Below are 56,349 nucleotides of genomic sequence, written 5' to 3' on the forward strand. Positions count from 1 at the left end.
GATCTTCTTGACCATTTCCGCTTCGCTCACCACGTCCTTGCCGGGCATGTGGCCGCAGCGCTTGGGGCTGACCTGGTCTTCGAGGTTGATGCCGGCGACGCCGGCTTCCTCGAACATCTGCACCGTGTGGTAGACGTTCACCGGGTTGCCGTAGCCCGTGTCGGCGTCGGCGGTGAGGGGGATGGAGACGGAGCGCGCCAGGTGGCGGCAGTGGGTGACGTTTTCAGACAAGCCCATGACGCCGATGTCGGCGATGCCCAGCAGCGCGTTCGACACGGCCGCACCGCTGGTGCAGGCGGTCTTGAAGCCCGCGGCCTCGACCAGGCGGATGCTGTATCCATCGTAAACACCGGGGGAGACGATGAAGGGTTCGTTCTTCAGCAATTGCCGGAACTGGTGGCGCGGGTTGTTCATGTCGTACTGCTCCAAAGAATGTCAGGCAGCCGAGACGGGGTGCCCGGCGATGCCGGACGCCCCTTCGGCCAGATGTTCAAAAAGGTGTTGCGCCGCGCGCTCGATATGCGAGCGCATGAGCGATTCCGCCAGCTCGGCGTCGCGCGCGCGGATCGCGCGCAGGATCTGCCAGTGTTCGGCGTAGGCGTCGTCCTTGCGCTCCAGCACCGTGCCGGAGTGCCGGCGGTAGACGCGCAGCAGGTGATAGAGGTCGCCGCAAAGGGCGTTGATGATGCGGTTGTTGCCGCTGGCCCGCACGATGCGCTCATGGAAGTCGAAGACGCGCGGCGCGGGGGCGCCGCCATTGGCCGCTGCCAAACGCCGCTGGCGGTCCTGTTCCAGCTCGGCCAGCAGTTGCGCGATTTCCTCGTCGCTCATGCGGCGCGTGGCCAGGTTGCAGGCCACGCCTTCCAGCGCCATGCGCATCTGGAACAGTTCAAGCGCGGATTCCGCCGACAGCGTCACCACGCGCGCCTTGATGTAGGGCTCGCGCGTGATCAGCTGGATCCCTTGCAGGCGGCGCACCGCCTCCCGCACCGGACCGCGGCTGACGCCGAATTCCTGCGCCAGCGCGACTTCATTGATGACGCTGCCCGGGGCCAGCCGGCCCTGGTAGATCGCGTCCAGCACTTGGTCGAACACCACGTCGGCCAGCGGGCCGGAGGCGTCTTCCTTGATGGCGATGGAGGTCGTGGCGGTGTTCATAGTGTTGACAGCCTATCAAAGGAATTTAAAAAGTGTCAACTCTTTTGGAGTTGGCTTGATTGTGTGGCCGATGCCGGATCGGGGGTGCTGCTATGGATATTTCGCCTATTTTACATAGAAATTTCGGGGTTATCCCTAGCTCTGTGGTGGTGCTTCATCTATCTACACTTTCATCAGAGCCACACAAAACTGTATTTGAAGAATCCTTTATCCATTTCGGCTTGAGCAATAGTGTTGACACTATTCTTTCGTAAGCCGTAAGATGACCCCAGTTGAGATTTTCCCGATTACCGCTGCCATGATCCAGTCTTTCCCCTGTTGCGGCAGGACGCTGCGCTACGCGGACCTGTCCGCCGCCGCCGGCGCCGCGGGGCGCGACATCCACGCCTATCCCTACGTCATCCGCGTGCTGCTGGAGAACCTGCTGCGCCACCGCGCCTGGGGCGCCGCCGTGTCCGACGAAGAGATCGGCAGGCTGTGGGACTGGCGCGAGCATGCCGGCGCCGACCTGCCGCTGCACGTGGCGCGGGTGATCCTGCCGGATTCCAGCGGCCTGCCGGTGCTGCAGGACCTGGCGGCGCTGCGCGACGCGGTGGCCCTGGCGGGCGGGGACGCGGCGCGGGTGGACACCCGGATTCCCGTGGACCTGATCGTGGACCATTCGTTGCAGGTCGATCATTGGGGCGACGAGGGCGCGGTGCAGCGCAACCTGCGCCGCGAGTTCGAGCGCAACGACGAGCGCTACCGCTTCCTGAAATGGGCGCAGCAGGCCTACAAGGGGCTGCGGGTCATCACGCCGGGCATCGGCATCATCCATCAGGTCAACCTGGAGTACCTGGCGCCGGTGGTCGTGCGCCAGCCGCGGCCGGATGGCGACTGGGCCTATCCCGACTTCGTCATAGGCGGCGATTCCCATACCCCCATGGTCAACGCCCTGGGCGTGCTGGGCTGGGGCGTGGGCGGCATCGACGCCGAGGCGGCCCTGCTGGGCCATGCCTATACGTTTCCGATTCCGGAGGTCGTGGGGGTGCGGCTGCTTGGCGCCATCGAGGCGCCGGCGCTCACCACCGACGCGGCCCTGCTGATCACGCAGCAGTTGCGCGCGGCGGGCGTGGTCGGCTGCATGGTGGAATTCTTCGGCCCTGCGGCCGAGGCGCTGGGCGTGCCCGAGCGCGCCACCATCGCCAACATGGCGCCCGAGTACGGCGCCACCTGCGGCTTTTTCCCGATAGACGCCCGCACGCTGGACTATGCCCGCATGACCGGGCGCGACGACGAGCAACTGGCGCTGATCGAAGCCTATGCGCGCGCCAACAGCCTGTGGCGCGATGCCGGCGAGCCCGCGCCCGCCTATAGCCGCGTGATAGAGATCGACCTGTCGGCGGCGCGTCCCAGCGTGGCGGGTCCGCGCCGGCCGCAGGACCGCATGGACGTGGGCGAGGTCGCGGCGGACTTCCGTCGCCGCCTGGGCCAGCCGCTGGCCGAGGGCGGATTCGGCCTGGACGCCGCTGCCATGGCCGCGCACCCGCCCAACCGCGAGTCCCTGGGCCACGGTTCCGTGGCGCTGGCGGCCATCACCTCCTGCACCAATACTTCAAATCCCGGCGTGATGCTGGCCGCTGGCCTGGTCGCGCAAAAGGCGCTGGCGCTGGGCCTGACGCCGCCAGCCTGGGTCAAGCGTTCGCTGGCGCCGGGTTCGCGCGCGGTGACTCGCTACCTGGAATCCGCCGGCCTGCTGCAGGCCTTGCAGGCGCAAGGCTTCCACGTGATCGGCTACGGCTGCACCACTTGCGGCGGCAAATCCGGTCCCCTGGATACGGCGGCGGCCGACGCCATCACCGAAGGCGGTCTGGTGGCGGCCGCGGTGCTGTCCGGCAACCGCAATTTCGAGGGCCGCATCCACAAGCTGCTGCGCGCCAACTACATCGGCTCGCCCGCGATGGTGGTGCTGTACGCGCTGGCGGGCAGGATCGACGTGGACTTCGAGCGCGAGCCGCTGGGAACCGGAGCCGATGGCGCGCCCGTCTATCTGCGCGATGTCTGGCCCAGCCAGGAAGAGATCGCGGCCCTGCTGCCGCTGGCGGCGGACCCGGCCTTGTTCGCCGAGGTCTATGACCCGGCGAGCCTGGACAGCGCGATCTGGCGCGACCTGCCGGCGCCCTCGGGCCTGCGCTTTCCCTGGGATCCGGAATCGCAATACCTGGTCGAGCCGCCGTTCTTCAAGACCGAGCCCGGCCGCGATGCGCTGGCCGATCTGGAAGCCAGCCTGGCGCGCGGCCGCGTGCTGGCCGCCTTTGGCGATTCGCTGACCACCGACCACATCTCGCCCAGCGGCGAGATCCCGGCGGACACGCCGGCCGGCGCGTACCTGATCGCCAAGGGCGTGGCGCCGCGCGATTTCAATACCTATGTGGCGCGACGCTGCAATCACCATGTGATGACGCGCGCCACCTTTGCCAACATCCGCATCAAGAATGCCCTGGTGCCGGGCGTCGAAGGCGGCGTGACCCGCCATTTCCCTGACGGCCAGGACATGGCGGTGGTCGACGCGGCCGAGGCCTACCGCGCAGAGGGCGTGGCCAGCGTGATCCTGGGCGGCAAGGACTACGGCATGGGCAGCAGCCGCGACTGGGCCGCCAAGGGCTCGGCGCTGCTGGGCGTGCGCGCCGTGATCGCGGAATCCTTCGAACGCATCCACCGCGCCAATCTGGTGGGCATGGGCGTGCTGCCGCTGGCGTTCGCGCCGGGCGAGGGCTGGCGCCAGCTGGGCCTGACCGGCGCGGAAACGCTGCGGTTCGAGAACGTGGCCCGCGGCGTGCTGCAGGGCGAGCCCATTACCGTCATCGCCGAGGACGGCGAGCGCCGCATCGTCTTCCAGGCCCAGGCCCAGGTGCTCACGCACGCCGAACGCAAACTCATGGCGGAGGGCGGCATCCCCGCCAGCGTCCTCAACGGCTTCTTGAACGACACGGCGGCCGCGCAAGCGGCCCATTGCTGACAACGCGCATTTCCCGGGAAACACGACATCATGCTGGATCTCCTACTTACCAATGCAAGACTGTATCTGCCGCAGCAGGGGCTGACCGAAGGCGTGCTTGGCGTCATCGACGGCCGCATCGCCATCATTGCCGAGCCGGGCGCGCCGCTGGAAGCGCGCGAGACCATAGACTGCCAGGGCCTGTGGGTGTTGCCGGGCCTGATCGATCCGCACGTGCACTTCGGCTTCGGTTCGCCGGAAACCGACTTCGAAACCGAATCGCGCTTCGCCGCCCTGGGCGGCACCACCTCCGTGCTGTCGTTCCACCGCTCGGCGGACATCCGCGAGTCCTTCGACAAGGTGCGCGACCGCGCCCTGTCGCAGAGCTGCGTGGACTTCGGCTTCCATTTCGGCATCACCAGCAATCTGCACGTGGAGACGCTGGAGGAAATCTCGCGCCGCTTCAACGTGAATTCCTACAAGCTCTACATGATGTACAAGGGCGCGGCGGGCCTGTCCAAGGGCTTTACCGACATCGACGACGGCCTGCTGTATTCGGCGCTGCGCGCCACCGCGGCGATTCCGGGCGCGATCATGGGCGTGCATTGCGAAAACGTCGAGGTGATTCCGGTCCTGCGGGATCCGCTGCGCTCCGCCGGCCGCGACGACCTGAAGGCCTGGAACGAACAGAGCCCGGACTTCCTGGAAGCGGAGAATGTGCACCGCGTCTGCTACTTCGCGTCCAAGACCGGCGCCGCGGTCAATATCGTGCACCTGAGCAGCCGCGAGGCGCTGGACGAGGCGCGGCGCCACCGCCGCACGCCCGACGCGCCGCCCATCTACGTCGAGACCTGCCCGCACTACCTGTTCCTGAATGACGAATCGCCCGCCGGGACCTATGCCAAGGTCAACCCGCCGGTGCGCGGACAGGGCGACGTGGACGCCATGTGGGAAGGCGTGCTGGACGGCTCCATCACCACCATCGGCACCGACCACGTGCCGCGCAAGCGCGCCACCAAGGACACCGACATCTGGGCCGCCAGCAACGGTTTCCCCGGAACCGGCCTGATGCTGCCCATCCTGCTGCACGAGGGCTACCACCGCCGCGGCGTGCCGCTGGAAACGCTGATGAAGGTCTGCACGGAAAACTCCGCCCGCATCTACCGCATGCCGGGCAAGGGCAGCATCGAGATCGGCAAGGATGCCGACCTGGTGCTGGTGGACCCGGACCTGGAGCGCACCGTCGATCCCGCCACGCTCGAATCCAATTCCGATTACTCGCCCTACGAGGGCATGACCCTGAAGGGCTGGCCCGTGCGCACCCTGGTGCGCGGGCGCACCGTGGCGCTGGACGGCCGCATCACCGATGCCGCGCGCAGCAATCCGGGCGGCCGTTATCTCAAGCGTCTTTGAACTGAACCTACTCTTTATCTGGCAGGCACTACCATGAGCGAAACCAAGCGAATCTGGGACGACTTTCTGACCGAACGCGACAAGCAGGTGCTGGCGCAGGCCGGCTACGGCAAGCGCGGCGGCTTCGGCAAGCGTCCGGCCCTGTTCATCATCGACGTGCAGTACAACTTCTGCGGCGACACGCCCCAGGACATCCTCGAAGGCCTGAAGCAGTACCGCACCCATTGCGGCCGCGAGGCCTGGGACGCGGTGGCGCATATCGTGCCGCTGCTGGAGCTGGCGCGCGACAAGAACATCCCGGTCTTCTACACCGAGAGCGGCCGCCGCGCCGACCTGCTGGACAGCGGCGTGCAGGTGGGCAAGAACCACCGCGGCGGTGAAAAGACCGTGCTGGCCAATACCCACGCCACGCAGACCGTGGAGCCGCTGGCGCCGCGGCCGCAGGATATCCGCATCACCAAGCAGAAGCCGTCCTGCTTCTTCGGCACCATCTTCATGAGCCACCTGAACTTCCTGGACGTGGACACGCTGATCCTGGTGGGCTGCACGTCTTCGGGATGCCTGCGCGCCACCACGGTGGATGCCTACTCGTACAACTTCAAGGTCATCATTCCCGAAGAGGCCGCGTTCGACCGTTTCCAGGCCAGCCATGCGATGAGCCTGTTCGACCTGAACTGCAAGTACGCCGACGTGATCCCCTCGCGCGAAGTGCAGGATTACCTGCGCAACCTGCCCGCGCCCGCCGCGGAACAGGCCTGAGGCGCCCATGTCGGCGACTGCCGCCGGACCGTTGCCGGTCTACCTGCTGACGGGTTTCCTGGGCAGCGGCAAGACCACGCTGCTGTCGCGCCTGGTGCGCAGTCCGCGCTTTGCCGACACGGCGGTGGTCATCAACGAGTTCGGCGAGATCGGCCTGGACCACATGCTGGTGGGCAAGGCCGATGATACCGACGTGGTGCTGCTGGATTCCGGCTGCCTGTGCTGTGCGGCCACCAGTTCGCTGCAGGACACGCTGGAGTCGCTGTATTACCGGCGCCAGCGCGGCGAGATTCCCGCGTTCACGCGGGTGGTGGTGGAGACCTCCGGGCTGGCCGATCCCTGCCCGGTCATCAATACGCTGGCGGCGGATCCGCTCATCGCCCGCCACTACCGCTTTGGCGGCGTGGTGGCGACGGCGGACGCGCTGCATGGCCTGTCCACGTTGGACGCGTACCGCGAAGCCAGCACCCAGATCGCCATCGCCGACCGCATCGCGCTGACCAAGGCCGACTTGGCCGACGCGGCCGCGATAGACGCGATGCGCGCCGCGCTGCGCGGCTACAACGCCAGCGCGCCCATCCGCGCGGTATCGCCGGACACCGTGGACGAGGACGCTCCCGCCCTGTTCGACGGCCTGCGCGCGGAACATCTGGACGTGGCGGCGCTGACGGCTGCGCCGGCCGCGGGGCCGCTGGCGCACGTGCTGCGCTACGGCATCGTGTCCCATTCCTTTACGCAGAGCCGGCCGGTGGGCTGGGAGGACTATGCGCGCTGGACCCGGCACATGCAGCGTCAGGTCGGCGACCGCCTGCTGCGCGCCAAGGGGCTCTTGCGCTGGACGGATGGAACGCTGCGCGCCGTGCATGGCGTGCGGCATGTCTTCGCCACGCCCGAACCCGTGGCGGCGCCGCAAGGCGTCTTGCCGGCGGGCGCGCTGGTCCTGATCGTGCAGGACATGTCGGCGGAGGAAGTGGACGAGGCGTTGCGGCCGCTGGGGCTGTGAGGCCGCACACCTCCGGGCAGCGGGGGCGTTGCCGCGCTCAGCTGCGCGCGCCGTTGCCCAGGTGCAGCGCCACCACTTCGGTATCGCCGCCGGCCAGGCCCGGATACCGCGTCCTGACCAGGGGATCGTGTCCCGGCACGATGTGGTCGGGCGATTCCGCGAATTTCAGCAGGATCTCGTAGCCCGCCAGCATGTCGGCCACGTTGTCGACGATGGGAAAGGGCGCATCGCGGCCCATGTTGTCGTAGTAGTGGCTGGCGTCGGAGGCCAGCACCATCCAGCCGCGCGCGGTGTGCACGCGCACCGCCTGCAGCCCGCGGGTGTGGCCGCCAATGTGCAGCAGCTGCAGGCCCGGCGCGATCTCGTCATGGCCCTGGTAGAAGGCCACGCGCTTGTCGTATACGCCCCGCACCACGTCCACCACGTCTTCCACCGCATAGGCATGGCGTAGCATGTCGAAGCGCATATTGCAGCCGCAGGCGTAGTGCAGCTCGCTTTCCTGCAGGTGCAGGCGGGCTTGCGGCAGCTTGCGTATGTTGCCGGCGTGGTCGTAGTGCAGATGCGTGACGATGACGTCGCGGACGTCGGCGGGCGCGATGCCCAGCTTTGCGAGGGCCTCTATCGGGCAGCGCAGGAACTCGCGGCCGCGGGCGCGCGCCGCCTCTTCATTGAATCCCGTGTCGACCAGGTAGGCGCGCGCGCCGTCGCGGATGACCCAGACGAAATAGTCCATCGGCATCGGGCCGTCATGCGGGTCCGGCGGCGTGATGAAGTTCTGGCTGCGCTGGCGCGCCACGGTGGCGTAGCGCAGGGCATAGACCTCGTAATTGGGCAGCATCATGCGATGGCTCCGTGAGTGCGCAGGCGGTCCAACTCGGGCCGCAGATAGTCCAGGAGGCGTTGCGGGTTCTCGACCATGGGGAAATGTCCCAGTTCCGGCATGGCCTGAAAGCGCGCGCCGGGAATCAGGGCCGCGACCCGGCGGGAATCCTCGGGGCTGGCCGAATAGTCATAGGCGCCAGTCAGCAGCGATATGCCGAAGGCGTCGGCGTTCAAGCCGGACAGATGTTCGGCGGCATCGAAGTCCTCGCTGTAGAACCAGAGATCGTTGGCGTAGACGTTGAAGCCGCCCTGCGAGTAGATCCAGGCCGCGTCGCGTCGCGCCTGCAGGGTGGAGGCAGGGCCCATCAGGCCGCGCACATAGGCGGGGTTGTGCGCGGCCTGGTTGACCTGGGGATGGCACAGCATGGGAGTGCGCCGTCCGGCGGCCTTGTACGGCGCCTCCAGCGCGACCACGCCGGCCACGTCGGCAGGGCTGTTTGCCGCGACCACCAGCGCCATCGCCGCGCCCATAGAACAGCCCAGCAGCGTCGCCGGCGCGCCCGCGATCTGGCGGATCACCGCCAGGCAGGTCTGCAGATAGGCGTCGCGCGTGAGACCTTCCGCGGTCCAGGCGTGGCCGGGCAGGGGCATGCTGCGTCCGTGCCCGGGCATGTCGAAGGCAATCATGCGCCATTGCCGGCGCAGTCCGGGGTCGGCCATCAGCGCATGGTACTGGCGGGAGTCGGCGCCCGCCGTGTGCAGCATCAGCAGCGGCGGCCCGGCGTCGAGTCCGCTGGTTTCATAGTAGAGGGAGGTCCGGACCGGGCCGATGTCCAGCGTGGCGTAGGCGCCGGAAATCGGGCTGCGGTCCAGCAGTTCGGGCGCGGCGGCGAGCTGGCCGCGCAGGATCTCGAACAGCCTTTCCAGCGAATGCAGGGCTTGTGCGATGGCCAGCGCGTCGCCGCTGACGCGCAGGCCTTGCGCCTGGCGGCGGGCCGCGGTGAAGGAATGGTAGCCCGGGGACGGGGTATCGCTGAGCAGCTTGTGCCAGGTTTCAGGCGGTGCGCTGACGACGATGCATTGGGAGGGGGCGGCTGGCTGGCCGGCCCAGGCCGCGATTCTTTCATCGGGCGCGGGCCCCGCTTGCAGCCAGATGGCGCAGGGCAGGCCGCGCGCGGCCAGGATGAACTCGCTATCCTGCTGAGCCAGGGCTGCCCCGGCCTTTAGTTTCTGGACGATCGCCTTCACTGTCGGAGGTCTCCTGTTGCTGGCGCTTGAGCACTTCGAGCGCGGTGCGTTCCGCGTTCACGATATGGCTCTGCGCCGCGCTTTGCGCGCCTTGCGGATCCCGAGCCCGGATGCGCTCGAAGATCAGGTCGATTTCGGCCATGCTTTCCGGCAGGCGGTCGGCGCGCGCGAACGAGGTGGCGCGCAGCAGATTGATGCGCGATAGCAGGCCCGGCAGCATGTCCTTGACCAGGTCGTTGTCGCAGCCGCTGAGCAGCACGTCGTAGAAGTCGCGCTTGGCCGCCAGCAGGGCCGCCTTGTTGCTGCCCTTGGCCTGGCGGTGCAGGGCGTCGACCGCCTTGCGAAGGCGTTCGACGTCGGCATCGCTCGCCAGCCTGGCGAATTCATGCGCGGCATAGCCTTCCAGCAGGGCGCGCAGGGCATAGAGGTCGCGGGCCGCTTTTTCGGTGATGCGCACCACCGTGGGGCCGCGGTGCGGCTCGATGGAAATCAGGCGTTCGGCTTCCAGGGTGCGCAGCGCCTCGCGCAGCGTGCTGCGGCTGATGCCGAGCTGATCGCAGAGTTCCTGTTCGCGCAGGCGTTCGCCGCCCTTGATCCGTCCGTCCATGATGGACGCGCGTAGGAATTCCTCCACGCGGGTGCGCAGGGTGCCGGGTTTTTCGAATACCGCGCCTGTCGGGCTGGCCATGGCTGTCTCTCGCTTAAGCTGGCGGCGGGGCTGCGCGCCGGCGCAGGCTCATGGCCGCGCCGCGGCGAACCGCCGTGTCTACGTAAAGACGCAATATATCCCGTCGGCGGGCCATGGCTACAACCCGAGGTAGGCCGCGCGCACGCGGCCGTCTTCCAGCAGTTCGGCGCTGGGGCCGGACAGCACCAGGGAGCCCGACTGCAGCACGTAGGCGTACTCGGCCACCGACAGCGCCAGGCGCGTGTTCTGCTCCACCAGCAGGATGGTCAGGCCGCTGCGGTGGATGTCTATCATGGCCTGGTGCATCTCCTCGACGATCTTGGGCGCCAGGCCGTGGCTGGGTTCGTCCAGCAGCAACAGCCGCGGCTCCAGCATCAAGGCGCGGCCGAAGGCCACCATCTGCTGCTCGCCGCCGGACAGCGTGCCGGCCTGCTGGCGGCGCCGTTCCCGCAGCCGCGGAAACAGCGCGTAGATCCGGTCGCAGCCGCGCCTGACCGCCGCCATGTCGCGGCGGCGGGTGTAGCCGCCCAGGTACAGGTTCTCCTCGACCGTCATTTCCGGAAAGACGTGGCGGCCTTCCGGCACGTGGGCGATGCCCAGTTCGGGGATGCGGTGCGGCGCCAGGCGCAGGATCTCCTGCCCGTCGAACCTGACGCTGCCGCCGACCTTGTCCAGCAGGCCGGAGATGCAGCGCAGCAGCGTGCTCTTGCCGGCCGTGTTGGCGCCGACCACGGCGACGAAGCCGCCCGCGGGCACGTCCAGCGTGATGTCGCGCAGCACCGGGCTGCGGTCGTAGGCGGCAGTCAGGCCCTGGATCTGCAACAGGCTCATGCCGGCACCTCCAGCTGCTCCAGCGACTTGCCCAGGTAGACCTCGATCACCGTGGGATCGGTCGCGATCTGCGCCGGGCTGCCCTCGGCGATCTTCTGGCCGAACGACAGCACCAGGATCCGGTTGCACAGGCGCATGATGGCGCGCATATGGTGTTCCACCACGATGAAGGTGATGCCGGACTCGTCGCGCAGGGTGCGGATCAGGTCCAGCAGGGCGTCCATCTCGGACTCGTTCAGCGCCGCCATCACTTCGTCCAGCAGGAACACCTTGGGGTCGGTGCACAGCGCGCGCGCCAGCTCCACCCGCGCCTGCTCGGGAAACGACAGTTCGCCGGCGGGCTTGGCGGCGATGCCGGCCAGGCCGACGCGGTCGAGATTGTCCAGCGCAAGCCGGCGCGCCCGGCCGACGTCGTGGCGCAGCAGTCCGCCGACCAGCACGTTGTCCAGCACCGTCATTTCGGGAAAAAGCGCCACGTTCTGGAAGGTCTTGGTCATGCCCAGCGCCGCGATCTGGTGGGGCCGCAGGCCGCTGATCTCGCGTCCTTCCAGTTCGATGCTGCCGCCATTGCCGCGGTACAGCCCGACCAGCAGATTGAACAGGGTGGTCTTGCCGGCGCCATTGGGGCCGATGAGGCCCAGGATGTCGCCGCGGGCCACGGTGAACGACACGTCGTCCACGGCTTTCAGGCCGCCGAAGCGGCGCTGGATGCGCGAGACCTTGAGGATGTCAGGCATGCTGGCCTCGCATCGTGTTGCGCAGCCGGGTCCATAGCGCCGACAGGCCGCGCGGTTCGATCAGGATGATGGCGATCAGGATCAGCCCGAAGGCCAGCTGCGATACGCCCGCGGTGTGGCCCGAGAGCCAGTCGTTGAACGTCTCTTCCAGCGGGATGATGACCAGCGCGCCGATCAGCGGGCCGGCCACCGTGCCCACGCCGCCGATGATGCAGATCAGCGCCACGCGCACCGAGATGCCGACCAGCGAGAAGACCGTGTCCGGGTCGAAGAAGTAAATGAACTGCGCGTACAGCGTGCCGCAGGCGCCCATCAGCGCCGCCGAGATGACGGCGGCAAGGATGCGGGTGCGGGCGGTGTCCACGCCGATCACCTCTGCGGCCTGCGGGTTGGCCTTGACCGCGCGCAGGCGGTAGCCCAGGCGCGAATGGCTGATTAACGCGAACACGATCGAGGTGATCACCGCGGCCGCCAGCATCAGGTAGTAATAGGGGATGCTGGACTTGAACTGCATCTGGGCCAGGCCTTCCGAGAACGGGATCGACACGCCCACCGGCCCGCCCGTCACGGAGGCCCAGGTGTTGGCGATGGCGCGCAGCACTTCGCCGAAGGCCAGCGTGGCCAGCGCGAAGTAATGCCCGCGCAGGCGCATGGTGGGCAGGCTGAGCAGGGCGCCCGCGGCTGCGGCCACCGCCATGGCGGCGACGATGCCCAGCCAGGGCGAGATCCCGTAGCGCATCAGCAGCAGGGTCGAGGTGTAGGCGCCCAGTCCGAAAAAGGCCGCATGGCCCAGCGAAATCTGGTTGGCCAGGCCGCCCACGATGTTCCAGGACTGGCCCATGGCGGCAAACAGCAGCACCAGCGTCAGGACGCGGATGCCGTAGCCCTGGTCTTCCATCAGCCACGGCACGATCAGGGCGGCGGCCAGCGGCAGCGCCCACAGCAGGAGTTGTCGGTTCTTGGTCATCAGCCCGCCCTTTTCAGAAGACCTTCCGGGCGCACGGCCAGCACCAGGATGAAGATGGCGAACAACGCCAGGTTCTGCAGCTGCATCGGCAGCACCAGCGAAGACAGCGACTGGATCACGCCGACCGCCACGCCGCCCACCACCGCGCCTATCACGCTGCCCAGGCCGCCCAGCACCACCGCCGTGAACATCAGCACGCTGAACTGCGCGCCGACGGTGGTCGAGGCGGTCAGGTAGGGCAGGATGATGCCGCCGCCCAGCGCCGTCATGCCCACGCCCAGCCCGAAAGCCAGTTGGTGCACGCGGTGCGTGGAGATGCCGGACAGCCTGGCGGCCATGGGATCCTGGGCGGTGGCGCGCACCGCCATGCCCCACCAGGTCTTCTTCAGGACCCACCACAGGGCCAGGCCCGCCACCGACGCGACCGCGAAGGCCAGCAGATAGGGCGCGCTGAGCAGGATGGGCCCCACCGCCAGCGCCGTCATCTGGTAGGGCGTCTGCACCGAGCGGAACTCGGATCCGAACAGGATCAGCGCCAGGTTCTCCATGACGATGAGCAGGCCTACCGTCAGGAAGATCTGCGCGACCGCCGGCGCCTTCAGCACCCGGTTGATCAGGTACTTCTGCGTCAGCACGCCGAGCACGAAGGCCACCGCGAACGACAACAGCGATCCCAGCAAGGGATCCAGGCCGAGCAGCTTCCAGGCGAAGTACGCCACGAACATGCCCACCATCAGGAATTCGGCCTGGGCGAAGTTGACGATGGACACCACGCCGAAGACCAGCGTGAGACCGATGGAGATGACCGCGTAGACCCCGCCCAGCAGAATGCCGTCCACCAATGCCTGCAGGAATTGCATGACCGTGCTCCGCGCTTGGGGTTCAGGATGCCGTGATGACGCGGCCCTTGGCCAGCGCCTGCGGCCAGACCGAGACCAGTTCGCCCTTCTGCCACTGGACCATGATGGGCTGCGCCATGGTGTTCAGGCCGTTGGCGTCGAAATGCACGCCGCCGCCCGACATCACGCCCGCCCAGCCCTGGTCGTACTTCTGCGCGCGCAGCGCCTGGGAGACGGCTTCCGGCTTGTCGGACGCGGCGACTTCCAGCGCCTGGGCCAGCACGCCCGCGCATACGGCATGTTCCAGCGCCTCGTGCGGCATGAAGGTGCCGAAGCGCTTGCGGTAGCGCTCGGTGTATTCGGGCGCCTGGTCGTAGTTGGCCGGGGCGATCGACAGCACGGCCTCGGAATACTGGCCCAGGGCCTTGGCAAAGTCGGGAATGACGTAGCCCGCGGCCCCGCCCACAATGGGCACGGTCAGGCGCTGCTGCCGCATGACGCGGATGATCAGCAGGCTGTCGTTCAGGTACGAGATCGGGAAGACGATCTGGGCATCCGATCCGCGCAGCTTGCTGATCAGCGGCGTGACGTCGGTGATGCCCAGCGGATAGGCCTCGTCCAGCACCACCTGCGCGCCCGCGGCCTTGGCCGCGTTGCGCACGCCGACCGCCTGCGAGGTGCCATAGGCGGTGTCTTCGTACAGCAGCGCGATCTTCTTGATGTCCGAGGCGCCCGCCACCACCGAGGCCGCATAGTCGTACTGCGCGCGGCCCAGCACCGAGCCCTTGGAAACCACCTGGAAGATGTGCTTGAAGCCGCGCTCGGTGAGCACGTCCGAGAACGACATGGTGAGCAGGGGAATGCCGCGGCGCTCGGTCACTTCCGATATCGCCAGCGTCAGCGACGAGGCGTAGGCGCCGATGATGGCCACGCAGCGGTTCTGCGTGATCAGGCGCTGCGCCACGGTGGCCGCGGTGGTGGGCTGGGAAGTGGCGTCGGCAATGATGAGCTTGAGCCTGGCCCCGCTCATGGCCTTGATGCCGCCGGCCGCGTTGATCTCGTCGGCGGCCAGTTCCAGCCCCTGCCGCGAGTTGATGCCGAACTGGGCGTTGGCGCCCGACAGAGGCAGGATCACGCCGACGTTGATTTCCGCCGGCGCGGCGAGCACGCGGCCGGGCAAGCTGGCGGCCAGCGCGGCTGCGCCCAGTCCAGCGACGAATTCCCTGCGCCCGCGGCGCATGGCCTGTTGGGGTTTTGTCATGTCTGTCTCCTGGCTTTTTTCGGGTGTGGCGCAAGGCTGCCGGCCCGGCGCTCTGCGGCACATTATTGTGCTCAAAATTTAAGCAGTCAAGAAGATTGTCTGACAATCGGACTATTGACGATTTCCGGAAAACTGCCTGACAATCAGACAAAACAGATCGGGCGTTCGTCCGGTCCGCAGCCCGTCACCCCATCACGAAAGAGGAACTCATGGCAGACACCAAATCCGAAACCCAGGCCCTGTTCGACCAAGGCCTGAACCTGCGCCGAGAAGTGCTGGGCACCGAATACGTGGACGGCTCGCTGGCCCGCGCCAACGAATTCATGATGGCCTTCCAGCACATCACCACCGAGTGGTGCTGGGGTTACACCTGGGGCCGGCCGGGCCTGGAGAAGAAGACGCGCAGCATGCTCAACCTGGCCATGCTGACGGCGCTGAACCGCCCGGCCGAGATCAAGCTGCACGTCAAGGGCGCCTTGAACAACGGCGTGACGGTCGAGGAGATCAAGGAAATCCTGCTGCAGGCCACGGTCTACTGCGGTATTCCGGCGGGGCTGGACGCGTTCAAGGTCGCCAACCAGGTGCTGGAAGAAGAGGGCGCCTTCAAGGAGTCCAAGGCATGAGCGCCCCGCAGGAGCGCGTGGGCCTGATCGGCATCGGCAGCATGGGCTGGCCCATGGCCGCCCGGCTGGTGCAGGCCGGCTTTGCCGTCACGGTGTTCGACGCCGTGCCGGGCCAGGCGGCCAGGTTTGCCCAGGAGGTCGGCGGCCAGGCCGCCGCCACCTGCGCCGAACTGGCGGCCCAGTCCGACATCATCTTCACCATGCTGCCCACCAGCGCGATCGTCGAGCAGGTGCTGAACGGCGAACAAGGCGTGCTGGCGGGCCTGCGTCCGGGCAGTGTGGTCGTGGACATGAGCTCCGGCGTGCCGGCGCACACGCAGCGCCTGGCGCAGGCCGTGGCTGCCGCTGGCGGCGTCATGGTCGACGCCCCGGTGTCCGGCGGCGTGCCGCGCGCCCGCACGGGCGAACTGGCCATCATGTACGGCGGGCCCGCCGCGACGCTGGAGCGGGTGCGCCCGGCCCTGTCCAGCATGGGCACCTCGATCACGGCGGTGGGCGAGGTGGGCAGCGCCCACGCCATGAAGGCCTTGAACAACCTGGTGTCGGCCGGCGGCTTTCTGATCGGCGTAGAGGCGATGCTGATCGGCCAGCAGTTCGGCCTGGATCCGAACGTGATCGTCGACGTGCTCAACGCGTCGACCGGCATGAACAATTCGACCCAGAAGAAGTTCAAGCAATTCGTGCTGTCGCGCCAGTTCAACTCCGGCTTCGGCCTGGACCTGATGGTCAAGGACCTGGGCATCGCGCTGGGCATCGCGACCGATACCGGCACGCCCACGCCGTTCGCCTCGCTGTGCCGCGAACTATGGGCCTCGGCCGGCAAGACGCTGGGCAAGGGCCAGGACCATACCGCTATTGCACGCCTGTCCGAGCAACTGGCAGGCGTGGAACTGGGCGCCAAACCCAAAGACTGATCGACCGGGCGCGGCGGGGCGGGAGCCCGCGCCGCCTGCTCGGTATTTACCCGGGGAGTGCTTCTTTCGATAAATTTGTATGATGACCTTATGACTTTACGCTACGGAGGAAGGTCGTCATGCTTGCCGCGTCCGCGCCACGCGAGTCTGCCCCTTGCCGCAACGGCGGGCGCTCATGACTGAAGAATCCCGCATCCGCGAAGAGATCTGCGCCGTCGGCGCCAGTCTCTACAACCGCGGCTATACCGTGGGCGCCGCCGGCAACATCAGCGCGCGCCTGGACGATGGCTGGCTGATCACGCCGACCGACGCCTGCCTGGGGCGGCTCGATCCCGCCGCGCTGTCCAAGGTCGATGCTTCCGGCAGGCACGTATCGGGCGACAGACCGTCCAAGACGCTGGAACTGCATCGCGGCATCTATCAGGCCAGCCCCGCCGCCCGCGGCATCGTGCACACGCATTCCACGCACCTGGTGGCGCTGACCCTGGCCGGCGTGTGGCGGCCGGACGAAGTGCTGCCACCCATCACGCCCTATCAGATCATGAAGGTGGGCCGGATTCCGCTGATTCCGTACCGCCGTCCCGGCGACCCGCAAGCCGCGGCCGAGGTGGCCGCCGTGGCCGGCGAGGTGCGCGGGGCGTTGTTCGAGCGGCTGGGACCGGTGGTGTGGGAGCGCTCCGTGGCGCATGCGTCCCATGCCCTGGAAGAACTGGAAGAAACCGCCCGCCTGTGGCTGATGAGCGATCCCCGGCCCGAGCCATTGAGCGCCGCCGCCATCGATGAACTGCGGGCCGCGTTCGGCGCCCGCTACTGAAACGCTACTGCAATCAAGGAATCGCGATGCCGCGCCTGGCCGCCAACCTCAGCATGATGTACACCGAGCATCCCTTCCTGGACCGCTTTGCCGCGGCCGCGCGGGACGGATTCGCGGGGGTGGAATTCCTGTTTCCCTACGAGTTTTCAGCTGCCGATCTCAAGGCCAGGCTGCAGGCGCAAGGACTGACCCAGGCGCTGTTCAATGCGCCGCCGGGCGACTGGGCCGGCGGCGAGCGCGGCACGGCCTCGCTGCCCGGACGCGAAAGCGAATTCCGGCGCGGGGTCGACCTGGCGCTGGAGTACGCCGCCGCGCTGGGCAACCGCAAGCTGCACCTGATGGCCGGACTGATCCAGCCCGGGCAGGACCGTGCCGCGCACCGCGCGGTCTATCTTGAGAACCTGGCCTGGGCGGCGCGCGCCGCCGCCTCCGCGGGCGTGACGGTGGTCATAGAACCGATCAACACGCGCGACATCCCCGGCTTCTTCCTCAACCGCCAGGACGAGGCCCAGGCCATCTGCGCCGAGGTCGGCGCGGACAACCTGCAGGTGCAGTTCGACATCTACCACTGCCAGATCGTGGAAGGCGATATCGCGGTCAAGCTCAAGCGCGACATGGCGGGCATCGGCCACATCCAGATCGCAGGCGTGCCGGACCGCCACGAGCCGGACCTGGGCGAACTGAACTATCCCTATCTGTTCGAGCAGATCGACGCGCTGGGCTATGCGGGCTGGATCGGCTGTGAATACCGGCCCCGGGCCGGCACCTCCGCCGGGCTGGGCTGGGCCCGGCCCTACCTGAAACACACGGGGCATACCGCGACATGAAGATACTCATCACCGGCGGCGCAGGATTCCTGGGGCAACGCCTGGCCCGCAAGCTGCTGGAGCAGGGCGCGCTGGCGCTGGACGGCGGCAGGCGCGAGGCCATCACGCAGATCGATCTGCTGGACGTGGTGCAGGCTCCGGGGCCGGACGATCCGCGCATACGGACGCGGGTGGGCGATATCGCCGATCCCGAGGTGCTGCGGCAGGCCATCGCCACGGATACCCGCGCCATCTTCCATCTGGCGGCCATCGTCAGCGGACAGGCGGAGGCTGACTTCGACCTGGGCATGCGCATCAACCTGGATGCGTCGCGCGCGCTGCTGGAAACCTGCCGCGCCCTGGGCCACCGGCCTCGGGTGATCTTCACCAGTTCGGTCGCGGTATACGGCGGCGCGCTGCCCGACACCGTGCGCGACGATACCGCGCTCAATCCGCAATCGTCCTACGGCACGCAGAAGGCCATCGCCGAATTGCTGCTGGCCGACTACACGCGGCGCGGCCATGTCGACGGGCGCGTGCTGCGCCTGCCCACCATCAGCGTGCGGCCGGGGCGGCCCAATGCGGCGGCCTCCTCGTTCGCCAGCGGCATCATCCGCGAACCCTTGAACGGCCAGGCGGCCGTCTGCCCGGTGCGCGCCGACACGCGCCTGTGGCTGCTGTCGCCGCGCGGCGCGATCCAGGCGCTGATCGCCGGCTGCGAGCTGGACGCCGCCGCGGTCGCGGACCGCGCGCCCATCAATCTGCCGGGGGTGTCGGTCACGGCGGCGGAGATGGTGCAGGCGCTGCGCGAGGTGGCCGGCGACGAAGTCGCGGCGCGGGTCAGCTGGCAGCCGGACGAGCGGGTCGAGCGCATCGTGGGCAGCTGGCCGGGCCGCTGGGACACGTCCCGCGCGCAGGCGCTGGGCCTGCGCGGCGACGCCGATTTTGCGGACATCATCCGCGCCTACATGGCCGATGACCTGGCGCGCTGAGCGCGGGCCGCGTTCCCTTTCTCTCGCCGCTGGATTCCTGACGACATGAGCAAACTCCAAACACCTTCCCGGCGCGTCGGCGTCATCGGCCTGGGCGCCATGGGCGCGGGCATCGCGCAAAGCCTGCGCCGGGCCGGCCACGACGTGCACGTGTACGACATCCGGCAGGAAGCCTGCGCCGCCTTCGCGGCGCAGGGCGGCGTGGCCTGCGCCACGCTGGCGGACATGGGCGCGGCCTGCGACATCGTCGTCAGCGTGGTCGTCAACGCCGCGCAGACCGAAGAGGTGCTGTATGGCGCAGGCGGCCTGGCCGCCGCGCTGCGTCCGGGCGCGGTATTCGTGATGTGCTCCACCGTGGACCCCAACTGGTCCATCGCGCTGGAGGCGCGGCTCGAAGCGCAGGGCATCCTGTACCTGGACGCGCCCATCTCCGGCGGCGCCGCGCGCGCGGCCGCGGGCGAGATGACCATGATGACCGCCGGCCGCGCGGCCGCCTACGAGGCCTGTGGCGCGGTGCTGGAATCCATGGCGGGCAAGGTCTACCGCCTGGGCGACCGCGCCGGCGCGGGCAGCAAGGTCAAGATCATCAACCAGCTGCTGGCCGGCGTGCACATCGCGGCGGCGGCGGAAGCCATGGCGCTGGGCCTGCGCGAGGGCGTGGACGCGGATGCCCTGTATGACGTGATCACGCACAGCGCCGGCAACAGCTGGATGTTCGAGAATCGCATGGCCCACGTGTTGGCCGGCGACTACACGCCGCTGTCCGCCGTCGATATCTTCGTCAAGGACCTGGGCCTGGTGCTGGACACGGCCAGGAGCACGCGCTTCCCCTTGCCGCTGGCGTCCACCGCGCACCAGATGTTCATGCAGGCATCCAGCGCCGGCCACGGCCGCGAGGACGACAGCGCGGTGATCAAGATATTCCCGGGAATTTCCCTGCCGGAGGCCAAATGAGCATCAAACTGGGCTGCATCGCCGATGACTTCACCGGCGCCACCGACCTGGCCAACAACCTGGTGCGGGCCGGCATGCGCACGGTGCAGACCATAGGCATACCCGGCGCGCCCCTGCGCGGCGGCGCCGACGCCGCCGTGGTCGCGCTCAAGACCCGCACGCTGCCCGCCGCCGAGGCCGTGGCGCAGTCGCTGGCGGCGCTGGACTGGTTGCGGGCGCAAGGCGCTGAACAGATCTACTTCAAGTATTGCTCCACTTTCGACAGCACGCCCGCGGGCAATATCGGGCCTGTCGCCGATGCGTTGATGACGCGGCTGGGCACGGATTTCACCATCGCCACGCCAGCTTTCCCGGACAACAAGCGCACGGTGTTCAAGGGCCATCTGTTCGTGGGCGACGTGCTGCTGAACGAATCGGGCATGCAGCACCATCCGCTGACGCCTATGACCGACCCCAACCTGCTGCGGGTGCTGGCCGCGCAGACCACGCGGCGGGTCGGGCTGATCGACTACAGCGTGATGGCGCGCGGCAGCGCAAGCATCCGCGCCCGCATACGCGAATTGAAGGCGGAAGGCGTGGAGATCGCCATCGTCGATGCCATTTCCAACGACGACCTGCTGGCCCTGGGGCCAGCCCTGGCCGGCATGCCGCTGGTGACGGCGGGCTCGGGCGTGGCCATCGGGCTGCCGGGCAACTGGGGGCTGACGCCTGCCTCCGCGCAGGCCGTGCAGGCGCGCGCGCCGGGCTTGCAGGCCGTTGTCGCAGGCAGTTGTTCGGCGGCCACCAACGCCCAGGTGGCGACGTTCATCGAGAGCGGCCGGCCGGCGCTGGCGCTGGATCCGCTGCGGCTGGCGGCAGGCGACGACGTGGTCGAAGAAGCGCTGACCTGGGCCGATGCGCGCTTGCGGGACGGCCCCGTGCTGGTCTATTCCACCGCCCAACCTGAGCAAGTGCGGCAAGCACAGGGCGCGCTGGGCGCGGCGCGCGCGGGCGCTATGATCGAGGACGCCATCGCGCGTATCGCGGTCGGATTGGTCGAACGCGGCGTGCGCCAGCTGATCGTGGCGGGGGGCGAGACCTCGGGCGCGGTGGTGCAGGCGCTGGGCCTGGAGCAGATCGCCATCGGCGAGCAGATCGATCCCGGCGTGCCCTGGTGTTCCGGCCACGCGCCGGCGGCGCAGGGCGACATCAGCATCGCGCTGAAGTCGGGCAACTTCGGCACGCGGGATTTCTTCATCAAGGCATTCGGCTAGGCGCCGCCGTAACGGCCGTTCGCGTTGATGCGTCCCAGGCGCGAATCGCGGCGCACCGGCCGCGTTGCATCAGCGGTGCGCCTGGCTCAGCCGCTTGGCGGCATTCACCATGTGGATGCGGGCAGCCTCGCGGGCGCCGTCCACGTCCTTCCTGCGTATGGCTTCGACGATGGCGATGTGTTCCTGCAGCACGGCGCGCATCAGGCTGGCGTGGCGGGCTTCGTTGCCGCGCGTGACGCGGGTGGCGGCTTCCAGGAACTGGCTGACGAAGGCCAAGGTGGTCAGGAAATAGGGGTTGCCGGTGGCGCGGGCGATGCTGCGATGGAAGGCGACGTCTTCCTGCACGCCGTCGCCGCCGTTCTCGACCGCCTGCGAAATCGCGGCGAGCGCGGCGTCGATGTCGGCCATGTCGTGCTTCTTGCGCACCGCCGCGGCCTGCGCGGCGATCTCGGTTTCCAGCGCGCGGCGCAGGTCCACGATGTGCAGCACCGCGTCCAGCGAGGACAGCTCGGCGGCGTCGATGCGCAGCGCGCGGTTGCCGGCGTGGCCGGTGACGTACACGCCGCTGCCTTGCCGGGCTTCGACGATGCCGTCCTGCCGCAAGCGCGAAACCGCCTCGCGGATGACCGTGCGGCTGACGCCGAACTGCTCGGCCAGCGCGCTTTCGGTGGGCAGCTTTTCGCCCGGCGGCACGCGGCCCTCGTCGATCTCGGCGAGCAGGCGCTTGGCGACCGTGTCGGTCAGCGTGGGAGGGGTCGGAAGCCGGGGAAATGCCATCGCCGTATGATACTGCGCGGCCCCTTCGGCGCGGGCGCTAATGCGCTTCCAGGTACTGCAGGAAACTCTGGTCGGCGGGGCTCAGGCCGCCTTGTTCATGGCGCACCAGATAGACCGGCAGGACCAGCGGGGCGAGCGGCAGTTCGGCCAGGCTGGCGTCCGCGGCCGCCAGGCGGCGCGGCAGCGCGCCGATGCCGGCGCCGGCGCGCACCAGGGCGGCCAGCGCCATGCAGTCGGGCGCGTCCGCCACGGTGGGGCCTTCCAGGCCCGCGCGGATGCGGTGCATGGACAGCGCGGCCAGGGGCGAGCCCGCCTGTTCGCCCTCGTAGCCCAGCACCGGCGCGGCGCGCGGGTCTTCGGCGGGAGCGGGCGCGCGGACGTAGTGGCTCATTTCCTGGTCGAACAGCTTGCGCTGCACCAGCACCGGGCGGGCGTCGTGCGCCGACACCACGCCCAGGACGGCGTTCTTCTGGGCCAGTTGGCCGAGGATCTCGTCGCAGGTGCCGCGCCGGAAGCGGAACCGCACCAGGGGGTAGTCCTGGCGGTAGGCGGCGATCAGGCCGGGCAGTTCGGGCCAGTGGATGTGGCCGCTGAGATGCAGGGTGACGATGCCCTGGACCTCGGCGTGGGCGGCGTCCAGCGCGCTGGGCAGGGCGGTGACCACGCCGTAGATGTCGGCGCAATGGCGGTACAGCACTTCGCCGGCGGGGGTGGGCTGGAAAGCGGCGGCGCCGCCGCGTTCGATCAGGCGCCGCTCCAGCCGTTCTTCCAGGCGCCGCAGCGCGGCGCTGACCGAGGGCTGCGTCACCGACAGGCGGTGGGCGGCCAGGGTGATGCTGCGCTCCTGCACGATCACCATGAAGGTGCGCAGCAGGTTCCAGTCGAGCTGGTTGGCGAATTTGTCCAGGGGGGCGGTCATGCGGGGCGACTCATATCAGCTGCGTTTTTACCATCTTGCACCGTGCCTCGCCGCCCGCCCTCAGGCCGGCGCGTAGAGGTGGCAGCGCACCTCGTGGGCCGGGCCGGTCGCGTGCAGGCCCGGTTGCGTTACTTCGCACAGGCCGGCGATGGCCTTGCCGCAACGCGAGGCGAAGGCGCAGCCGCGCGGCAGGTCTATGGGCGAGGGGATGTCGCCCTGCAGCGTGATGCGGCGCGCGGGCTGACGGCCTTCGGGCACCGGGATCGCGTCGATCAACGCCTCGGCGTAGGGATGGCGCGGCTGCACGAAGACGTCTTCGGTCGGACCCTGTTCAACAATGCGGCCCAGGTACATGACCGCCACCCGCGGGCACAGCGCGCGGATCACGGCCAGGTTGTGCGAGATGAACAGATAGGACAGGTTGAAGCGCGACTGCAATTCCTTCAGGAACGTCAGGATCTGCGCCTGCACCGACACGTCCAGCGCCGAGGTCGGCTCGTCCAGCACCAGCAGCTTGGGCTTGAGCGCGATGGCGCGGGCGATGCAGACGCGCTGCTTCTGGCCGCCGGACAGCTCGTGCGGATAGCGGCTGAGGAACTGGGCGGGCAGGCCCACCATCTCCATCAGCTCGGCGGCCTGCGCCCGCAGTCGGGCGCCGCGCAGGTCGGTGTGCAGGATCAGCGGCTCGGACACGCTGCGCAGGATGGTCATGCGCGGGTTGAGCGCGGAATGCGGATCCTGGAAGATGAACTGCACCGAGCGCCGCAGCTCGCGCAGGTCGCGCGGGCTGAGCCGGGTGATGTCGCGGCCGTCGAAGTGCACGCTGCCGCGCGACGGGTCCAGGGCGCGCGCGCACAGGCGGCCCAGGGTGGACTTGCCGCAGCCGGATTCGCCCACCAGCCCAAGCGCCTGGCCGGGCTCGATCGCCAGGTTCACGTCGCTGACCGCATGCAGGATGCGGCCGTCGTTCAGGCGGAAGTCACGGGAAACGGAGCGCAGTTCAAGCAGCATGGGTGGCAGTGCCGTAGGCGTGGTCTTGCGCCAGCCGGATACAGGCGGCGGTGTGGCGGGGGGCGAGCGTCAGGGTCGGCGGCCGTTGCTGCGCGCAAGCGGGCTCCGCCTGCGGGCAACGCGCCTGAAAGCGGCAGCCCGTGGGCGGATGGAGCAGGTTGGGCACGGTGCCGGGGATGCCGGCCAGCATCTCGGCCGGCTTGCGCGGATGCGGCACCGAGGCCAGCAGGCCGCGGGTGTAGGGATGCCGCGGATTGTCGAACAGGTCTTCCACCGGCGCCGTCTCGACCACCGTGCCCGCGTACATGACGGCCACGCGGTCGCAGACCCGCGAGATCACGCCCAGGTCGTGCGAGATCAGCAGGATGGCCAGGCCGAGGTCGCGCCGCAGCTCGTCCAGCAGGTCCAGGATCTGCGCCTGGATGGTGACGTCCAGCGCCGTGGTGGGTTCGTCGGCGATCAGCAGCGAGGGCGAGCCGGACAGGGCCATGGCGATCAGCACGCGCTGGCGCTGCCCGCCGGACAGCTGGTGCGGATAGCGGTCCAGCTGCGTGTCCGGGTTGGGCAGGTGCACCCGCGCCAGCATCTCGGCGGCCAGGCGCCGCCGCTGGTTGCTGGAGCGGCGCTGGCCGCGCGGCTTGCCCGCGTCATGCGCCGCGATCACCGAGGACATCTGGTCGCCGATGGTGAACAGCGGATTCAGGTAGGTCATCGGATCCTGGAAGATCATGGCGATCTCCACGCCGCGGATCCGGCGCATGGCGGCCTCGCCGATGCCCAGCAGGCTCTGGCCGCGGTAGCGCAGGTCGCCGCTGACGACGCGGGCGGGCGGACTGGGCACCAGGCCCAGCACGCTCTTGGCGGTCACGGATTTGCCGCAGCCGGTCTCGCCCACGATGCCCAGGCTTTCGCCGGGCGCGAGGCTGAGCGTGACGCCGTCCAGCGCCTGGTAGCTGCCGTCGAAGGTATCGAAGTGCAGGCGGAAATCGTCGAATTCCAACAAGGGAGCGGTCATGCCCTCAGCTCCTTTGCTTGGGATCGAGCACATCGCGCAGCCCGTCGCCGATCAGGTTGAAGCCCAGCACCGTGAGGTAGATGGCCAGTCCCGGAAAGGCCGAGTACCACCACCATTGCGGCAGATAGTTGCGGCCCACCGAGATCATCGCGCCCCATTCGGGCGAAGGGGGCTGCGCGCCCAGGCCCAGGAAGCCGAGGCTGGCCGCGCTGAGGATGGCCATGCCCATGTCCATGGAGGCCTTGATGACGATGGGCGACACGCAATTGGGCAGGATGTGGATGAACACGATGCGCAGCGGGCCGGCGCCCATCATGCGCGCCGCGTCGATGTAGACCTCGCCCTTGAGCGAGAGGGTCTTGGCCTGCACCAGCCGCACGTAGCCCGGCCACCACACCAGCGACAGCGCGATCATGGCGTTCAGGATGCCGGGGCCCAGCGCGCCCACGATGGCGATGGCCAGCACCAGACCCGGAACCGACAGGAAGATGTCGGTCACGCGCATGATGAACTCCTGCACGCGGCCGCCGAAGTAGCCGGCGATGACGCCCAGCGGCACGCCGATCAGCGCGGCGATGCAGGTGATGGTGAGCCCGATCTGCAGCGAGGTGCGGGCGCCCAGGATGACGCGCGACAGCACGTCGTTGCCCATTTCGTCCGTGCCGAACCAATGGGCCGGGCTCGGCGGCAGCAGCTTCTGCGCCAGCTTGACGGTGCCGGTCGCGTCTTCGGGATAGGGCGCGAGCCAGGGCGCGAACAGCGCCACCAGCAGGAACGCAATCACGATGACCAGACCAAGCATGGCGGACTTGTTGCGCGCGAAGGTCGCGGCATACAGCCGCAATTGCCGCGACAGGCCGTGCTGCGCGCGCGGCGGCGTGGAGATGGCGGTGGTGGACATGGCGCTAGCCTTGATGCCGGACGCGCGGGTCCAGCATGCCGTAGATGATGTCGATGACGAAGTTGATCAGCATGAAGCTTGCGCCCAGCACCAGGGTGACGCCCATGATGGGCTGGAAGTCGGAGTTCATGGTGGCTTGCACCGCGTACAGGCCGATGCCGGGCCAGTCGAACACCGACTCGATCAGCACGGTTCCGCCCAGCATCCAGCCGAAGCGCAGGCCTATCATGGCCAGCGTCGGCAGCATGGCGTTGCGCAGCGCGTACTTGGCGATCACGCGCCACGGCGCCACGCCGTGCGCTCGCGCCGCCACGATGTAATCCTGGCGCAGCACTTCCAGCATCTCGGCGCGGTTCACGCGGATGATGGACGCCAGCGCCGGGAATGCCAGCGCCAGCGCCGGCAGGATCATGTAGCTGAGCGCGGACGCGAAGGTCTCGAAGTCGCCGTGCAGCAGGCTGTCTATGGTGTAGAAGCCGGTGATGGTATCGGGCGGAATGGCCAGCATGTCCAGCCGGCCGCCCAGCGGCAGCCATTCCATGTGCTGGGCGAACAGGTACTTCAGCAGCAGGCCCAGCGAGAACATCGGAAACGCCACGCCCGAGGTAGACAGCAGGCGGATCAGGTGGTCGGGCCAGCGGTTCTGCGTCGCCGCCGCGATGGTGCCCAGCGTCACGCCGCCGACGATGGACAGCAGGATGGCGAAGCTCACCAGCTCCAGCGTCGCCGGGAAGTAGCGCAGCAGGTCCTGGAACACGGGCCGCGTGGTGGTGATGGAGCGTCCCAGGTCGCCATGCAGGACGCCGCCCAGGTAGCGGCCGAACTGCGTCAGCACCGGCTCGTCCATGCCGTACTCGGCGCGGATGGTCTGCACCATCGCCTCGGTGGCGTTGGGGCCCGCTGCCAGGCGCGCGGGATCGCCCGGCGCCACGTGCGAGATCGTGAAGGTGATGGCCAGCAGCCCGGCCAGCATCAACAGCATGAAGGCCGAGCGTTTGAGTATGAAGCGCAGCATGACGCCTGTGGTTCCTAGCGGCCGATGTACAGCGGATAGAGATCGAATTCGCTGGCCATGCGGATCGGCGAATCCACCAGGCCCTGCACGTAGTCGCGCGTCACCGTGGTGCGGTCGCGGATCATGCCGAAGATCTCGGGCTGGTCGGCGACGATGCGGCGCTGGATCTCTTCGTACAGCGGCTGGCGCTGGGACCAGTCCGCCAAGGTGCGGGCGCGGTCGATCAGCGCGAACAGCTCGGGGTCATCCAGGAAATGCGTGGCGTAGTACTGGCCCCAGGAACCCTTGTGGTACATGTAGGCGGCCGATTCGGGGTCGATCGACATCACCGACGAGAACGAGGCGAAGATGTCCGGCGAGGTTTCGACCTTGGCGCCGCGCGCCACCATGTTCGGCCAGGTCAGCGGCACCATGCGGATCGTGATGCCCAGCGGCTTGAGGTTGTCGATGAGCAGGAGGCCCATCTGGCGTTCCTCTTCCAGCCCCTGCACGTACACGTATTCCAGCTCGATGCCACCTTGCGGCCATTTCGACTTGGCCAGGTAGGCGCGGGCCTTGTCCATGTCGCGGCGCGGCATGTCCGGCACCGCGATGTGGCCTTGCACCGACGGCGGGAAGGGGCTGTCCATCAGGCGCGCCTTGCCGTTGTAGATCTTCAGCAGCGAGTCGTAGTCGAAGGCATAGGCCAGCGCGCGCCGCAGGTTCAGGTCGGAGGTGTACTTGCCCTGCGTGTTGAACTTGAGGCCGAAGCCGCCCATGCCCGTGCCGGCCTTGCGGGTGATCCTGACGCCCTTGACCGTGGCGAGCTGGTCCACGTCTTCCGGCGACAGGCTGCCGGCGATGTCGATCTCGCCGCGGGCCAGCGCCGCGCGGCGGCTGGAGTTCTCGGTGATGACGCGGTAGATCACGCCGCCCAGGCGGGCCTTCTCGGGCTGGGGCCAGCCCTTCCAGTATTCGTTCCAGGTTTCCAGTTCGTAGAGCGAGTTCGGCTCCACGCGCTTGACTCGGAACGGGCCGGAGCCGGCGGTGTGTTCGGTCAGCCATTGCTGGCCGTAGTCGCCGTTCTGCTCGTGCGCCATCGCTTCCTTCACGTTGACGACGTACCACCAGGGGACCAGCCCGAGGAAGGCGGCGTAAGGCTGGCTCAGCTTGAAGCGTATGGTCTGGGGATCGTCGACCACGATGTTCTCGGCCTTGAGGAAGTCCGAGAACATCCAGGCGGGTCCCTTGTTCAGCTTCAGCGTGCGTTCGAACGAGGCCTTCACCGCGGCGGCGTCCACCGGATCGCCGTTCTGGAACTTGGCGCGCGGATCGAGCTTGAAGGTCCATTCGGTGGCGTCCGCGTTGGACGACCACGAAGTGGCCAGCAGCGGCTTGAGTTCGGGCGGATCGCCTTCGTACTTCAGCAGCGCGTCATAGGTGGCTTGCTGGATGGTGCGGATGGATTGGTCGTACTTCTGGGCCGGGTCCATCACGGACACGGCCTGCTGTCCGCCGATGACCAGTATGCGCTTGCCGTTCGAGGTCTCGAACGCATGCGAGGCAGCCGGCGCGCAGGCGATGGCCGCTGCCAGAAGGAAGTTGCTCAGGCGTTGCCGCATTGGTATTTCCCCTTGTATATCGCTCGCCGGTTGGTGCCGGAATACGTGGCCTGATATTTGCAGATGCACCACCCGACGGCAAATAAATACGAAGAATGCGGCACATAGGTTCAACACATGCAGGGCGCATGATTTGGGTCTATGCGCATCATGCGCATATTCAATTTGCCCGGCCTGTTCACCGCGAAGTAAGGTTTGCTTCCCATCCCGGTTCCCTTCAGAACACACCGAACCATGCTATCTGTAGCCGCAAGCACAACCACCGGAACGCGCGTCGTATCCGCCGAAGAGATGGAAGCCCTGGCCGTGGGCGCCTGGATTCTGGGCACCGGCGGCGGCGGCGATCCCTACCAGAAACTGTTGAACATGCGACAGCTCTACAAGAAGGGCTATCGCGCGTCGCTGCTGGATCCCATGTACCTGAACGACGACGACCGCGTGGCGGTGGTGTCGGGCATGGGCGCGCCGCTGGTCGGGCAGGAACGCCTGGCGGATCCGCACTTCGCGGTCAAGCCGGTGCGCATGATGGAGGAATACTGCGGCGCGCGTTTCCGCGCCATCATGGCGCTGGAGATCGGCGGCGGCAACGGCCTGCAGCCCTTCATGGTGGCGGCGCTCATGGGCCTGCCGGTGGTGGACGCGGACAGCATGGGCCGCGCCTATCCCGAAGCGCAGATGACCAGCTTCGCCGCCAACGATCTGCCCATGTACCCGCTGGCCGTGGCCGACATCCGCGACAACGAGGTGATCGTCACGCGCGCGGCCTCGGCTACCTGGGTGGAACGCCTGAGCCGCAAGGTGGTGGTGGAAATGGGTTCCACCGCCGCGACCTGCAAGACGCCGCGCAGCGGCAGCGAAGTGAAGGACCACGGCATTCTCTACACCGTCAGCAAGGCGATTCGCCTGGGCGAAGTAGTGCTGCGCGCACGCCGCCAGCATGACGACGTGATCGGCGCGGTGCTGCAGGAAACCGCCGGCAAGCGCATGTTCACGGGCAAGGTGGTGGACGTGGAACGCCGCACCACCGCAGGCTTCTTGCGTGGCCGCGCCATCCTGGAAGGGCTGGGCGACGATCGCGGCTCGCGCTACACGTTGCATTTCCAGAACGAATTCTCGGTGGGCGAGCGCGACGGCGTGCCCGAGGTGATGACGCCCGACCTGATCTGCGTGCTGGATTCGGTCAGCGGCGACGGCATCGGCACCGACGTGCTGCGCTTCGGCCAGCGCGTCAGCGTCCTGGCCTTACCCGCGCCGTCCGTGTTCACCACGCCGCGCGGCCTGGAATTGGTCGGCCCGCGGGCTTTCGGCTTCGACTTCGACTATCGCTCGGTCTTCGCATAGAAAATTGATATGAAACACATCGGCATCGACGTAGGCGGCACCAACACGGACGCCGTATTTGTGCGGGACGACCAGGTCCTGGGCGCGGTCAAGTCGCCCACCACTTCGGACGTGACCACGGGCGTGCGCCGCGCGCTGGCAGCGCTGATCCAGGCCTGCCCCGAGGCCGGCAGCCCGGACGCGGTGATGATAGGCACCACGCACTTCACCAACGCGGTGGTGCAGCGGCGCGACCTGGAACCGGCGGCCGCGCTGCGCGTCTGCCTGCCGGCGGCGGCATCGCTGCTGCCGTTCTGCGACTGGCCCGAGGACCTGGCGCAGAAGGTCAATGGCGGCACCTATCTGGTGCAGGGCGGCCATGAATTCGACGGCCGCGAGCTCATGCCGCTGGACGAAAAAGCGGTGCGCGACGCGGCCCGCGCCATCCGCGCATCGGGCGTTTCGACCGTCGCGATCAGCGGCGTGTTCTCGCCCCTGATCGGCACGGCCGAACTGCGCGCCGGCGAAATCCTGCTGCAGGAACATCCCGACTGCCGCATCACCTATTCGCACCAGCTCGGCCGCATCGGCCTCCTGGGCCGCGAGAACGTGGCGCTGCTGAACGCGACCCTGATCGACCTGGCGCACAAGACCACCGACGCTTTCGTTCAGGCCTTGGCCGACAGCGGCATCCGCGCGCCGCTGTTCCTGACGCAGAACGACGGCACCGTCACGCTGGCGGAAAATGCGCGCGATTTCCCGGTGCATTCGTTTGCCTCTGGCCCCACCAACTCGATGCGCGGCGCGGTGTTCCTGGCCTCGATCAACGACGCGGTGGTGTGCGACGTGGGCGGCACTACTGCCGACGTCGGCTGCGTGCAGAACGGCTTCCCGCGCCAGGCCAACAATATGGTCGAGGTGGGCGGCGTGCGCACCGCGTTCCGCATGCCCGACCTGCTGTCCATCGGGGTGGGCGGCGGCACGCTGGTCGATCCGCAAACCTTGCAGGTCGGTCCCGTCAGCGTCGGCCACCGGCTGCTCGAAGAGGCGCTGGTGTTCGGCGGCAAGCAGCTGACCTGCACCGACATCGCCGTGGCCGCGGGCCTGGCGGACATCGGCGACCGTTCGCGCGTGGCGCATCTGGATCCCGCCATGGTGCGCGGCGCGCTGGCGCGCATCCACGAGGCCATCTCCGAAGCCTGCGACCGCATGAAGAGCGATGCGCGCGAAGTGCCGCTCATCGCGGTGGGCGGCGGTTCCGTGCTGATTCCCGACCACGTGGCGGGCTTCTCGGAAGTGGTGCGGGTGCCGAACCACGCTGTTGCCAACGCGGTCGGCGCGGCCATTGCCCAGGTGTCCGGAGAAGTGGACCAGATCTTCACCAACCTGGGCCGCGAGGAACTGCTGGAGCGCGCGCGCGCCATCGCCGTGGAACGGGCCGTGGCCGCGGGCGCGGACGCGGATACCGTCACCGTCATCGAACAGGAAGACATTCCCCTGGCCTACCTGCCCGGCAACGCCGTGCGGGCGCGCGTGCGGGTGGTGGGCGAGATCGCGGGCAGGGCGCACTAGCGCGCCGCGGCTTCCCGTCAGCAAGGTTTCAGGGCGGCCCGCAGGCCGTCCGCGATCCAGCCGGCAGTGGCTTCACTGCCGGCTTTTTGCTTTCCGGCGCTCGGAAAGTTCGCCGCGGCGGGCGAAATTGTCTTTCCAAGAATACGAAATGTTATATCATCCGAAAATTAGATGAAACGTTATAACATTTGAAAGAGGGCGATGATGAATGGCAAGAAATCGGGCTTGCGCAGGGAACGCGGCGGCAGGGCGGCCCTGCGGGCGGGGCGCAGCGGCGCGCTGAAACCGCTGGTCTGCGCGCTGATGCTGGCCGCGCCCGCCGCGCAGGCGGAGGACGCCGCGGCGGAGCGCGCTGGCGCCAGGACGCTGGCTCCGATCACGGTATCCGCCAATCCGCTGGGCCTGGACCTGAACAGCACCACGCTGCCGGCCTCGGTGCTGGAAGGCGATGAGCTGATCGAACAGCGCAACGGTACCCTGGGCGATACGCTGAAGAACCTGCCCGGCGTCAACAGCGACACCTTCGGCGGCGGTGCGAGCCGCCCCGTGATCCGCGGCCAGACGGCGCCGCGCGTGAAGGTGCTGTCCGATGGCTCCGAGGTGATGGATGCCTCCAGCATTTCTCCCGACCACGCGGTGACCGTGGAGCCGCTGCTGGCCGAGCGCATCGAAGTGCTGCGCGGCCCCGCCACGCTGCTGTATGGCGGCGGCGCGATCGGCGGCGTGGTCAACGTGGTGGACAAGAAGATCCCGACCGCCGTGCCCGAGAAAGGCATAGAGGCCGAGGCCGAATTGCGCGGCGCGACCGGCACCAAGGAACGCTCAGGCGCGGTGGGCATCACCGCGGGCGAAGGGCAGTTCGCGGTGCGGGTGGAAGGCCTGAAGCGCCGCACCAGCGATTACGACGTGCCGGACTGGCCGGGCGGCAAGCTGGAAGGCTCGTATAGCGAATCGACGCAGGGCACCGTGGGCATGTCGTGGATCACGCCGCGCGGCTATGTCGGCCTGGCGTTCACCCACCTGGAAAGCAAGTACGGCCTGCCTGGACACAACCACGAATACGAAGGCTGCCATCCGCATGGCACGCACCTGCACTGCGGCGGCCATGACCATGACCACGGCGAAGAGGGCCATGAGCACGGAGGCGGCGACGTGCCCTACGTCAAGCTGCGCAGCAACCGCGTGGACCTGCGCGCCGAATACCAGGACCCGTTCGCGGGCTTCGAGAAGATCCGCGTGCGCGGCGGGCTGACCGACTACCAGCACGACGAGATCGAAGGCGGACAGGTCGGCACCCGCTTCAAGAACAAGGGCTACGACATGCGCGTCGAATTGCAGCACAAGCCGATAGCCGGCTGGCGCGGCGTGGTGGGCTTGCAGAACGCCTACAGCGACTTCCGCGCCGACGGCGAGGAGGCCTTCCTGCCGCGCAGCAAGACGCGCTCTTACGGCCTGTTCGTGCTGGAGGAATACCAGTTGAACGACTGGCGCTTCGAACTGGGCGCGCGTCAGGACTGGCAGCGCATCTCGCCCACGGGTGGCGCGCAGCGCAGCAGCCTGTCCGGCACTTCGCTGTCGGCCGCGGCCATCTGGGATTTCGCGCCGCAATACTCGGTGGCCCTGTCCCTGTCGCGCTCGCAGCGCCTGCCCACCGCGCAGGAGCTGTACGCCGATGGCGTGCACCTGGCCACCAACACCTACGAACTGGGCAACGCCGACCTGGGCCGCGAGACATCGCACAATATCGACCTGACCCTGCGCAAGCATTCCGGCGATACGACGTTCTCGGCCAGCGTGTTCCACAACCGCGTGAAGAACTACATCTACGCCAACACGCTGGACCGCTACGAGGACTTCCGCCTGATCGAGTACACGCAGCGCGACGCCGAATTCACGGGCGTGGAAGGCGAGCTGCGCCACCAGTTCACGCCGGTGTTCTCGGCCGCCGTGTTCGGCGACTATGTGCGCGGCAAGCTGACCGGCGGCGACGGCAACCTGCCGCGCATCCCGGCGGCGCGCGCTGGCGTGCGCGCCAACATGAAGTGGCAGCAGTGGTCGGGCGGCGTCGAGTACGCGCGCGTGTTCGCGCAGAAGGACATCGCCGCCTACGAGGAAAGCACGCCCGGCTACAACATGGTGAACGCGGTAGTGGCCTACCGCGGCCAGTACGGCGCCACCGGCTATGAGGTCTATCTGCGCGGCACCAACCTGCTGAACAAGCCGGCCTACAACCATGCGTCCTTCATCTCGACGGTGGCGCCGCTGCCCGGACGCAGCGTGCTGCTCGGCGTGCGCATGACGTACTGATCCAGCGGCCCGCCGCCGGATTCCGCCATGGCGGGACGGGGAAATCCCGTCCCGCCATTTTTTCGTTCTACGGGTAGACCCCGATGCCCGGCTTGTTGACGGACCCGAAAGCCATTCCTAGAATCAAATTTGTGATCACATATCAAAAATATCAATTAAGGGACGCAGCATGGCCCAACACGGACTGTTCGATCTTCAGGACAAGGTTGTACTGATCACCGGTGCGGCAGGCGGTATCGGCGCCGCGCTCAGCCGGGCATATGCCCAGGCGGGCGCGACGCTGGTGCTGACCGACCTGGCGGGGGAAAAGCTCGACGCGCTGGCGTCAGGGCTGCGCGAATCCGGCGTCAAGACTGGAAGCTACGCGCTGCACGTGGAAGACCGCGCCGCCTGCGCCGCGGTGGTCGACGAAGCGGTGGCCGCCTTCGGCGGGGTGGACGTGCTGGTGAACTGCGCCGGCGTCAATACCCGCATGCGTCCGGAGCAGTACGCCGAAGACGTGTGGGACCGCATCATCGATATCAATCTGAAGGGCAGCTTCAACATGTGCCAGGCCGTGTACGCGTCCATGCAGGCGCGCGGCAAGGGCAAGATCATCAACATCGGCTCCATCCTGGCCCTGGCGTCCAACGCCATGACGGCGGCCTACTCGGCCAGCAAGGGCGGGGTGCTGCAGCTGACCCGTTCGCTGGCTTGCGCCTGGGCGGCCGACGGCATCACCGTCAACGTGATCCAGCCCGGCTGGATCGACACGGCGCTGTCGCGCCAGGCGCGGGTGGACATCCCGGGCCACGCGGAGCGCGTCGTGGCGACCACGCCCATGGGTCGCTGGGGCGAACCGGAAGACCTGGTCGGCCCCGCCCTGTTCCTGGCCAGCGCCGCGTCCGACTTCATGACGGGCGCCAGCGTGGTGGTGGACGGCGGCGTGACCGCGCACATCTGAACGCCGCGCGGCGGACGCAAGGCACAACGAGGGGACGGCATGCAACTCGAGGAACTCCGGCAGAAGACGCCGGTGCACGAACTGGTGGTGGAAGAGAGCGACTGGGCGCGGCTGACGCGCGCCGAGGCGCTGCGCCTGACGACGCTGTTCCTGGCCGCGCGCCGCTTCGAGGAAAAGATCCTGCAGCTGGACAAGCTGAACCTGGTGCACGGGCCGGCGCATTCCAGCATCGGCCAAGAAGGCGCCGCCGCCGGCTGCATCGCGGCGCTGCCCGTCGACACGCTGATGAACGGCACGCACCGCGCGCATCACCAGTGCATCGCCAAGGCCGTCAACGCGCTCTACGACGACGGCCTGGATCCGTCCGCGGCCGGCCTGACGCTGCGCATGCACCAGGAAATCCAAGGCATGATGCATGAAATCCTGGGCCTGAAGGACGGCTGGACGGGCGGGCGCGGCGGTTCCATGCACCTGCGCCGCGCGGAGCTCGGCATCATGGGCACCAACGCTATCGTCGCGGGCGGCATACCCATCGCCTGCGGCCATGCCTACGCGGAAAAGCAGCGCGGCTCGGGCAAGACCATGGTCACGTTCTTTGGCGACGGCGCGGTGCATCAGGGCGCCACCCACGAAGCCATGAACCTGGCGGCGCTGTATGGCCTGCCCATGATCTTCTTCCTGGAGAACAACAAGTACGCCGTGTCCATGAGCGTGGAGCAATCCACCTTCGAGACCGAGCTGCTGACGCGGCCGCAGGGCCACGGCATCGCGGGCGTCAAGGTGGACGGCATGAATCCGTTCGCCACCTGGCTCGCCACCCGCTGGGCGCAGGAGCACATTGTCCGCACCGGGCGGCCGGCCTTTATCCTGGCCGAGGTCTACCGCTACTACCACCAGAGCTCGTCGATCCCGGGCAGCGCCTTCGGCTACCGCACGCGCGAAGAGGAAAACGCCTGGAAGGCGCGCGACCCCTGGTTGTTCCTGCAACAGGAGCTGAAGGCGCGCGGCATTCTGCGCGAGGACGAGCTGTCCGCCGTGGACGCGGCGGTGACGGACGCGGTGGAGGCGGCCGCTGCCTCCTGCATCGAAGGCACGGGCTCGTCGGCCCGCATACGCGCCGGCCTCTGGCCCGCGGCCGCCAGCGTGGACGAACACCTCAATAGCGACATGTCGGAGTTCGAAGGCGTGCTCTATGCCGAGGCGGAGGATTACGCCGACGAAGAGATGGAACCCCTGTCCTATATCGAGGCGATCGCGCGGGCCATGGGCGCGCGCATGGCCGAGGACGAGACCATCCATGTGTTCGGCGAGGACGTGGCCAACATGGGCGGCGGCACGGTCGGCGCCACCCGTGGGCTGACCGAGACCTACGCCGGACGGCTGGTGAACACGCCGATCACCGAGAACGGCTTCTGCGGCCTGGCCACCGGCGCGGCGCTGTCGGGCCTGAAGCCCGTGGTCGAGCTGATGTACAGCGACTTCTTCCTGGTGGCGGGCGACCAGCTGCTGAACCAGGCCGGCAAGATCCGCCATCTGTTCAACGGCACGGCCGAGGTGCCGCTGGTGCTGCGCGCGCGCATTCCCGGGCCGGAAGGCTATGGCTCGCAGCATTCCATGGATCCGGCAGGCGTGTTCGCGCTGTTTCCCGGCTGGCGCATCGTGGCGCCGTCCAACGCCTTCGACTACGTGGGCCTGATGAATTCAGCGCTGCGCTGCAAGGACCCGGTGCTGGTCATCGAGCCGCAGCAGCTGCACAAGCGCAAGACGCCGGTGCCCACGAACCTGGACTACTACATCCCCATCGGCCGCGCCAAGCGCGTGCGCGAGGGCGACCAGATCACGCTGCTGACGACCCTGACCATGGTGGAGGAATGCTGCCGGCTGGTGGACGAGGCGGGCATACGCGCCGACGTCATCGATCTGCGCACGCTGTCGCAGCGCGACATCGATTACGACACCATCGGCCGTTCCGTCATGAAGACGGGCCGCGTCGCCATCGTCGAGCAGACCACGCGCGGCGCCAGCCTGGGCGCGCTGATCGCCGACGAAATCCAGCGGCGCTACTTCGATTACCTGGACCAGCCGGTCAAGCGCGTCACCGGCCGCTGGGCGCCACCCGTGGTGTCGCAGGCGCTGGAGCGCGCCGCGCTGGCAGGCGAGGACGACATCCGCGCCCTGATCCGCGAAATGCAGGCCGACAGCGCGCTGTCGGCGGCGCAACAGGAGCAAGTCCATGCCGCGCGCGCTTGAGGGCAAGACCATACTGATCACCGGCGCGGCCGGCGGCATCGGCCGCGCGACCGCAGAGGTCTGCGGCGAGCAGGGTGCGTCGCTGGTGCTGGCGGACCGCGAGCCGCCCCAGGAGCTGGTTGCGCAGCTGCAAGCCCAGGGAGTGCCGGCGCGCGCCATCGCCTTCGACGTTATGGACCGGGCTGCCGCCGAGGCCGCCGTGGCGGACATCGAGCGCTTGGACGCGCTTGTGGCCAATGCGGGTTATTGCCCCTGGGACGACTGGAACGAGGCAGGCTGGGACGAGGTCTTCCATCAAGTCATCGACGTCAACCTGCTGGGGCTGATGCACCTGACGCGCGCCGCGCTGGCGAAGATGAGCGCGCAGGGCGCGGGCCGCATGGTGCTGGTGTCTTCCGTGGCGGCGCGCATGGGCGGACTGGCCGCCAGTCCGCACTATGTCGCGGCCAAGGGCGGCACGCACGCTTTCGTCAAATGGCTGGCCCGCAAGGCGGCCGATTCCGGCGTCACCGTCAATAGCGTCGCGCCCGGCGCGACCGAGACGGGAATGACCCGGGGGCAGACCTTCGATGCGAATAGAATTCCGCTGCGGCGCATTGCCCGGCCTCGCGAAATCGCCTTGCCCATCGCCTTTCTCTGTTCCGATGGCGCGAGCTACATCTGCGGCGCCACCCTGGACGTGAACGGTGGCGTCTACATGAATTGAGACGACATGGACAACAGCACACTGGAAGGCTTGCTCGACAAGCAGGAACGCATCACCGTCGCGGACCAGATCTATCAACGGACTCGTGAACTCCTGATGAGCGGCGCGGTGCCGCCGGGAGAGAAAGTCACCTTGCGCGGCCTGGCCGCGGTGCTGAACACCAGCCCCATGCCGGTGCGCGAAGCGGTCAACAAGCTGGTCGCCGAAGGCGCGCTGGAAATGCTGCCCAGCCGAGGCTTGCGCGTGCCCAAGCCGGGGCTGACCAAGTTCCGCGAGATCGTGCGCATCCGCTGCTGCATGGAAGGCTTCGCCGCGGCCGAGGCCGCCAAGATCATGACGGACGCGACGGTGGCGCGCATCCAGCGCCATTCCGACGAGTTCGACAAGCTGGGGCACCAGCGCAAGATCGACACCCTGAAGACCATCGAGGCCAACCGCAACCTGCATTTCACGCTGTACGAGGCGGCCGGCATGCCCTTGCTGGTGACCATGATCGAGAACATCTGGCTGCAGATCGCGCCGCTGTTCTCGCTGAGCATGGGCAGCACGGACCGCAAGTCCGAAAGCTGGGAATCCTTCAGCCACCACGCCGCGCTGCTGGACGCCCTGAAGCGCCGCGACGCCGAAGGCGCGCGCGCGGCGATCGTGGCGGATATCTCGGACGCGGCCCTGTACATCGAGAAAACAGGCAACCTGGCCACTACATAGAGCGAACAAGACATGGATATCGAGGTCGTGATGCCCGCCATCGGCGCGGGCACAACGCAGGGCAAGATACTGCAGTGGTTGAAGCAGTCCGGCGACACGGTCAAGGTGGGCGATATCCTGGCCGAAATCGAAACCGACAAGGCCGTCATAGAACTGGAAGCGCTGGACGACGGCGTGCTGGACCGCATCCATGTGCCCGCGGGCGATACCGAGGTGCCGGTGGGCGACGTCATTGCGACGCTGCTGCGTCAGGGCGGCGCGGCGCAGTTGCCCGCCAGCCAGCCGTCTGCGCCCGCGGTCGCGAATCCGCCGGCTGCGGACTCCCTGGCCGCGAACTCCCCGGCTGCCGCGCGTCCTGCCGTTACGGCCGCCCCGCAGCCCGAGGCTCGTGCGGGCCTGGCGGAGCAGCGCCTGTTCGCCAGCCCATCGGCGCGGCGCCTGGCGCGCGCGCTGGGCGTGGACCTGCATGCGCTGTCCGGCAGCGGCCCGAACGGCCGCATCGTGCGGGTCGATATCGAAAACGCCGCCGCGACGCAGCCCGCGAAGTCTGCCGCCGAGTTCGCCGCGCCAGTCTCTGGCGCCGAAGCGCCGCAGCACACCCGATCGCAAACTCAACCGCAAGTCCAGCCGCAAATCCAGCCGCACACCCCCATGCGCGCCACCATCGCGCGCCGCCTGGTGCAATCCAAGCAGCAGGTGCCGCACTTCTACCTGACGGTGGATTGCCGCATGGACGCGCTGCTGGCCGCCCGCGCAGCGCTGAACGCGCGTAGCGAGTCCGCGCGCGAGCCCATGCGCCATTCCCTGAATGACCTGCTGGCGATGGCGGTGGCACGGGCCGTCGGCCAGGTTCCGGCCGTCAATGCGCAATGGACGGACGAGGGCATCGTGCAGCTGGGCGAGGTGGATCTGAGCATCGCGGTGGCGCTGGAGTCCGGACTGATCACGCCCATCGTGCGCAACGCGGACAAGAAGTCGCTGCGCGAGATCTCCACCGAGATCGCGCAGCTGGCGGAACAGGCCCGCCGCGGCCGGCTGCGGCCCGAACAATACGAAGGCGGCAGCCTGACGCTGTCGAACCTGGGCATGCATGGCGTGCGCGAATTCGCTGCCATCATCAATCCTCCCCAAAGCGCCATCCTGGCCGCGGGCGCCGTGGTCAGGCAGCCTGTGGTCGACGGCGACGACATCCGCGTGGGCCACGTCATGAGCCTGACGTTGTCGGCCGATCACCGCGTGGTGGACGGCGCGCTGGGCGCGCGCTTCCTGGGGGCGGTAAAGCAATTGCTGGAGAATCCGATCGAATTGATTCTCTAGCGTCCTGGGCGGGACCTGGACGATTTCCACGGCATCAGCGCGCAGGGTGGACCGCGAACGGCGCACAGACCGATGGCGGAAGCAAGTCGAAGCAGCATTACACCTAGTCAGGAGACAAAGTAATGAGTAAGCAGAAGCAGCTAATCCGCATTGCCTGCGCGGCCGCCTTCGTGGCCCTGGCGCCCGGCGCCTGGGCGCAGGCCGACATCAAGATCGGCTACAACAGCGACATGTCCGCCAGCGGCTCCGCCGACTTCGGCGTGTCGGCCCTGTCCGGGGCGCGGCAGGCCGCCGAGGAGATCAATGCGGCGGGCGGCGTGCTGGGCCGCAAGCTGGTCATCGTGCCGCGCGACGACGTGGGTTCGCCGCCCAAGTCGATCCAGAACACCAACGAACTCGTGGACAACGAGAAGGTCGTGGCGATGCTGGGAGGGGTGAACTCCGGCAACATGCTGGCCTGGCTGCACATCGTGCAGCAAAAGAAGGTGCCGACGATATCGCCGTCGGCCACGGCCACCGAGATCACCAACCGCTACAGCAAGGAGCCGGCCAACTACATCTTCCGCGTGTCCATGCGCGACCTGGACCAGATCACGCTCCTGGCCGCCTACGCCGCCAAGGCCACCAAGAACCAGAAGATCGCCATCATCGCCGACACCACAGGCTACGGGCAGCAGGGCGCCAAGGATGCGGCGCATGTGCTCGGCCTTTACGGCATCACGCCCGTGGCCAACGAGAAGTTCGGTCCCAAGGACACGGACATGTCGTCGCAGCTGAACAAGATCAAGGCCGCTGGCGCGGACACGGTCATCGTCTATGCGCTGGCCGACGCCAACGGCCACCTGATGCGCAGCCAGGAGAAGATCAATTACTTCCCGGTCACGCTGGGCTCCTGGGCCAACCTCAGCCCGCCGTTCCTGCGCATCGCCGGGCCGGAGCTGGCCAGGAAGATGATCTTCACCGCCTCCATCACCGAGGACTCCACGCCGCAATCGCGCGCGCTCTACGACGCCATCATCAAGAAGGACGGCAAGCTGCCGACCTATGTGTTCGCGGCGCACGCCTATGACTCGGTCAAGATCCTGGCAGCGGCGATGACACAGGCCAATTCCACGGACGGCGAGAAGGTGCAGCAGGCGCTGGACAAGCTGGGCAAGGTGGACGGCGTGATCAAGACCTACGCGCCGGCCTTCACCAAGGAAAACCACGAAGCGCTGTCCTACCGCGATTTCCGCCTGGTGCGCTGGATCGACGGCAAGGTGGTCACGGTGGACGACGAGGTCAGCCGCGGCATCAAGCCCGACGAGCTCAAGCAGTAGGGCCGGGGCAGGCGCCGGCCCGGCGTTCAGGGCTGGCGCTTGCTGAGGTGGTTGACGAACAGCTTGGCGGCGGTGGGCAGGGCGTCGAAGGAGCGCACGCAGATCTGGATCTGGCGCCGCGCCCAGGGTTCGGTCAGCGCAATGATGCGGATGTCGAACATGGCCGAGTAACGGCGGGCGATGTCCAGCGGCAGCACGCCTATGCCCAGCCCCGAGTTCACCATGAAGCACAGCGCGTCGAAGCCGGTGACCTGCACCTTGAGCTGGATGTTGCGCTTTTCATCGCTGGCCGCGTTGGACAGGATGCGGTTGATGGCGCTGCCGCGGTGCAGCCCGACGAAATCGTATTCCAGCGCGTCGGCGAATCGAAAGCCCGGCTTGTCCTGCAGGGGATGGTCGGCGGGGACCACCAGCGCCAGCGTGTCTTCGCGGTAGGGGTGGATCTCCACGTCGTGGTCGGGCGCGGTGCCCGAGAAAATGCCGACGTCCGCCGCGTTCTCGGCCACCGATTTGATGATGGTCGAGGTGATTTTCTCTTCCAGGTCGACCTGCACGTTGGGATAGTCGTTCAGGAAGAGCTTGATGTCCTGGGGCAGGAACTGGGTGATCGCGGAAATATTGGCGTGCACCCGGATGAAGCCGCGCAGGCCGCGCGAGTAGTCCCGCATGTGCACGGCGATCTCGTCGAGTTCGTGCAGGGCGCGCCGCGCCATGGTGGACAGCGCGATGCCGGCCGGCGTGGGGCGGATGCCCTTGTTGGTGCGGATGAGCAGCCGGATCTTGAGGTTCTCTTCCAGCTCGCTGATCCGCTTGCTGATGGCGGCCGCGGCGATGTGTTCGTGTTCGGCCGCCGCCGCGATGGTGCCTTGCTCGACCACGCTGATGAAGAGCTTGAGGGAGGTGGGATCGAGGCGCATGGAGGGACGGACGGAAAAGCGGACGAGAGGGCCCATTGTAGCCAGGCGCGGGTTTGTCATCGCGTATGGCGATGGCGGCATCGCTAATGACTGCTGTTGCGCAGGCCGCCGCCAGGGCTATCCTCCCCAAAAAATTTCGCCCGGCCCCCAGCGCGGACCGTGCGGAGCATGACGGATGGAGCGCGAGACAAATGAATCTGCAGAATAGCCAGCTGCTGCGGCAGCAGGCCTACATCGGCGGCGCCTGGTGCGACGCCGACAACGGCGCCATCATCACGGTGCGCAATCCCTTTGACGCCAGCGTGCTGGGCACGGTGCCCAATCTGGGTCAGACCGAGACCGCCCGCGCCATCGCGGCAGCCGATGACGCCCTGCCCGCGTGGCGGGCCAGGACCGGCAAGGAGCGCGGCGCCATCCTGCGCAAATGGCATGCGCTGATCGAGGCGCACGCCGACGACCTGGCGCTGCTGCTGACCCTGGAACAGGGCAAGCCGCTGGCCGAGGCCCGGGGCGAGCTGAATTACGCGCTGTCCTTCGTGGAATGGTTCGCGGAAGAGGCCAAGCGCGTCTATGGCGACGTGCTGCCCCATACCCGCGGCGACCAGCGCATGCTGGCCATCCGCCAGCCCGTGGGCGTGTGCGCGGCCATCATCGCCTGGAACTTCCCCTCGGCGCTGGTCACGCGCAAGGTCAGCCCGGCGCTGGCCGCCGGCTGCACGGTGGTGCTCAAGCCGTCCGAGCTGACGCCGTTCACCGCGCTGGCGCTGGCCTGGCTGGGCGAGCAGGCCGGCATTCCGCCCGGCGTGCTCAACGTGGTCATCGGCGACCCCGCGCCCATCGGCACGGAGCTGACGCAGAACCCCACGGTGCGCAAGCTGACCTTCACCGGCTCCACCCAGACGGGCCGGCTGCTGATGCAGCAGAGCGCCTCCAACATCAAGAAGCTGTCGCTGGAACTGGGCGGCAACGCACCCTTCATCGTGTTCGAGGACGCCGACCTGGACGAGGCCGTGCAAGGCCTGGTGCTGTCCAAGTTCCGCAACGCCGGCCAGACCTGCGTATGCGCCAACCGCGTCTATGTCCACGCCAGCGTGGCCGACGCCTTCAACGACAAGCTGCTGACGGAAATGCGCCGCATGAAGGTGGGCGGCGGCCTGGAAGAGGGCGTCACGCAGGGGCCGCTGATCGACCAGCGCGCCGTCGACAAGGTGACCCGCCTGGTGGCTGACGCCACCGCGCGCGGCGCGCGCCTCCTGGCGGGCGGCAAGCTGCGCGAGCCGGGCACGCTGCTGTATGAGCCGACCCTGCTTGCCGGCATCACCGACGCCATGGAGCTGGCGCATGAAGAGATCTTCGGCCCGGTGGTGGGCATCAGCACCTTCGAATCCGAAGCCGCCGTGCTGGCGCGCGCCAACGACAGCGCCTCGGGCCTGGCCGCGTATTTCTACACCGCCAACCTGGAACGGGTCTGGCGCATGATGGAAGGGCTGGAATACGGCATCGTCGGCGTGAACACCGGCGCCGTGTCCAACGAGGTCGGCCCGTTCGGCGGCATCAAGGAGTCGGGCGTGGGCCGCGAGGGTTCCAAGTACGGCATCGAAGAGTTCCTGGAAATCAAGTACGTCTGCCTTGCCGGCAAGTCGTTCAACGCGATTCCCTGACGCCTGCGGACCCCAGCCATGAGCCAAGCACAGCAGCCTTCCCTCCGCGACGCGGATCAGTTCGATTATGTGATCGTGGGGTCCGGCGCGGCCGGCTCCATTCTGGCCAACCGCCTGAGCGCGGACGGCTCCACGGTCTGCGTGCTGGAGGCCGGCCCGCCGGACCGCAGCCCCTACCTGCACATCCCCGCCGGCTTCATCAAGGCGGTGTTCAACAAGAAATACGCCTGGCAGTTCTCCAGCGAGGGCACGGTCCAGACCAACGGACGGCGCGTGCCGATTCCGCAGGGCCGAACCCTGGGTGGGTCTACTTCCATCAACGGCCTGGTCTACAACCGCGGCCAGGCGGCCGACTTCGATCATTGGGCAGCGTTGGGCAATACCGGCTGGTCCTATGACGAGGTGCTGCCGTACTTCAAGTCCATGGAACGGCGCGTGGGCGGTGACGACCGCTATCGCGGCCGCAAGGGCGAGCTGCCGGTTACCGACATAGACTGGATCCACCCGCTGTGCGAAGCCTTTATCGCTGGCGCGGTGGAGCAGGGCATTCCCCGCAATCCCGACTACAACGGCGCCGAGCAGGCCGGCGTGGGCTATTTCCAGCGCACCATAGCCCGCGGCTGGCGCATGAGCACGGCCAAGTGCTTTCTCAAGCCCGCCATGGGCCGCAAGAACCTGGAAGTGCGTACCTACGCCCAGGCTACGCGCATCCTGTTCGACGGCGGCAAGGCTGTTGGCGTGGCGTACTGCCATCCCACGCATCCTGCACAGGTCCGCGCGGTGCGAGCGCGCCGCGAAGTGATCGTGTCCTGCGGCGCGATCAACACGCCCAAGCTGCTGCAGCTGTCGGGCCTGGGGCCGGCGGACCTGCTGCGCCAGCACAACATCGACGTGGTGTGCGACCTGCCGGGCGTGGGCGAGAACCTGAGCGACCACTATTCGGTGCGGGTCGTGGCGCGGGTCAAGAACAGCCAGACCATGAACCAGCTGGTCAAGGGCCTGAGCCTGGCCGGCCAGATCAGCCGCTGGCTGATGAAGCGGCCCAGCATCATGGCGCTCAGCCCGTCGCTGCTGCACTATTTCTGGAAGTCCACGCCGGACCTGGCGCTGCCCGACCTGCAAGGCGTATTCACGCCCGCCAGCTACAAGGAAGGCTATGTGGGCATGCTGGACGATTTCCCCGGCATGACCGCGGGCGTCTGGCAGCACCGTCCCGAGAGCCGCGGCCAGGTGCGCATCCGTTCGGCGGATCCGCTGCAGGACCCCGTGATCCTGGCCAATTACCTGGAAAACGAGCGCGACCAGATGACCCTGGTGCGCGGCATCCGGCTTGCGCGCCAGCTGCTGCGTTCGCAGGCCTTGGCGCCGTACTTCGACAGCGAGGTGCTGCCCGGCCCGCTGTGCGAATCCGATTCCGAATTGCTGGACTTCGCGCGCCGCTACGGCGTGTCGTCCTATCACGTCAACGGCACGGCCCGCATGGGCCAGGCCGATGACAAGTACGCGGTGGTCGATCCCCAGCTGCGGGTGCACGGCGTCGGCAATCTGCGCGTCATCGATTCCTCGGTGATGCCGGCCATGCCGTCGGCCAACATCTGCGCGGCCACCATGATGATCGGCAACAAGGCCGCCGACCTCATCAAACAATCCTGAATTGCCAATCAGCGGTCACCAGAGTGATCCAGAAGGAGACAAGATGTACCTCAAGCATTTCCCCAAAACGATCAAGGCCCTGCTGCTGGCGGCGGCGCTCGCGGGCGCCAGCGGCGCCGCGCTGGCCGACGACATCAAGATCGGCTTCAACAGCGACATGTCGGCCACCGGCTCGGCGGACTTCGGCATCTCGGCCCTGGCCGGCGCGCGCCAGGCGGCCGACGAGCTGAACGCGGCCGGCGGCGTGCTGGGCAAGAAGGTCGTCATCGTCGAGCGCGATGACGTGGGCGCGCCGCCCAAGGCCATCCAGAACACCAACGAGCTGGTCGACAACGTCAAGGTCAACGCCATGCTGGGCGGGGTCAACTCCGGCAACATGCTGGCCTGGCTGCACCTGGTGCAGCAGAAGAAGATCCCGACGATCTCGCCGGTGGCCACGGCCACCGACATCACCGGCCGCTACGCCAAGTCGCCGGCCAACTACGTGTTCCGCGTGTCCATGCGCGACCGCGACCAGATCGCGCTGCTGGCGGCCTATGCGGCCCGCGCCAGCAAGAGCGGCAAGATCGCCATCATCGCCGACACCACCGGCTACGGCCAGCAAGGCGCCAAGGACGCGGTCGAGATCCTGGCCCTGCACAAGATCACGCCCGTGGCCAACGAGAAGTTCGGTCCTAAGGACACGGACATGTCGTCGCAGCTGAACAAGATCAAGAGTTCGGGCGCCGACACGCTGATCGTCTACGCGCTGGCGGATTCCAATGCGCACGTGATGCGCAGCCTGGAGAAGATCAGCTATTTCCCGACCACGCTGGCCTCCTGGGCCAACCTGAGCTCGCCGTTCCTGCGCATCGCCGGCCCCGAATTGGCCAGCAAGATGATCTTCACCGCGTCGATCACGGAAGATTCCTCGCCCGAGTCCAAGGCGCTGTACGACACGCTGATGAAGCGCGACGGCCGCGTGCCGACCTACGTCATGGCCGCGCAGGCCTATGACTCGGTCAAGCTCATCGCCGCCGCCATGGAACAGGCCAAGTCGACCGACGGCGAGGCGGTGCAGGCCGCGTTGCAGAACCTGGCCCAGGCCAAGGGCGTCATCAAGACCTACGAAAAGCCGTTCACCGCCGAGAACCACGAAGCGCTGTCGGTGAAGGACTTCCGCCTGGTGCGCTGGATCGACGGCAAGGTGGTGACGGTGGATGACGAGGTCACCCGCGCCATCAAGCCGGAAGACCTGAAGCTGTAAGGCCGCGCGGCATCGACAAGGATCTCTCCCCGGGGCGCCGAGACGTCCCGGGGAGTCATCAATAGGGGGCATCCAGCATGCAAATACTACAAGCCATATTGAGCGGGCTGGCCATGGGCAGCGTCTACGCCCTGGTCGCGTTCGGGTTCAGCATCACGTACACCACGACCAAGACCTTCAACTTCGGGCAGGGCGCGTTCCTGGCGTTGGCCGGCCTGATCGGCATCAGCGCCATCCTGCTGGTCAGCCAGGGCAAGCTGATCGGGTTCCCGAATCCGGAGGACGTGACCTGGGGCACGTTCCTGTTCGCGCTGCTGGCCGCCATGTTGGTGTTGAGCCTGCTGGGCTACGTGCTCTACGTCACCGCCATCCGCCACTTCGTGGGCGAGGCGGGGCTGTCCTGGGTGATGAGCACCATCGGCTTCGGCATCATCATCCAGAACCTGGCGCTGCTGATCTGGGGCCCCGCGCCCATCGCCGTGGCCTCGCCGCTGGGCGAAGGCATCATCACCATCCTGGGCACCGGCGTGCGGCCGCAGGAGATCCTGGTGTTCGGCACCACGCTGGCGCTGATGATCGTGTTCGACTGGGCCTTGCACAAGACCAAGATGGGCAAGGCCGTGCGCGCGGTGGCGTTCAGCAAGACCACCGCCAGCCTGATGGGTATCAATGCCAATGCGGTGGCCATCGCCGTGTTCGCGATCAGTTCGGCGCTGGCCGCGATCGCGGGCGTGATGGTCGCGCCGATCGCGACCGCCTCGGTGTTCGTGGGCACGCTGCTGTCGCTGAAGGCTTTTTCGGCCGCCATCCTGGGCGGGCTGGAAAATCCGCGCGGCTGCATCTTCGGAGGCTTCCTGATCGGGCTGCTGGAATCGCTGATCGGCCTCTGGTATTCGAACCTGCGCGAGATCGCGGTGTTCGCGCTGATCATCGTGGTGCTGTATTTCCGCCCGGCCGGCATTCTCGGCCGCGTGCATGCGGAGAAAGTATGAAGCTCCCAAAAATCCTCATTCCCGTCGTCATCGCGGCGCTGGCCGTCGGCTTCGCCTATTCGGGCCTGAATGACTTCTACCTGCTGATCCTGTTCAACATCGGGATCTATTACATCGCCGCCACCGGCTTCAACATCCTGGTCGGTCAGACCGGGCAGAAGTCGCTGGGCCATGCCGGCCTGTTCGGCGTGGGCGCCTACACGGTGGCGCTGCTGACCGTGAACTACCAGGTCGATCCCTGGCTGGCCCTGGGCTGCGCCGCGGTGGTATCGGCCATTTTCGGCGTGGCGATCGCGATCCCCGCGCTGAAGGTCAAGGGCCCCAGCCTGGCGATGGTCACCATTGCCTTCGGCCTGCTGATCGAGAAGATCGTGTCCGAGTGGACCGACGTCTTCAAGGGGCAGGAAGGCTTCTACGGCATCACCGGCCTGACCTTCGGCGGGGCCACGCTGGACAGCCGCCAGTGGGTGGTGGTGGTCGTGGCGTTGGGCCTGGCGCTGCACGCCATGACCTCGCTGCTGCTCAATGGCCGTTTCGGCCGCGGCTTTGCCGCGGTGCGCACGTCCGAGATCGCGGCCGAGAGCGTGGGCATCAGCGTCTACCGCTTCAAGATCCTGGCCTTCGCCATCAGCGCCATCACCTGCGGCATCGCGGGCGGCCTGGTGGCGCAGCAGAACCAGTACATCAACTCCGACTTCGTCAACTTCAACCTGTCGGTGTTCTTCCTGGTGCTGGTGCTGTTCGGCGGCCGTACGCCGGCGGGCTCGTTCCTGGGCGCGGTGGTGCTGACGGTGATCGACGCCATGCTGGCGCGCTGGCCCGAGGTGCAGCATTTCGCCTACGGCCTGATCCTGCTGTTCGCGCTGTACGCCATGCCGGAAGGTCTGGCGGGCCTGTTGGCCAAGGTCTTGCCCAAGCGCGGCCAGCGCGAGGCGCTGGCGGCCGAGACGGGCGCCGCCGACTGGACGCCCGCGCCTCCGGCTGCCGGTGACGGCGCGGCCGCTGGATTCCTGGAAGTGAAGGACCTGTACAAGGCCTTTGGCGGCGTGGTGCCGACCAACAAGGTGTCGTTCACGCTGGAGCGCGGTTCCGTGGTGTCGCTGATCGGCCCCAACGGCGCCGGCAAGACCACCACGCTCAACCTGTTGTCGGGCCTGGTGGTGCCGGACGCCGGCAGCATCCGCTTCAAGAGCCGCCAGATGGTGGGTCTGTCGCCCAACGAGATCGCCGCGTCGGGCATCGGCCGCACGTTCCAGAACCTGAAGCTGTTCGACGGGCTGAGCGCGCTGGAGAACGTGATGGTGGGCTTTTATCGCGTGCAGCAGTCGAGCTTCTTCTCCAACCTGCTGGGCCTGCCCGGCAGCCTGGCGGAAGAACGGCGCATCCGCCGCCAGGCCTACGCCATTCTCAAATTCTTCGAGCTGGACCGCTATGCGGACGATGCCGCCAACAGCCTGCCCTACGGCCTGCAGCGCCGCCTGGAGATTGCGCGCGCGGTGGCGGCGATGCCGGACCTGCTGCTACTGGACGAACCCGCCGCGGGCCTGAACCCGGCGGAAACGGACCAGCTGACCGAGCTGATCGTGAAGCTCAAGAACATGGGCCTGACCATCCTGCTGATCGAGCACCACATGGATCTGGTCATGGCGATTTCCGACCATATCGTGGTGCTGGACTACGGCGTGAAGATCGCCTCGGGCCTGCCGAACCACATCCAGGAGAATCCGAAAGTCATCGAAGCCTACCTGGGCGCGCCGGCATAGGAGACCGCAATGAGCCGTTTACTGGACATCAAGAACCTGGCGGTCAGCTACGGCGCCGTCAATGCCCTGAAGCAGGTGTCGCTGCATGTGGACACGAACGAGATCGTGACCATCATCGGCGGCAACGGCGCGGGCAAGAGCACCATGATGCGCGCCTTGTCGGGCATCGAGAAATCCACCGGCGACATCGCGTTCGCCGGACAGGACCTGGGTGGGATCAGCGCGCACAAGCGCGTGGGGCTGGGCATCGCCCACGTACCGGAAGGGCGCCAGGTGTTCCCCGACCAGACCGTCTACGACAACCTGATGCTGGGCGCGTTCCTGCGCAAGGAATCGCCGGCGGAACTGGGCGCGGAGATCGAGAGCTGCTTCGCGATGTTCCCGCGCCTGAAGGAGCGCCGCGCGCAGTACGCGGGCACGCTCTCCGGCGGCGAACAGCAGATGCTGGCCATCTGCCGCGCCCTGATGAGCAAGCCGCGCATCCTGATGCTGGACGAGCCGTCGCTCGGGCTGGCGCCGCTGATCGTCGCCGAGATCTTCAAGATCATCAAGTCGCTGAAGGAACGCGGCATGACGATCCTGCTGGTCGAACAGATGGCCAACCAGGCGTTGGCCATTTCCGACCGCGCATATGTCCTGGAAGTGGGCTCCATCGTGATGGAGGGCACGGGCCAGGAGTTGTTGGCCAGCGAGCGCGTGCGCGAGGCCTATCTGGGCAAACACAAGAGCTGACGAGGCAATCATGTCATCCAAACCATTGAGCGGGATCCGAGTGCTGGAGTTGGGCCAGCTGATCGCCGGACCGTTCGCCGCCAAGATGCTGGGCGAATTCGGCGCCGAGGTCATCAAGATCGAGCCGCCCGGCAAGGGCGACCCGCTGCGCAACTGGCGCCTGATCCACGACGGCACCTCCGTCTGGTGGCAGGTGCAGTCGCGCAACAAGAAGTCGGTCAGCCTGGACCTGCGCAAGTCCGAGGCGCAGGACCTGATCCGGGCGCTGGTCAAGGACATCGACGTGGTGGTCGAGAACTTCAAGCCCGGCACCATGGAAGGCTGGGGCCTGGGCTGGGAAGAGCTGCGCGCCATCAATCCGCGGCTGGTGATGCTGCGCGTGTCGGGCTATGGCCAGACCGGGCCGTACCGCGACCTGCCCGGCTTCGGCGCGATTGGCGAGGCCATGGGCGGCTTGCGCCACCTGAGCGGCGAGCCCGACCGCACGCCGGTGCGGGTGGGCGTGTCCATCGGCGATTCGCTGTCGGCGCTGCATGGCGTCATCGGCATCCTGCTGGCGCTGCGCGCGCGCGACCAGAACGGCACCGGCCAGATGATCGACGTGGCGCTGTACGAGTCCGTCTTCAACATGATGGAAAGCCTGCTGCCCGAGTATTCGGTGTTCGGCGAGATCCGCCAGCCGGCCGGCAGCAGCCTGCCGGGCATCGCGCCCAGCAACGCTTACCGCTGCCAGGACAACAAGTACGTGCTGATCGCCGGCAACGGCGACAGCATCTTCAAGCGCCTGATGGGCGTGATCGGCCGTCCCGATCTGGCCGAGGCGCCGGAACTGGCGAACAACGCCGGGCGCGTGAAGCACGTGGTCATGCTGGATGACGCGATTTCGCAGTGGACCGGCCAGCATCCGCTGGACCTGGTGCTGGCGCGCCTGAACGACGGGCAGATTCCCGCCGGCAAGATCTACGACGTGGCCGACATCGCCGCCGACCCGCACTACCAGGCGCGCGGCATGATCCTGGATGGCACGCTGCCCGACGGCACGCCGGTCCAGGTTCCTGGCATCGTGCCCAAGCTGTCGGAGACCCCAGGCGAAGTGCGCAGCCCCGCGCCCGCCCTGGGCCAGGACACCGACGAGGTGCTGGCCGGCCTGGGCATCGGCGAGGCGCAGCGCCAGGACTGGCGCGCGCGCGGCATCATTTGAGGAACGCAGCCATGACAGGAACCCACGCCGGAACCAGCGCCAGCCGCCCGCGGCTGTACATCCAGGAAGTCGCGCCGCGCGACGGCTTCCAGAACGAAAAGCAGTTCATCGAGACCGAAGACAAGATCGCCTTCATCAACCGGCTGTCCGCCAGCGGCTACGCCAAGATCGAGGCCACGTCCTTCACTTCGCCCAAGGCCATCCCGGCCCTGCGCGACGCTGAAATCGTGATGCACGAGATCGAGCGCAACCCGGATGTCGTCTACACCGTGCTGGTGCCCAACGTGCGCGGCGCGCAGCGGGCGCTGGAATGCAAGGTCGACGAGGTCAATCTGGTGATGTCGGTCAGCGAGACCCACAACCGCGCCAACCTGCGCATGACGCGCGAGCAGTCGTTCGAGCAATTGAGCGACGTGGTCAATGCGGTGCGCGGCAGCCGTGTCGCCATCAATGTGTCGCTGTCCACGGTGTTCGGCTGCCCCATGGAAGGCGACATCAACGCCTTCGAGGTCTTCGAGCTGGTGGGGCGCTTCGCCGCGCTGGGCGTGGATGGCGTGACGCTGTGCGACACCACCGGCATGGCCTATCCCACCCAGGTCGGAAAGATCGGCCGCGAGGTCCGCAAGCTGTTTCCCGCGCTGACCACGACCATGCATTTCCACAACACGCGCGGCATGGCGCTGGCCAACACGCTGACGGCCATCGAGGCGGGCATAGACCGCTTCGACGCATCGCTGGGCGGCCTGGGCGGCTGCCCCTACGCGCCGGGCGCCAGCGGCAACGTCTGCACGGAAGAACTGGTCCACATGCTTGAACTGATGGGCTACGACACCGGCGTGGACCTGGACGCCATACTCGGCGTTGCGGCCACCTTGCCCGCGCTGGTGGGCCACGACATTCCGAGCCAACTGCTCAAGGCGGGTCCGCGCCTGACCCTGCATCCTGCGCCCGATTCCGGCGCCTAGCCTTGCGGCGCTGGCGGGACGGGCGGTTGTGCTAATTTCCATGCATGCCGCCCGCTCCGGAGCCCGCCATGCTGAAGTTCGCCGCCAATCTGTCGATGATGTACACGGAACATGCGTTCCTGGACCGCTATGCGGCCGCCGCGGCGGACGGGTACGCCGGCGTGGAGTGCATGTTTCCCTACTCGGCTCCGGCAGCCTTCGTGCGCGAGCGCATGGACGCGGCGGGCGTGACGCAAGTGCTGTTCAACGCGCCGCCGGGAGTCGCGGCCCGCGGCGATCGCGGCCTGGCCGCGCAGCCGGGACGGCAGGCGGAGTTCCAGGCGGGCATTGAACAGGCGCTGTCGTATGCGACGGCGCTGGCTTGCCCGAACGTCCATGTGATGGCGGGCCTGGTCGCGCCGGGAGCCTCGCGCGAGGCCATGCTGGACTGCTACCGCGAGAACCTCGACTGGGCCGCGCGCCAGGCGCGCTCGACAGGGGTCACGCTGCTGATCGAACCCATCAATACACGCGACATTCCCGGCTACTTCCTGAACCGCCAGGACGAGGCGCATGCCGTCGTGCAGGCGGTCAATGCGCCCAACCTGAAAGTGCAGATGGATCTCTACCACTGCCAGATCGTCGAGGGCGACGTCACCATGAAGCTGCGCGAATACCTGCCTACCGGGCGGGTCGGGCATCTGCAGATCGCCGGCGTGCCGCTGCGCCAGGAACCCGACCGCGGCGAGCTGGACTACGGCTGGATATTCAACGTGCTGCGCGAGCTGCAATACGGCGGCTGGATAGGCTGCGAGTACCGCCCGGTCGCTGGCACCTCCGCCGGCCTGCGCTGGCTGGCCGCCGCCCGCACCTGAATTCCGTGCCGACACGGAGCGTGGACATTTCCCCTGATGTTTTCCCGCATTCCTGGTCCGGCGATAAGTAGTTAATGTGTTAAATAAATAAGCAGGCTGTGGAGACAGACATGTTCAAAGGCATTTTGCAGCGCGCCTTGCTGGCGGCGGCGTTGGCCGGCGTGGCGGCGATTCCGGGCCAGGTCGCGGCGGCCGGGTTTCCCGATCACCCCATCCGCTGGTTGGTGCCGTTCAGCGCCGGCGGCGGCAGCGACATCGCCACCCGCATCGTCGCCAGGCATGTCGGCGATGCGCTGGGGCAGCCCGTGGTGGTTGAAAACCGTCCGGGCGCCGCCACCATCGTCGCCGCGCAGGAAACCGCGCGCGCCGCGCCCGACGGCTACACCCTGCTGACCGCGGGAATGAGCACGCTGGCGCTGAATCCCTGGCTGTACCAGAAGCTGCCCTACGATCCGCAGAAGGACCTGACCCCGGTCTCGACCCTGGTGTCGCTGCCCATCGTGCTGGTGGTGTCGCCGGAATCGCAGATGCACACGCTGGCGGACGTGACCGCTTACCTGAAAAGCGACAAGCCGGGCAGCTATGCGTCCCTGGGCGTGGGCAGCCCCCATCACCTGGCGATGGAGCTGTTCCTGGATACCATCCATGGCCGCGCCACCGCCATTCCGTACAAGGGCACGCCGCCCGCCTTGCAGGACGTAGCGTCCGGCGTGGTGCCGATGATGATGGCGGATCTGGCCGCCGCGCGCCCCTTGATCCAGGCGGGCAAGCTGCGCGCCATCGCCGTGCCCGCTGCGCAACGGTCCGGCCAACTGCCGCAGGTGCCGACCTTCGCCGAGGCGGGCGGTCCGGCCTTCGAGGCCGCGGCCTGGCAGGGCGTGGTCGCACCGGCGGGCACGCCGGCTCCGGTGGTCGAAAAGCTGAGCCAGGCCATCGCCCAGGCCCTGCGCGCGCCGGAAGTGGCCGAGCAGCTCAAACTGCAGGGCATGGAGCCCACCGGCAGCACGCCACAGGCGTTCACCGACTATGCGCGCAAGGAGTACGAACGCTGGGGCGCGGTGATCCGCAGCAAGAACATATCCGCCAATTAGGGGCCGGCGGTAACAGCCGCCGCAAGGTGTAACGGGCACGCGCGCGCCGGTGCCGCGGGCGTACGATAAAGCCATGTCTATCCTGTCCGGCAGCCCGGGCAAGGAGAACATCATGTCTCTGATCGTAGCAGCCCGGTTCGAGGGCTTTGACGCGGCGCGCGCCGCCGCCCAGCGATTGTCCGCCAGCGGTTTTCCCGACTGGGACATCAACACCTTCTACGTCAATCCGGCGGGCGAGCATGGCCGCTACCCGTTGGGCGGCGACCGTCGTTCCGATCCGGATTCGGGACGCGCCGACATCGGCGCCTACCTGGGCGCGGGCGGGGTGGGCGCGGGTTTTGCGGTGTTCGGCGGGTTCGTGATGGCGGAAATCAGCGACTCCATGCCGCTGATCCTGGCCGCCGCCGGCGTGGGCGCCTATCTTGGGTCGCTGTTCGGCGCGCTTTGGGTGACGGGCCACGGCAGCACGCAGCATGGCCACTTCAATCCCGATTCCCATGCCGAGATCCGCCAGGCCGGCGTGATGGTTGCGGTGCGTACTCGCCCGCAACGCGAAATGCTGGCCTGCCGCATCCTGCGCGATGCCGGCGGCGCCGACGTGGAGCACGCCAACGGCCGCTGGCGCAACAACCACTGGGAAGACTTCGACGCGCTGGCGCCGCCTCGGCGCGAGGTCGGATTCGGCTGAGGCGGCCGCGGACCGCGGCGGCGGCGTGCGCCCGCGCTCAGTCCGGCGCGGGCGTGGGGGCGGTATTTTGCCGCCGCGCGGTGGCCGCGCAGCCGGCGGAAGCCACGATGATCCCGCAGATCGCCAGCCATTGCGTCTGCGACAGCTGTTCGTTCAGCACGATCACGCCGGCCAGCGCGCCCATGGCGGGTTCCATGCTGAGCAGCACGCCGAAGGTCTTCTGCGGCAGGCGCCGCAGCGCCACCATTTCCAGCGAGTAAGGCAGGGCGCTGGACAGCACGCCCACCGCGATGCCGGCCAGGATCAAGGTCGGGTCCAGCAGGGCCGCGCCCGCGTGCGCCGCGCCGATGGGCAGGGCCACCAGCGTGGCCGCCGTCAGCCCCAGCGACGTGGCCTGTCCGCCATGAACGTTGCCGGCCATCTTGCCGAAGATGATGTAGAGCGCCCAGCACACCGCGGCGCCCAGCGCATAGGCGATGCCGACTGGGTCCAGGTCATGCACCGACTGGCCGGTGGGGATCAGCAGCACCAGCCCGGCCACCGCGCAGCCGATCCAGACGAAGTCGATGGCGCGCCGCGACAGCGCCACGGCCAGCGTCAGCGGTCCGATGAATTCGATCGCGATGGCCACGCCCAGCGGCAGCGTGCGCAAGGCCATGTAGAACAGCAGGTTCATGCAAGCCAGCGTCACGCCGTACAGCGCAATCTTGGCGGCCGCCTGGCGCGTCAGCGGAAAGCGCCATGGCCGCCAGATCGCCACCAGGATCAGCGCGCCGATGGCGATGCGGTAGGCGGTGGTGCCCTGGGCGCCCACCATCGGGAACAGCGACTTGGCGAACGAGGTGCCGATGCACAGCGACGCCATCGCGCCGATCAGCGACAGGACGGGAAGCAGGGTGGAGGAAGACGCGTTGCGTCCGGTGTTCAGGGTTGCGGCGGTCATGGCGATGGCGGAAAGCGGGGTACGTACTAGGACGGCGGGCGGTTCAGGGCGCCAGGTGTTCGGCGGTGGAGTAGAGCACATACGCCGCCAGCCCGACCATGACCGCGCCGAGCAGTCCCTGCTGCATCCGCAGGAACCAGGGGTTGCGGCCCACCCAGCCGCGGATGCGCGAGGCGCCGTAGGCGAAGAAACTGCCGTAGGGCAGGCTCAGCACCTTCATCGTCACGCCCAGCACCAGCATCTGGATCCATACCGGCCCGTTGTCGGGCGTGGTGAATTGCGGCAGGAAGGCGATCATGAACAGCAGCACCTTGGGATTCAGCAGGTTGGTGGTGAAACCCTGCCAGAACGCGTCGCGCGCATCCCCGGGGCGCGCGGCCAGCGACACGTCGGCCGAGCGGGCGCAGCGGATGATGGCCTTGATGCCCAGGTAGCCCAGATACAGGCCGCCCGCCGCCTTGATGCCCATGAACAGCGAAGGAAACGCCTGCAGCACCGACGCCAGGCCCAGCACCACGGCCGGCACCTGGATGAATCCTGCCGCGACGTTGCCCAGGACGCTGTGGAAGGCGGGCCGGAAACCTTGCGTCATGCCCCGGGAAAGGGTCAGCGCCATGTCGGGGCCGGGCGTAAGCTTGAGCGCCGCGTCGGCGGCGAGAAACAGCAGGAAAAGCTGGAGTGACGGCATGATACGGGGGGGCGGACGTACCCGCGGCGCGGGCAGAGGGCTCCCAGTGTAAGCAAGGCGGCTGAATAATTCCTGCATCGCAGGCGCCGGAAATGAAGTTTCCCGTCAAAATGGGGCCGGATTCCGCCGCCGCCAGGCTTAGAATCTGTAGGCGGCCCTTTTCCGGCCCGTTTCCAGCCGTTCCGAGACCTTTATGGAACTAGACGATTTCGACC

At 67.7% G+C, this 56,349-nt stretch carries 52 protein-coding genes (2 of these 52 cut by a window edge); 32 read left to right on the top strand and 20 right to left on the bottom strand.

Features of this window, described 5'->3' with window-relative positions:
* Together HWY37_RS01065 and HWY37_RS01070 are read right to left on the bottom strand one after the other, a co-directional pair.
* Positions 1-414 carry the 5' portion of an isocitrate lyase/PEP mutase family protein gene (locus HWY37_RS01065; protein ID WP_175207046.1) on the bottom strand. The gene continues 483 nt to the left of window position 1, outside the view, so the window shows 414 of its 897 coding nt (coding positions 1-414); its start codon is at positions 412-414; its stop codon lies beyond the left edge, outside the window.
* A 21-nt stretch (positions 415-435) separates the two neighbouring features.
* Positions 436-1,158, bottom strand: a complete 723-nt coding sequence (locus HWY37_RS01070) for a GntR family transcriptional regulator (RefSeq protein WP_175207047.1) — start codon at positions 1,156-1,158, stop codon at positions 436-438.
* 298 nt (positions 1,159-1,456) lie between these two features.
* Here HWY37_RS01070 and acnA point away from each other — a divergent pair, with 298 nt between their 5' ends.
* Genes acnA through HWY37_RS01090 form a run of 4 tightly spaced genes read left to right on the top strand, consistent with a single transcriptional unit; the run spans position 1,457 to position 7,310 of the window.
* Positions 1,457-4,156, top strand: a complete 2,700-nt coding sequence (gene acnA / locus HWY37_RS01075; protein ID WP_246302156.1) for an aconitate hydratase AcnA — start codon at positions 1,457-1,459, stop codon at positions 4,154-4,156.
* 30 nt (positions 4,157-4,186) lie between these two features.
* Positions 4,187-5,548, top strand: a complete 1,362-nt coding sequence (locus HWY37_RS01080; protein WP_176087637.1) for a dihydroorotase — start codon at positions 4,187-4,189, stop codon at positions 5,546-5,548.
* 33 nt (positions 5,549-5,581) lie between these two features.
* Positions 5,582-6,307 carry an isochorismatase family protein gene (locus HWY37_RS01085; RefSeq protein WP_059378098.1) on the top strand — a complete coding sequence of 242 codons (726 nt, stop codon included), beginning with the start codon at positions 5,582-5,584 and terminating at the stop codon, positions 6,305-6,307.
* 7 nt (positions 6,308-6,314) lie between these two features.
* On the top strand, positions 6,315-7,310 hold the full coding sequence (locus HWY37_RS01090) for a CobW family GTP-binding protein (protein WP_176087638.1): 996 nt from the start codon (positions 6,315-6,317) through the stop codon (positions 7,308-7,310).
* 37 nt (positions 7,311-7,347) lie between these two features.
* Here HWY37_RS01090 and HWY37_RS01095 read toward each other — a convergent pair whose 3' ends face one another.
* From HWY37_RS01095 to HWY37_RS01130, 8 genes are all read right to left on the bottom strand, one after another.
* Positions 7,348-8,151, bottom strand: a complete 804-nt coding sequence (locus HWY37_RS01095; protein ID WP_176087639.1) for an N-acyl homoserine lactonase family protein — start codon at positions 8,149-8,151, stop codon at positions 7,348-7,350.
* Positions 8,148-9,380 (bottom strand): alpha/beta fold hydrolase, encoded by a 1,233-nt coding sequence (locus tag HWY37_RS01100; protein ID WP_176087640.1) that lies wholly within the window; start codon positions 9,378-9,380, stop codon positions 8,148-8,150. The genes HWY37_RS01095 and HWY37_RS01100 overlap by 4 nt, the downstream gene beginning before the upstream one ends.
* Complete coding sequence (locus HWY37_RS01105) at positions 9,325-10,068, bottom strand: GntR family transcriptional regulator (protein WP_059378088.1); 744 nt, start codon at positions 10,066-10,068, stop codon at positions 9,325-9,327. The genes HWY37_RS01100 and HWY37_RS01105 overlap by 56 nt, the downstream gene beginning before the upstream one ends.
* A gap of 117 nt (positions 10,069-10,185) precedes the next feature.
* On the bottom strand, positions 10,186-10,899 hold the full coding sequence (locus tag HWY37_RS01110) for an ABC transporter ATP-binding protein (protein ID WP_175207053.1): 714 nt from the start codon (positions 10,897-10,899) through the stop codon (positions 10,186-10,188).
* Positions 10,896-11,636, bottom strand: a complete 741-nt coding sequence (locus HWY37_RS01115) for an ABC transporter ATP-binding protein (RefSeq protein ID WP_175207054.1) — start codon at positions 11,634-11,636, stop codon at positions 10,896-10,898. The genes HWY37_RS01110 and HWY37_RS01115 overlap by 4 nt, the downstream gene beginning before the upstream one ends.
* Positions 11,629-12,603: a branched-chain amino acid ABC transporter permease gene (locus HWY37_RS01120; protein ID WP_176087641.1), complete on the bottom strand. Its 975-nt coding sequence runs from the start codon at positions 12,601-12,603 to the stop codon at positions 11,629-11,631. Before HWY37_RS01120 ends, HWY37_RS01115 begins: the two co-directional genes overlap by 8 nt.
* Entirely contained in the window at positions 12,603-13,463 is an 861-nt protein-coding gene (locus HWY37_RS01125) for a branched-chain amino acid ABC transporter permease (protein ID WP_042796183.1), read from the bottom strand. The genes HWY37_RS01120 and HWY37_RS01125 overlap by 1 nt, the downstream gene beginning before the upstream one ends.
* A gap of 22 nt (positions 13,464-13,485) precedes the next feature.
* The gene (locus HWY37_RS01130) at positions 13,486-14,703 is read right to left on the bottom strand and encodes an ABC transporter substrate-binding protein (RefSeq protein ID WP_176087642.1); all 1,218 of its coding nucleotides are present in this window, start codon (positions 14,701-14,703) and stop codon (positions 13,486-13,488) included.
* Positions 14,704-14,912: 209 nt separating this feature from the next.
* Here HWY37_RS01130 and HWY37_RS01135 point away from each other — a divergent pair, with 209 nt between their 5' ends.
* The 7 genes from HWY37_RS01135 (at position 14,913) to otnK (ending at position 21,059) form a co-directional block, all read left to right on the top strand.
* Complete coding sequence (locus tag HWY37_RS01135; protein WP_059378339.1) at positions 14,913-15,326, top strand: carboxymuconolactone decarboxylase family protein; 414 nt, start codon at positions 14,913-14,915, stop codon at positions 15,324-15,326.
* Positions 15,323-16,240 (top strand): NAD(P)-dependent oxidoreductase, encoded by a 918-nt coding sequence (locus HWY37_RS01140; protein WP_175207058.1) that lies wholly within the window; start codon positions 15,323-15,325, stop codon positions 16,238-16,240. Before HWY37_RS01135 ends, HWY37_RS01140 begins: the two co-directional genes overlap by 4 nt.
* A 175-nt stretch (positions 16,241-16,415) precedes the next feature.
* Entirely contained in the window at positions 16,416-17,054 is a 639-nt protein-coding gene (gene otnC, locus HWY37_RS01145; RefSeq protein WP_176087643.1) for a 3-oxo-tetronate 4-phosphate decarboxylase, read from the top strand.
* 26 nt (positions 17,055-17,080) lie between these two features.
* Positions 17,081-17,881 carry a 2-oxo-tetronate isomerase gene (gene otnI / locus HWY37_RS01150; protein ID WP_176087644.1) on the top strand — a complete coding sequence of 267 codons (801 nt, stop codon included), beginning with the start codon at positions 17,081-17,083 and terminating at the stop codon, positions 17,879-17,881.
* On the top strand, positions 17,878-18,852 hold the full coding sequence (denD, locus tag HWY37_RS01155) for a D-erythronate dehydrogenase (RefSeq protein WP_176087645.1): 975 nt from the start codon (positions 17,878-17,880) through the stop codon (positions 18,850-18,852). Before otnI (HWY37_RS01150) ends, denD begins: the two co-directional genes overlap by 4 nt.
* 33 nt (positions 18,853-18,885) lie before the next feature.
* Positions 18,886-19,806 carry an L-threonate dehydrogenase gene (gene ltnD / locus HWY37_RS01160; protein WP_281371983.1) on the top strand — a complete coding sequence of 307 codons (921 nt, stop codon included), beginning with the start codon at positions 18,886-18,888 and terminating at the stop codon, positions 19,804-19,806.
* On the top strand, positions 19,803-21,059 hold the full coding sequence (gene otnK / locus HWY37_RS01165) for a 3-oxo-tetronate kinase (protein ID WP_176087647.1): 1,257 nt from the start codon (positions 19,803-19,805) through the stop codon (positions 21,057-21,059). The genes ltnD and otnK overlap by 4 nt, the downstream gene beginning before the upstream one ends.
* Before the next feature lie 69 nt (positions 21,060-21,128).
* On the opposite strand, the gene HWY37_RS01170 is transcribed toward otnK, so the two are convergent.
* Genes HWY37_RS01170 through HWY37_RS01200 form a run of 7 tightly spaced genes read right to left on the bottom strand, consistent with a single transcriptional unit; the run spans position 21,129 to position 28,298 of the window.
* A complete protein-coding gene (locus tag HWY37_RS01170) occupies positions 21,129-21,836 on the bottom strand; it encodes a FadR/GntR family transcriptional regulator (protein WP_176087648.1) in 708 nt (235 codons plus the stop codon).
* A gap of 37 nt (positions 21,837-21,873) precedes the next feature.
* Positions 21,874-22,755: a LysR family transcriptional regulator gene (locus tag HWY37_RS01175; protein WP_176087649.1), complete on the bottom strand. Its 882-nt coding sequence runs from the start codon at positions 22,753-22,755 to the stop codon at positions 21,874-21,876.
* A 60-nt stretch (positions 22,756-22,815) separates the two neighbouring features.
* On the bottom strand, positions 22,816-23,766 hold the full coding sequence (locus HWY37_RS01180) for an ABC transporter ATP-binding protein (RefSeq protein WP_175207066.1): 951 nt from the start codon (positions 23,764-23,766) through the stop codon (positions 22,816-22,818).
* Positions 23,756-24,781, bottom strand: coding sequence for an ABC transporter ATP-binding protein (locus HWY37_RS01185; RefSeq protein WP_176087650.1), 1,026 nt, complete (start codon positions 24,779-24,781; stop codon positions 23,756-23,758). Before HWY37_RS01185 ends, HWY37_RS01180 begins: the two co-directional genes overlap by 11 nt.
* A 4-nt stretch (positions 24,782-24,785) precedes the next feature.
* A complete protein-coding gene (gene nikC / locus HWY37_RS01190; RefSeq protein ID WP_175207068.1) occupies positions 24,786-25,682 on the bottom strand; it encodes a nickel transporter permease in 897 nt (298 codons plus the stop codon).
* Between the two features lie 4 nt (positions 25,683-25,686).
* Complete coding sequence (locus tag HWY37_RS01195; protein ID WP_176087651.1) at positions 25,687-26,697, bottom strand: ABC transporter permease; 1,011 nt, start codon at positions 26,695-26,697, stop codon at positions 25,687-25,689.
* 14 nt (positions 26,698-26,711) lie between these two features.
* Complete coding sequence (locus HWY37_RS01200; protein ID WP_176087652.1) at positions 26,712-28,298, bottom strand: ABC transporter substrate-binding protein; 1,587 nt, start codon at positions 28,296-28,298, stop codon at positions 26,712-26,714.
* Between the two features lie 234 nt (positions 28,299-28,532).
* Between HWY37_RS01200 and HWY37_RS01205 the strand changes: the two genes are divergently transcribed.
* The 9 genes from HWY37_RS01205 to HWY37_RS01245 all read left to right on the top strand — a co-directional run bounded on the left by HWY37_RS01205 (position 28,533) and on the right by HWY37_RS01245 (position 40,740).
* Positions 28,533-29,639: an S-methyl thiohydantoin desulfurase family protein gene (locus tag HWY37_RS01205; RefSeq protein WP_175207071.1), complete on the top strand. Its 1,107-nt coding sequence runs from the start codon at positions 28,533-28,535 to the stop codon at positions 29,637-29,639.
* 9 nt (positions 29,640-29,648) lie between these two features.
* Entirely contained in the window at positions 29,649-31,190 is a 1,542-nt protein-coding gene (locus HWY37_RS01210; RefSeq protein ID WP_175207072.1) for a hydantoinase/oxoprolinase N-terminal domain-containing protein, read from the top strand.
* Positions 31,191-31,493: 303 nt separating this feature from the next.
* Positions 31,494-33,497: a TonB-dependent receptor domain-containing protein gene (locus HWY37_RS01215; RefSeq protein ID WP_246302191.1), complete on the top strand. Its 2,004-nt coding sequence runs from the start codon at positions 31,494-31,496 to the stop codon at positions 33,495-33,497.
* 169 nt (positions 33,498-33,666) lie between these two features.
* The gene (locus tag HWY37_RS01220) at positions 33,667-34,440 is read left to right on the top strand and encodes an SDR family NAD(P)-dependent oxidoreductase (protein WP_175207074.1); all 774 of its coding nucleotides are present in this window, start codon (positions 33,667-33,669) and stop codon (positions 34,438-34,440) included.
* 39 nt (positions 34,441-34,479) lie between these two features.
* Positions 34,480-36,690, top strand: a complete 2,211-nt coding sequence (locus HWY37_RS01225; protein WP_175207075.1) for an alpha-ketoacid dehydrogenase subunit alpha/beta — start codon at positions 34,480-34,482, stop codon at positions 36,688-36,690.
* On the top strand, positions 36,674-37,396 hold the full coding sequence (locus tag HWY37_RS01230; RefSeq protein WP_175207076.1) for an SDR family NAD(P)-dependent oxidoreductase: 723 nt from the start codon (positions 36,674-36,676) through the stop codon (positions 37,394-37,396). The genes HWY37_RS01225 and HWY37_RS01230 overlap by 17 nt, the downstream gene beginning before the upstream one ends.
* Positions 37,397-37,402: 6 nt before the next feature.
* Positions 37,403-38,104 (top strand): GntR family transcriptional regulator, encoded by a 702-nt coding sequence (locus HWY37_RS01235; protein ID WP_175207077.1) that lies wholly within the window; start codon positions 37,403-37,405, stop codon positions 38,102-38,104.
* A gap of 12 nt (positions 38,105-38,116) precedes the next feature.
* Positions 38,117-39,421 (top strand): dihydrolipoamide acetyltransferase family protein, encoded by a 1,305-nt coding sequence (locus HWY37_RS01240; protein WP_176087654.1) that lies wholly within the window; start codon positions 38,117-38,119, stop codon positions 39,419-39,421.
* A gap of 122 nt (positions 39,422-39,543) precedes the next feature.
* Positions 39,544-40,740, top strand: coding sequence for an ABC transporter substrate-binding protein (locus HWY37_RS01245; RefSeq protein ID WP_175207463.1), 1,197 nt, complete (start codon positions 39,544-39,546; stop codon positions 40,738-40,740).
* A gap of 26 nt (positions 40,741-40,766) precedes the next feature.
* On the opposite strand, the gene HWY37_RS01250 is transcribed toward HWY37_RS01245, so the two are convergent.
* Positions 40,767-41,657, bottom strand: a complete 891-nt coding sequence (locus HWY37_RS01250; protein ID WP_175207464.1) for a LysR family transcriptional regulator — start codon at positions 41,655-41,657, stop codon at positions 40,767-40,769.
* A gap of 191 nt (positions 41,658-41,848) precedes the next feature.
* Between HWY37_RS01250 and HWY37_RS01255 the strand changes: the two genes are divergently transcribed.
* From HWY37_RS01255 to HWY37_RS01305, 11 genes are all read left to right on the top strand, one after another.
* Complete coding sequence (locus HWY37_RS01255; protein WP_176087655.1) at positions 41,849-43,318, top strand: NAD-dependent succinate-semialdehyde dehydrogenase; 1,470 nt, start codon at positions 41,849-41,851, stop codon at positions 43,316-43,318.
* An 18-nt stretch (positions 43,319-43,336) separates the two neighbouring features.
* Positions 43,337-44,971: a GMC family oxidoreductase gene (locus HWY37_RS01260; protein ID WP_176087656.1), complete on the top strand. Its 1,635-nt coding sequence runs from the start codon at positions 43,337-43,339 to the stop codon at positions 44,969-44,971.
* 43 nt (positions 44,972-45,014) lie between these two features.
* The gene (locus HWY37_RS01265) at positions 45,015-46,217 is read left to right on the top strand and encodes an ABC transporter substrate-binding protein (RefSeq protein ID WP_176087657.1); all 1,203 of its coding nucleotides are present in this window, start codon (positions 45,015-45,017) and stop codon (positions 46,215-46,217) included.
* 77 nt (positions 46,218-46,294) lie between these two features.
* Positions 46,295-47,209, top strand: a complete 915-nt coding sequence (locus tag HWY37_RS01270; protein ID WP_175207468.1) for a branched-chain amino acid ABC transporter permease — start codon at positions 46,295-46,297, stop codon at positions 47,207-47,209.
* The gene (locus HWY37_RS01275; protein ID WP_175207469.1) at positions 47,206-48,972 is read left to right on the top strand and encodes a branched-chain amino acid ABC transporter ATP-binding protein/permease; all 1,767 of its coding nucleotides are present in this window, start codon (positions 47,206-47,208) and stop codon (positions 48,970-48,972) included. Before HWY37_RS01270 ends, HWY37_RS01275 begins: the two co-directional genes overlap by 4 nt.
* Positions 48,973-48,981: 9 nt before the next feature.
* Positions 48,982-49,704 carry an ABC transporter ATP-binding protein gene (locus HWY37_RS01280; protein WP_175207470.1) on the top strand — a complete coding sequence of 241 codons (723 nt, stop codon included), beginning with the start codon at positions 48,982-48,984 and terminating at the stop codon, positions 49,702-49,704.
* 10 nt (positions 49,705-49,714) lie between these two features.
* A complete protein-coding gene (locus HWY37_RS01285; protein ID WP_175207471.1) occupies positions 49,715-50,905 on the top strand; it encodes a CaiB/BaiF CoA transferase family protein in 1,191 nt (396 codons plus the stop codon).
* Positions 50,906-50,916: 11 nt separating this feature from the next.
* Positions 50,917-51,870: a hydroxymethylglutaryl-CoA lyase gene (locus HWY37_RS01290; protein ID WP_176087658.1), complete on the top strand. Its 954-nt coding sequence runs from the start codon at positions 50,917-50,919 to the stop codon at positions 51,868-51,870.
* 68 nt (positions 51,871-51,938) lie between these two features.
* Positions 51,939-52,724, top strand: a complete 786-nt coding sequence (otnI, locus tag HWY37_RS01295) for a 2-oxo-tetronate isomerase (RefSeq protein WP_176087659.1) — start codon at positions 51,939-51,941, stop codon at positions 52,722-52,724.
* Positions 52,725-52,834: 110 nt separating this feature from the next.
* On the top strand, positions 52,835-53,815 hold the full coding sequence (locus HWY37_RS01300) for a Bug family tripartite tricarboxylate transporter substrate binding protein (protein ID WP_175207474.1): 981 nt from the start codon (positions 52,835-52,837) through the stop codon (positions 53,813-53,815).
* A 112-nt stretch (positions 53,816-53,927) separates the two neighbouring features.
* Positions 53,928-54,503: a hypothetical protein gene (locus HWY37_RS01305; protein WP_175207475.1), complete on the top strand. Its 576-nt coding sequence runs from the start codon at positions 53,928-53,930 to the stop codon at positions 54,501-54,503.
* 37 nt (positions 54,504-54,540) lie between these two features.
* On the opposite strand, the gene HWY37_RS01310 is transcribed toward HWY37_RS01305, so the two are convergent.
* Both HWY37_RS01310 and HWY37_RS01315 read right to left on the bottom strand, forming a co-directional pair.
* Positions 54,541-55,446 carry an EamA family transporter gene (locus HWY37_RS01310; RefSeq protein WP_176087660.1) on the bottom strand — a complete coding sequence of 302 codons (906 nt, stop codon included), beginning with the start codon at positions 55,444-55,446 and terminating at the stop codon, positions 54,541-54,543.
* A gap of 43 nt (positions 55,447-55,489) precedes the next feature.
* On the bottom strand, positions 55,490-56,134 hold the full coding sequence (locus tag HWY37_RS01315; RefSeq protein WP_176087661.1) for a LysE family translocator: 645 nt from the start codon (positions 56,132-56,134) through the stop codon (positions 55,490-55,492).
* A gap of 193 nt (positions 56,135-56,327) precedes the next feature.
* Between HWY37_RS01315 and HWY37_RS01320 the strand changes: the two genes are divergently transcribed.
* Positions 56,328-56,349, top strand: the 5' end (the start) of a protein-coding gene (locus HWY37_RS01320; protein WP_175207478.1) for an Lrp/AsnC family transcriptional regulator. It continues 440 nt past the right edge of the window; the window shows 22 of its 462 coding nt (coding positions 1-22); it begins with the start codon at positions 56,328-56,330; the stop codon falls past the right edge of the window.

The organism is Achromobacter anxifer, from assembly GCF_903652925.1.
Lineage (GTDB): Bacteria > Pseudomonadota > Gammaproteobacteria > Burkholderiales > Burkholderiaceae_B > Achromobacter > Achromobacter anxifer.

Coding starts and splice junctions, on each gene's coding strand:
- HWY37_RS01115 (WP_175207054.1), bottom strand. CDS start 11,636: ATGCCTGACATCCTCAAGGTCTCGCGCATCCAGCGCCGCTTCGGCGGC.
- HWY37_RS01265 (WP_176087657.1), top strand. CDS start 45,015: ATGTACCTCAAGCATTTCCCCAAAACGATCAAGGCCCTGCTGCTGGCG.
- HWY37_RS01095 (WP_176087639.1), bottom strand. CDS start 8,151: ATGATGCTGCCCAATTACGAGGTCTATGCCCTGCGCTACGCCACCGTG.
- HWY37_RS01225 (WP_175207075.1), top strand. CDS start 34,480: ATGCAACTCGAGGAACTCCGGCAGAAGACGCCGGTGCACGAACTGGTG.
- HWY37_RS01130 (WP_176087642.1), bottom strand. CDS start 14,703: ATGACAAAACCCCAACAGGCCATGCGCCGCGGGCGCAGGGAATTCGTC.
- HWY37_RS01140 (WP_175207058.1), top strand. CDS start 15,323: ATGAGCGCCCCGCAGGAGCGCGTGGGCCTGATCGGCATCGGCAGCATG.
- HWY37_RS01195 (WP_176087651.1), bottom strand. CDS start 26,697: ATGCTGCGCTTCATACTCAAACGCTCGGCCTTCATGCTGTTGATGCTG.
- HWY37_RS01310 (WP_176087660.1), bottom strand. CDS start 55,446: ATGACCGCCGCAACCCTGAACACCGGACGCAACGCGTCTTCCTCCACC.
- HWY37_RS01200 (WP_176087652.1), bottom strand. CDS start 28,298: ATGCGGCAACGCCTGAGCAACTTCCTTCTGGCAGCGGCCATCGCCTGC.
- HWY37_RS01070 (WP_175207047.1), bottom strand. CDS start 1,158: ATGAACACCGCCACGACCTCCATCGCCATCAAGGAAGACGCCTCCGGC.
- HWY37_RS01270 (WP_175207468.1), top strand. CDS start 46,295: ATGCAAATACTACAAGCCATATTGAGCGGGCTGGCCATGGGCAGCGTC.
- HWY37_RS01315 (WP_176087661.1), bottom strand. CDS start 56,134: ATGCCGTCACTCCAGCTTTTCCTGCTGTTTCTCGCCGCCGACGCGGCG.
- acnA (WP_246302156.1), top strand. CDS start 1,457: ATGATCCAGTCTTTCCCCTGTTGCGGCAGGACGCTGCGCTACGCGGAC.
- otnC (WP_176087643.1), top strand. CDS start 16,416: ATGACTGAAGAATCCCGCATCCGCGAAGAGATCTGCGCCGTCGGCGCC.
- HWY37_RS01080 (WP_176087637.1), top strand. CDS start 4,187: ATGCTGGATCTCCTACTTACCAATGCAAGACTGTATCTGCCGCAGCAG.
- HWY37_RS01085 (WP_059378098.1), top strand. CDS start 5,582: ATGAGCGAAACCAAGCGAATCTGGGACGACTTTCTGACCGAACGCGAC.
- HWY37_RS01290 (WP_176087658.1), top strand. CDS start 50,917: ATGACAGGAACCCACGCCGGAACCAGCGCCAGCCGCCCGCGGCTGTAC.
- HWY37_RS01235 (WP_175207077.1), top strand. CDS start 37,403: ATGGACAACAGCACACTGGAAGGCTTGCTCGACAAGCAGGAACGCATC.
- HWY37_RS01260 (WP_176087656.1), top strand. CDS start 43,337: ATGAGCCAAGCACAGCAGCCTTCCCTCCGCGACGCGGATCAGTTCGAT.
- nikC (WP_175207068.1), bottom strand. CDS start 25,682: ATGTCCACCACCGCCATCTCCACGCCGCCGCGCGCGCAGCACGGCCTG.
- HWY37_RS01120 (WP_176087641.1), bottom strand. CDS start 12,603: ATGACCAAGAACCGACAACTCCTGCTGTGGGCGCTGCCGCTGGCCGCC.
- HWY37_RS01125 (WP_042796183.1), bottom strand. CDS start 13,463: ATGCAATTCCTGCAGGCATTGGTGGACGGCATTCTGCTGGGCGGGGTC.
- otnK (WP_176087647.1), top strand. CDS start 19,803: ATGAGCATCAAACTGGGCTGCATCGCCGATGACTTCACCGGCGCCACC.
- HWY37_RS01180 (WP_175207066.1), bottom strand. CDS start 23,766: ATGCTGCTTGAACTGCGCTCCGTTTCCCGTGACTTCCGCCTGAACGAC.
- HWY37_RS01090 (WP_176087638.1), top strand. CDS start 6,315: ATGTCGGCGACTGCCGCCGGACCGTTGCCGGTCTACCTGCTGACGGGT.
- HWY37_RS01105 (WP_059378088.1), bottom strand. CDS start 10,068: ATGGCCAGCCCGACAGGCGCGGTATTCGAAAAACCCGGCACCCTGCGC.
- HWY37_RS01240 (WP_176087654.1), top strand. CDS start 38,117: ATGGATATCGAGGTCGTGATGCCCGCCATCGGCGCGGGCACAACGCAG.
- HWY37_RS01285 (WP_175207471.1), top strand. CDS start 49,715: ATGTCATCCAAACCATTGAGCGGGATCCGAGTGCTGGAGTTGGGCCAG.
- HWY37_RS01185 (WP_176087650.1), bottom strand. CDS start 24,781: ATGACCGCTCCCTTGTTGGAATTCGACGATTTCCGCCTGCACTTCGAT.
- HWY37_RS01210 (WP_175207072.1), top strand. CDS start 29,649: ATGAAACACATCGGCATCGACGTAGGCGGCACCAACACGGACGCCGTA.
- HWY37_RS01175 (WP_176087649.1), bottom strand. CDS start 22,755: ATGACCGCCCCCCTGGACAAATTCGCCAACCAGCTCGACTGGAACCTG.
- HWY37_RS01230 (WP_175207076.1), top strand. CDS start 36,674: ATGCCGCGCGCGCTTGAGGGCAAGACCATACTGATCACCGGCGCGGCC.
- otnI (WP_176087659.1), top strand. CDS start 51,939: ATGCTGAAGTTCGCCGCCAATCTGTCGATGATGTACACGGAACATGCG.
- HWY37_RS01250 (WP_175207464.1), bottom strand. CDS start 41,657: ATGCGCCTCGATCCCACCTCCCTCAAGCTCTTCATCAGCGTGGTCGAG.
- HWY37_RS01110 (WP_175207053.1), bottom strand. CDS start 10,899: ATGAGCCTGTTGCAGATCCAGGGCCTGACTGCCGCCTACGACCGCAGC.
- HWY37_RS01280 (WP_175207470.1), top strand. CDS start 48,982: ATGAGCCGTTTACTGGACATCAAGAACCTGGCGGTCAGCTACGGCGCC.
- HWY37_RS01300 (WP_175207474.1), top strand. CDS start 52,835: ATGTTCAAAGGCATTTTGCAGCGCGCCTTGCTGGCGGCGGCGTTGGCC.
- HWY37_RS01255 (WP_176087655.1), top strand. CDS start 41,849: ATGAATCTGCAGAATAGCCAGCTGCTGCGGCAGCAGGCCTACATCGGC.
- HWY37_RS01205 (WP_175207071.1), top strand. CDS start 28,533: ATGCTATCTGTAGCCGCAAGCACAACCACCGGAACGCGCGTCGTATCC.
- denD (WP_176087645.1), top strand. CDS start 17,878: ATGAAGATACTCATCACCGGCGGCGCAGGATTCCTGGGGCAACGCCTG.
- HWY37_RS01215 (WP_246302191.1), top strand. CDS start 31,494: ATGCTGGCCGCGCCCGCCGCGCAGGCGGAGGACGCCGCGGCGGAGCGC.
- HWY37_RS01245 (WP_175207463.1), top strand. CDS start 39,544: ATGAGTAAGCAGAAGCAGCTAATCCGCATTGCCTGCGCGGCCGCCTTC.
- HWY37_RS01305 (WP_175207475.1), top strand. CDS start 53,928: ATGTCTCTGATCGTAGCAGCCCGGTTCGAGGGCTTTGACGCGGCGCGC.
- HWY37_RS01275 (WP_175207469.1), top strand. CDS start 47,206: ATGAAGCTCCCAAAAATCCTCATTCCCGTCGTCATCGCGGCGCTGGCC.
- HWY37_RS01135 (WP_059378339.1), top strand. CDS start 14,913: ATGGCAGACACCAAATCCGAAACCCAGGCCCTGTTCGACCAAGGCCTG.
- HWY37_RS01170 (WP_176087648.1), bottom strand. CDS start 21,836: ATGGCATTTCCCCGGCTTCCGACCCCTCCCACGCTGACCGACACGGTC.
- HWY37_RS01220 (WP_175207074.1), top strand. CDS start 33,667: ATGGCCCAACACGGACTGTTCGATCTTCAGGACAAGGTTGTACTGATC.
- otnI (WP_176087644.1), top strand. CDS start 17,081: ATGCCGCGCCTGGCCGCCAACCTCAGCATGATGTACACCGAGCATCCC.